At 48.0% G+C, this 42,388-nt stretch carries 37 protein-coding genes; 12 read left to right on the top strand and 25 right to left on the bottom strand.

The window, feature by feature from the left end; genetic code table 11:
* Nucleotides 1-669: 669 nt before the first annotated feature.
* The 3 genes from Q0J81_RS11990 to Q0J81_RS11980 form a co-directional block, all read right to left on the bottom strand.
* Nucleotides 670-1,908: an MFS transporter gene (locus Q0J81_RS11990; RefSeq protein ID WP_294448155.1), complete on the bottom strand. Its 1,239-nt coding sequence runs from the start codon at nt 1,906-1,908 to the stop codon at nt 670-672.
* Nucleotides 1,909-2,111: 203 nt separating this feature from the next.
* A complete protein-coding gene (locus Q0J81_RS11985) occupies nt 2,112-3,509 on the bottom strand; it encodes an aryl-sulfate sulfotransferase (protein WP_294448154.1) in 1,398 nt (465 codons plus the stop codon).
* An 86-nt stretch (nt 3,510-3,595) separates the two neighbouring features.
* The gene (locus Q0J81_RS11980; RefSeq protein WP_294448153.1) at nt 3,596-5,533 is read right to left on the bottom strand and encodes a TRAP transporter fused permease subunit; all 1,938 of its coding nucleotides are present in this window, start codon (nt 5,531-5,533) and stop codon (nt 3,596-3,598) included.
* Nucleotides 5,534-5,815: 282 nt separating this feature from the next.
* Between Q0J81_RS11980 and Q0J81_RS11975 the strand changes: the two genes are divergently transcribed.
* Complete coding sequence (locus Q0J81_RS11975; protein WP_294448152.1) at nt 5,816-6,565, top strand: GntR family transcriptional regulator; 750 nt, start codon at nt 5,816-5,818, stop codon at nt 6,563-6,565.
* A 71-nt stretch (nt 6,566-6,636) separates the two neighbouring features.
* The gene (locus Q0J81_RS11970) at nt 6,637-7,713 is read left to right on the top strand and encodes a TAXI family TRAP transporter solute-binding subunit (RefSeq protein WP_294448151.1); all 1,077 of its coding nucleotides are present in this window, start codon (nt 6,637-6,639) and stop codon (nt 7,711-7,713) included.
* Between the two features lie 134 nt (nt 7,714-7,847).
* Here the strand turns inward: Q0J81_RS11970 and Q0J81_RS11965 are convergent, their stop codons facing one another.
* Nucleotides 7,848-9,221 carry an SLC13 family permease gene (locus Q0J81_RS11965; protein WP_294448150.1) on the bottom strand — a complete coding sequence of 458 codons (1,374 nt, stop codon included), beginning with the start codon at nt 9,219-9,221 and terminating at the stop codon, nt 7,848-7,850.
* Between the two features lie 360 nt (nt 9,222-9,581).
* Here Q0J81_RS11965 and Q0J81_RS11960 point away from each other — a divergent pair, with 360 nt between their 5' ends.
* Both Q0J81_RS11960 and Q0J81_RS11955 read left to right on the top strand, forming a co-directional pair.
* Complete coding sequence (locus tag Q0J81_RS11960; RefSeq protein ID WP_294448149.1) at nt 9,582-10,547, top strand: hypothetical protein; 966 nt, start codon at nt 9,582-9,584, stop codon at nt 10,545-10,547.
* A gap of 149 nt (nt 10,548-10,696) precedes the next feature.
* On the top strand, nt 10,697-11,836 hold the full coding sequence (locus tag Q0J81_RS11955) for an XRE family transcriptional regulator (protein ID WP_294448148.1): 1,140 nt from the start codon (nt 10,697-10,699) through the stop codon (nt 11,834-11,836).
* Between the two features lie 178 nt (nt 11,837-12,014).
* Here the strand turns inward: Q0J81_RS11955 and Q0J81_RS11950 are convergent, their stop codons facing one another.
* The 8 genes from Q0J81_RS11950 to Q0J81_RS11915 all read right to left on the bottom strand — a co-directional run bounded on the left by Q0J81_RS11950 (nt 12,015) and on the right by Q0J81_RS11915 (nt 20,545).
* Complete coding sequence (locus Q0J81_RS11950) at nt 12,015-12,677, bottom strand: GntR family transcriptional regulator (protein ID WP_294448147.1); 663 nt, start codon at nt 12,675-12,677, stop codon at nt 12,015-12,017.
* A gap of 126 nt (nt 12,678-12,803) precedes the next feature.
* A complete protein-coding gene (locus tag Q0J81_RS11945; RefSeq protein WP_294448146.1) occupies nt 12,804-13,805 on the bottom strand; it encodes a D-cysteine desulfhydrase in 1,002 nt (333 codons plus the stop codon).
* A 20-nt stretch (nt 13,806-13,825) separates the two neighbouring features.
* The gene (locus Q0J81_RS11940) at nt 13,826-14,623 is read right to left on the bottom strand and encodes an amino acid racemase (protein ID WP_294448145.1); all 798 of its coding nucleotides are present in this window, start codon (nt 14,621-14,623) and stop codon (nt 13,826-13,828) included.
* Between the two features lie 25 nt (nt 14,624-14,648).
* Entirely contained in the window at nt 14,649-15,866 is a 1,218-nt protein-coding gene (locus Q0J81_RS11935; RefSeq protein ID WP_294448144.1) for a dicarboxylate/amino acid:cation symporter, read from the bottom strand.
* A gap of 174 nt (nt 15,867-16,040) precedes the next feature.
* Complete coding sequence (locus tag Q0J81_RS11930) at nt 16,041-16,421, bottom strand: RidA family protein (protein WP_294448143.1); 381 nt, start codon at nt 16,419-16,421, stop codon at nt 16,041-16,043.
* Nucleotides 16,422-16,660: 239 nt separating this feature from the next.
* Nucleotides 16,661-18,358, bottom strand: a complete 1,698-nt coding sequence (ggt, locus tag Q0J81_RS11925) for a gamma-glutamyltransferase (RefSeq protein ID WP_294448141.1) — start codon at nt 18,356-18,358, stop codon at nt 16,661-16,663.
* 208 nt (nt 18,359-18,566) lie between these two features.
* On the bottom strand, nt 18,567-20,189 hold the full coding sequence (locus tag Q0J81_RS11920; RefSeq protein ID WP_294448140.1) for a DEAD/DEAH box helicase: 1,623 nt from the start codon (nt 20,187-20,189) through the stop codon (nt 18,567-18,569).
* Between the two features lie 8 nt (nt 20,190-20,197).
* On the bottom strand, nt 20,198-20,545 hold the full coding sequence (locus Q0J81_RS11915) for a hypothetical protein (protein ID WP_294448139.1): 348 nt from the start codon (nt 20,543-20,545) through the stop codon (nt 20,198-20,200).
* Between the two features lie 230 nt (nt 20,546-20,775).
* Between Q0J81_RS11915 and Q0J81_RS11910 the strand changes: the two genes are divergently transcribed.
* The 7 genes from Q0J81_RS11910 (at nt 20,776) to Q0J81_RS11880 (ending at nt 31,237) form a co-directional block, all read left to right on the top strand.
* A complete protein-coding gene (locus tag Q0J81_RS11910; RefSeq protein WP_294448137.1) occupies nt 20,776-22,482 on the top strand; it encodes a hypothetical protein in 1,707 nt (568 codons plus the stop codon).
* A 180-nt stretch (nt 22,483-22,662) separates the two neighbouring features.
* A complete protein-coding gene (locus Q0J81_RS11905) occupies nt 22,663-25,197 on the top strand; it encodes a hybrid sensor histidine kinase/response regulator (RefSeq protein WP_294448136.1) in 2,535 nt (844 codons plus the stop codon).
* Between the two features lie 112 nt (nt 25,198-25,309).
* A complete protein-coding gene (locus Q0J81_RS11900) occupies nt 25,310-25,615 on the top strand; it encodes a hypothetical protein (protein ID WP_294448135.1) in 306 nt (101 codons plus the stop codon).
* Nucleotides 25,616-26,059: 444 nt separating this feature from the next.
* Nucleotides 26,060-26,380, top strand: coding sequence for a hypothetical protein (locus tag Q0J81_RS11895; protein ID WP_294448134.1), 321 nt, complete (start codon nt 26,060-26,062; stop codon nt 26,378-26,380).
* A 67-nt stretch (nt 26,381-26,447) separates the two neighbouring features.
* A complete protein-coding gene (locus Q0J81_RS11890; RefSeq protein ID WP_294448133.1) occupies nt 26,448-26,807 on the top strand; it encodes a hypothetical protein in 360 nt (119 codons plus the stop codon).
* Between the two features lie 32 nt (nt 26,808-26,839).
* Nucleotides 26,840-29,758 carry a hypothetical protein gene (locus Q0J81_RS11885; RefSeq protein ID WP_294448132.1) on the top strand — a complete coding sequence of 973 codons (2,919 nt, stop codon included), beginning with the start codon at nt 26,840-26,842 and terminating at the stop codon, nt 29,756-29,758.
* 42 nt (nt 29,759-29,800) lie between these two features.
* The gene (locus Q0J81_RS11880) at nt 29,801-31,237 is read left to right on the top strand and encodes a hypothetical protein (RefSeq protein ID WP_294448130.1); all 1,437 of its coding nucleotides are present in this window, start codon (nt 29,801-29,803) and stop codon (nt 31,235-31,237) included.
* Nucleotides 31,238-31,465: 228 nt separating this feature from the next.
* On the opposite strand, the gene Q0J81_RS11875 is transcribed toward Q0J81_RS11880, so the two are convergent.
* The 12 genes from Q0J81_RS11875 to nrdD all read right to left on the bottom strand — a co-directional run bounded on the left by Q0J81_RS11875 (nt 31,466) and on the right by nrdD (nt 39,229).
* Entirely contained in the window at nt 31,466-31,837 is a 372-nt protein-coding gene (locus tag Q0J81_RS11875; protein ID WP_294448129.1) for a hypothetical protein, read from the bottom strand.
* A gap of 27 nt (nt 31,838-31,864) precedes the next feature.
* On the bottom strand, nt 31,865-33,001 hold the full coding sequence (locus Q0J81_RS11870) for a hypothetical protein (protein ID WP_294448128.1): 1,137 nt from the start codon (nt 32,999-33,001) through the stop codon (nt 31,865-31,867).
* Between the two features lie 9 nt (nt 33,002-33,010).
* Nucleotides 33,011-33,589, bottom strand: coding sequence for a hypothetical protein (locus Q0J81_RS11865; RefSeq protein ID WP_294448126.1), 579 nt, complete (start codon nt 33,587-33,589; stop codon nt 33,011-33,013).
* A 224-nt stretch (nt 33,590-33,813) separates the two neighbouring features.
* Nucleotides 33,814-35,055 (bottom strand): AAA family ATPase, encoded by a 1,242-nt coding sequence (locus Q0J81_RS11860; protein WP_294448125.1) that lies wholly within the window; start codon nt 35,053-35,055, stop codon nt 33,814-33,816.
* Nucleotides 35,056-35,142: 87 nt separating this feature from the next.
* The gene (thyX, locus tag Q0J81_RS11855; protein ID WP_294448124.1) at nt 35,143-35,817 is read right to left on the bottom strand and encodes an FAD-dependent thymidylate synthase; all 675 of its coding nucleotides are present in this window, start codon (nt 35,815-35,817) and stop codon (nt 35,143-35,145) included.
* Nucleotides 35,818-36,019: 202 nt separating this feature from the next.
* Nucleotides 36,020-36,241, bottom strand: a complete 222-nt coding sequence (locus Q0J81_RS11850) for a hypothetical protein (protein WP_294448121.1) — start codon at nt 36,239-36,241, stop codon at nt 36,020-36,022.
* 116 nt (nt 36,242-36,357) lie between these two features.
* On the bottom strand, nt 36,358-36,810 hold the full coding sequence (locus Q0J81_RS11845; RefSeq protein ID WP_294448119.1) for a hypothetical protein: 453 nt from the start codon (nt 36,808-36,810) through the stop codon (nt 36,358-36,360).
* A 9-nt stretch (nt 36,811-36,819) separates the two neighbouring features.
* Nucleotides 36,820-37,299, bottom strand: coding sequence for an anaerobic ribonucleoside-triphosphate reductase activating protein (nrdG, locus tag Q0J81_RS11840; RefSeq protein WP_294448117.1), 480 nt, complete (start codon nt 37,297-37,299; stop codon nt 36,820-36,822).
* A gap of 469 nt (nt 37,300-37,768) precedes the next feature.
* Nucleotides 37,769-38,344, bottom strand: a complete 576-nt coding sequence (locus Q0J81_RS12350) for an NUMOD4 domain-containing protein (protein WP_366937528.1) — start codon at nt 38,342-38,344, stop codon at nt 37,769-37,771.
* Nucleotides 38,345-38,347: 3 nt separating this feature from the next.
* Nucleotides 38,348-38,629, bottom strand: coding sequence for a hypothetical protein (locus Q0J81_RS11835; RefSeq protein WP_294448115.1), 282 nt, complete (start codon nt 38,627-38,629; stop codon nt 38,348-38,350).
* Nucleotides 38,630-38,655: 26 nt separating this feature from the next.
* Nucleotides 38,656-39,054, bottom strand: coding sequence for a hypothetical protein (locus Q0J81_RS11830; protein WP_294448112.1), 399 nt, complete (start codon nt 39,052-39,054; stop codon nt 38,656-38,658).
* Nucleotides 39,055-39,091: 37 nt separating this feature from the next.
* Nucleotides 39,092-39,229: an anaerobic ribonucleoside-triphosphate reductase gene (nrdD, locus tag Q0J81_RS11825; protein ID WP_294448109.1), complete on the bottom strand. Its 138-nt coding sequence runs from the start codon at nt 39,227-39,229 to the stop codon at nt 39,092-39,094.
* Nucleotides 39,230-39,475: 246 nt separating this feature from the next.
* On the opposite strand from nrdD, the gene Q0J81_RS11820 reads away from it, so the two are divergent.
* Nucleotides 39,476-40,753 (top strand): DUF4143 domain-containing protein, encoded by a 1,278-nt coding sequence (locus tag Q0J81_RS11820; RefSeq protein ID WP_294448107.1) that lies wholly within the window; start codon nt 39,476-39,478, stop codon nt 40,751-40,753.
* Between the two features lie 84 nt (nt 40,754-40,837).
* Here the strand turns inward: Q0J81_RS11820 and secF are convergent, their stop codons facing one another.
* Nucleotides 40,838-41,953 (bottom strand): protein translocase subunit SecF, encoded by a 1,116-nt coding sequence (gene secF / locus Q0J81_RS11815; protein WP_294448106.1) that lies wholly within the window; start codon nt 41,951-41,953, stop codon nt 40,838-40,840.
* Between the last annotated feature and the right edge of the window lie 435 nt (nt 41,954-42,388).

The raw sequence follows: 42,388 nt of genomic DNA, 5'->3' as shown, positions 1-42,388 counted from the left end.
AGTTCTTTCATGGCATCCTCCCTATGCCGACAATAAGAACTTCTTACCCTTTTGGCAACTAATGAGTCCTGAGCCTAATGCCCCGGTGAAGAACCTTATTGAGGTTTCGGCAAGCAAATGCTGGGGTGAACTGAAAGTGTAGCTTTTCAGAAAAAGAGGGGTGAGGAGACTGGATTTCTCATCCCTCTTTTTTTGAATAACAAATGCTCCCAGAGGTGATCCTATGCTCAAAAAATTCGTAACATCGTAACAAATGAAGGTGAAGCCCCGGCCGTCAGCAGGAGAGAGAGTTACGAAAACAATTTTTCATCTCGTAACATTTCGTAACAGCGTAACAGATTTTATCGGTCTTGAGAGAATGTTCCCTCAAGGGGGGAAAGAGATTTTAAGCAAACTGCGGAGTTACTATTCCTGCATGGGCTGTTAGCATTAAGGCGAGCAAAATTGCGAACATCGCACAAGAAGCTAACCACCTGGTATTCTGCTGATATTGCTGTCTTATTCTGCATCACCTTATTTATTTCCACCCGATAAGTGGGGGGGGTTCTGTTTCGGTCGCTTCCGCTCCCTCAGATGTCTGAAGCCCCCCTTTGAATCAGGTTGAGCAGGGCGTGCTGAGTGCTTAGGATCCGAGAGAAGCCGGAAGATTACAGATGATGGACTGGAGTCTCAGAGAGCCTGTTTCTCGTTCATAGATAGGGCGGCTAGCAGCGCTGCTGCTGCAGATAGGCAGAAAAACAGGAAAACAGGTTGAAAGGTCTCGGCTGTAGGAAGAAGCCCCTCCTGTCCTGTGTCTAGCAGCCAGCCGACCAGAGGCTGATATAATGCCGAAAGCAGCATCGGCATGGCATACAGAAGACCCGTGGCAGTTCCAGAAATGGCAAGAGGATAAAGTTCCTTGACGGTGGTAAAGTATAGTCCTGGAGGTGCTGTACAGACAAAGGAGAATATTCCGAACCAGAGAGATATTTCCAGTCCTGACCAGCTTCCGTTGCGTAATATTGCCCAGATCAGGGTGAGCAGTGTTATTGCAGCTATGGCAACAACCATACTTTTTCGTGAAGCTACCTTGCGTGCGATGGATGCAAAGCAGATGGGGGCTGCAGCGCTGAGAAGCCCGCTGGCACTGATAACCGTTCCCATAGTAGTATGGCTTAATCCACCAACTTCAGTAAGGTATACGCCCGCCCACAGACCGGCAAAGCTGAAAAAAATCGGTGTGGTGAGCATGAAAGTGAAAGCAACGGACCAGAAGTTTCTTTTTGAGAGTATCAGACTTATGGTTTTTATATGGCCCGTCGGATGCAGTGTGTTTTCGTTTTTTTCCGTATTGTCTTTTTGCTGCTGAGAGAAACCCAGGTCCTGAGGAGTATCACGCACAAACAGCCATACTCCAACTCCGGCCAGCAGAGTAAGTCCGGCTATACCGGTAAAGCTGTTTCGCCAGCCGACAGCAGAACAGAGCAGAGCTAGAGGCGTTCCTGCCAACAGAACACCTGCCCCAGTGGCTATGGCAAGTAGTGTAGATGCTGCCAGAATGAAGTCTTTTGGGGTAAACCATCGAGCCAGGGCCTTGTTTGCAGGCACCAGAACAAGAGCAAGTCCGAACCCTACGCTCATTCTGCTGAGAAAAGCTCCCGTTACGCTTTCAGACATGGAGAATACAGCACAGCTCAGTGCTGCCATAACAAGGGCAATGGTTACAAGTTTTCGTGTTCCCAGCTTGTCGGTAAGTATTCCGCATGGCGCCTGCATAAAGGCATAAGGATAGAAGTATGCCGAAGCAAGCAGGCCCATGATTGCCGATGAGGATTGAAAGTCTCGCATAATTTCCGTTGCAACTACGGCAGGGCTCATGCGATGCAGAAAGGCCAGCGCGTAGGCGAGCGTCAGAAAACAGAAGATCATAGTCCTGTGAAAGGAATAGGATCCATATAAGGAAGGGCGGTGACACATGGCTGTTCCTTCAATTAAATTATATTTTGGGAAGTTGGTTACGGCTTTCTGTTCTCAACTCCATGGGAGAAAATACGTTCCGATGCGAGTAATGCAGTTCCCGGAGAGTTCGGAATGATCTCCCCGGGAACGTATATCCTAACGATTATACTAGGCTATGCCTGAGCCGGAGTTGTGGGACCTGTTTCCATTTTTCCGGGAGCGGTGTAGAAGTCCAGATCCACATCGCTGGCAGGCTGGCATCCTTCCAGCGTAAGCAGCGCATTTGGCATGGGCGTTACGGCTTTTTCCGAAGGCTCTGGTAGACATCCCTGCGGAGCCCATTCATAGGGATAGCGGTGAGCTCTGAAAAGAAATCCTGCTGGATCCACGTACTCCCATACTATTTCACCTTCTCTCGTAACTTCAAAAAGTCTTCCGCTGGTAGCTTCGCAGATAAGCGTATTACCGTTGGGCAGGCGCTGCATGCCGGAACATATGCAGCTGAAGAACTGAGTACGTGTTGCAGCCTGATAGTCTCGCAGGTCGTTGTAACTCCAGACGATTTCCAAGGTGATGGGGTTGATTTCCAGAACTCGGGAAAAGTGACGGCAGGCCGAGTATGCTCCCGAGAATGACGAGGGAGATGAATCGCCGAATCCTGCCATACCGCCATTATCGAAGATGAGAATGTTACCTTCTCCCGGCAAACCTCGAGGAATCATGTGGACATGATGCTGTCCTATGATGGTGCGCAGATGGCGTAGTTCGGGTGTATTATAATCCGGACCTATACGCCATACAATTTTTCCGGTTGCACGTTCGATGATAAAGGAATTGTTCAGCATTCTGCTGTCGGTAATGATGTTGTCGGGATGGAAGCGGGTATCGCCGGTATCATACCATTTATTGGGTCCCAGTCGGGCACAGTTGTTCAGATAGACGTCCTTGGCATATCCCATGGATGGCATATACCCCGGAAGTCGATAAAAGGCATTGCGTGCCGTTTCCGAAATGCCGAGTTCTTCCCAGTGATCGGTAAGCTGCCAGGCCCAGACTTCGTTTCCTTCGGCATCTACTTCAACAAGCCGGGAGTCTGCCAGCGGTACCGGACTCAGATCGGGACGATGTACGTTTCTGGTTGAGTTAATAAGCATGCCGCCGTGCAGCAGGGGGGCCTGTCCGGGAGCATAATATCCTACGGGATTTCCTTCTCTCTGAAAGTCATGGTGCGCTCGTGCCGTGTGTATGCGCTTGCCCTCAACGTCAAGCTCCTCCAGACTGTCGATACATTGTTCGCGATGGTTTTCCCAGTCATGCATGATGATATCGTACATATCATGTCTGTGTCCTCGGTTAGGTCCGGATGTTCCCAGAATATGTCCTCCGGGAAGGAGCTTGTTGTCATAGCAACCGAATACTCCCGGCCAGGTATGAACAACATGGCCGTTCATGTCGATAAGTCGGGCGCCCTTGGCGGTGCTGAAGGAAGAGGCAGGAAGCAGGGTATAGCCTCCCCAGCATTTTTCGGGTTTATAGAGGGTGACGCCGGTGAGATGTATGCTTGACGGCATGTGATCCTCCTTGAGGAGACTAGAGTGTTATTCACCTGTCATGTTTTATATGGCAGGCGGTACAGCTTTCGGTTCGGGAAAGTTTATTAAAGGTGCTGGGTTCTGGACTTTGCCATATATTCACTGATGAGGATAAACAGCGCGAGCACAAGGCCGCTTCCGTCTTGAATCAGACCGGAGACAGGGTTGGAGAAGTCCGTTGCAGTAAGAAGCAGTAGGGCTGCAGGTACGGACAGAATACGCTTCCAGACGGGAACCGGTCGAACGAAGTAACCTACGAGAGCACAGCCGAGCATTAGACATCCTAAGGCTGCGGAAAGAAAAGCCCAGATGATCTCCAGCGCCGGCCCTTCCAGGAAGAAGGCTTGGGAATATACGAAGAGGAAAGGAGTAGGATAGGCCAGAATGCCGATACGCATGGCGGACATGGCGGTAGTGAGAGGTGGAGCCTTGGCTATTGCCGCAGCAGCATAGGATGCCACGCAGATGGGGGGGGTAAACTGAGAAACCGTGCCGAAGTATTGAATGAAAAGATGGGCGGCAAGTAGCGGTACTCCAAGAGAGACCAGGGACGGAGCCATAAGTACTCCTAGCAGAATATAGACGGCTACCGTGGGCATTCCCATACCGAGGATAATGCTGGCCCCAGCTACAATGCACAATACAAGGAACAGATTGTCACCCGCCACGTCGGAAAGAAACATGGGGAGCACAAAGCCGAGTCCGCAAAGATTGATGACACCGATGACGAAGCCCGCCATGCAAACAATTGCAGTCATGGCAATCATGGATCGACCGGTATCTTCCAGCGAGTTGATTATCCAACCGGCACTACTTCGGGTTTCTTTGTTGAACAGCGCGGCGACAAGGGCTGCCGCTATTCCTATAAAGGCGGATTTGTCGGGGGCCATGTTCAGTATAAACAGGGCGAATATCATGGCGCAAAGAGGGATCAGAAACAGGTAGGCCCTGTTCATAGTCTGACGCAGTTTTGGCAATTCTTCCTTTGGCAGGCCCTTCATTCCGGCCTTACCTGCTTCCAGATCTACCTGAATGAACACACCAAGGTAATAGAGAATGGCCGGAATAATAGAGGCTATGGCTACTGTGGCATAGGGCAGTCCGGTAAACTCTGCGATGACGAAGGCTGCCGCACCCATGATGGGAGGCGTGAGAGCTCCGCCAGTGGAGGCAACGGCTTCTACGGCACCGGCGATATGTGCCGGGTAACCGACTCTTTTCATAAGCGGGATGGTGAATACGCCAGTACTGGCAACGTTAGCCGCAGCGCTTCCTGTAAGCATGCCGAAGAAGCAGGATGCCAGAATGGCCATTTTGGCTGGCCCCCCACGATAACGCCCGAATGCTGCCATGGCCAGATCACTCAGAAAAGCGCCGCCGCCAATGGCAAACAGGATGTTCCCGAAGAGGATGAACGACATGACGACTACGGCCGCAACACCCAGAGTCGTGCCGAAAAGCGCGTTGGCATCCAGGTACAGGAAGGTAACCAGGTCCGGCCAGGGCGTAGCAGGGGCGTTGAACAGCCCTGGCGCGTAGTCTGTGAACCTGGCATAGAGAAGGAAAAATATTCCGACACAAAAGAGCAGTGGTCCGCCTGTGCGGCGTATGCCCTCAAGAACCAGCAGAACGGTCATGGCTCCCATGAAAATGCGTTCTGAACTCATGTTGCCGAGCGTGCGGAGAATATCTGGATAGTAGAAGGCTATGTAAAGGCCGCTCACTAGCGAAGACAGGGCAAGAATGTGATCGTACCAGGGAATATGATTCTGCGGAGATTTCGATGAGGCTGGAAAAAGCCAGAACAGAGACATGAAGATAAGCGCAAAGAACAAACCGTAGTACTGCTCACGCAGAATGGCCATGCCCAGATACGACGGCGTGTCCATGATAAAGAAAGCACCAATGACAGGGATGGCTCCCAGCACCAGACGCGAAATCTTTGCGGACCAGCCGGAAAGATGTCTGCGACCGCCTTCAGCGGTTTCGTTTTCTGTACTCATGGGTTCCTCACTTGAGTATTACTTAGTTAACTAATTAACTAGTTGATTATAAAATTGAAAGGTTTCTGTCAAGCTCCATGGAATACTTTTCTTCTTTCCTGGAGTGTTTTTAAGAAATATTTTTTTAATTAATTGTTTTTATTTATTTATTTTACCATATTTTCTTTTGGGTAAGCTATGATAACATAAAAAATTAATTTTAAGGAGATACAAGTTGCCTCTTGACCTTGTGTAGTTAATTATATAATTAACTAATTAACTGTTTATCCGTGGAGAAGAGTCATGCTAGAGTCTCTGAAACTTACCGAAGGCATTCCCGAATATCTGCAGATTCAGATGGCCATTCAAACGCAGATAGAGGAAGGCATTTTGACACTGGGAGAAAGGCTTCCCAGTGACAAGGTGTTGGCCAATGCGTATGGTGTAAGTATAGGTACTGTCATAAAAAGTATTTCCAATCTGGCGGCACAGGGCTTTGTTGCCCGGGTTCAGGGAAAGGGAACGTTTGTTACGAATACCGGATCCAGTCCTCAGACCGGTCGTTTTTATTGCCGCAGAACAGGATTTATGCCCGATGATCAGGAACTGAGTGTGGATACGCGTTTTGAGGCCATCATATTTCATGAAGACTTTAATACTCTTTTTCCTGGGCGTCCCTACTTCGGTACAGATCCGGCTCCTGTCTATGAACTCCGCCGACGGGTAGAAATGAACAATATCATATATTCACGGCATATTTGCTATATTTCATCGATTATTTGCCCAAAGCTTGAGAATCTGGATCTTCAGGAGTTCGAATCTCACTCTTTGCATCGTATTTTTCGCGAGAGGTACGGCATTACCACCACCAGAGTGAAGGAGATGAGTAGTGTCGGTTTTCCGAATGATGATGTTGCCTCTCTATGGGAAGGAGAAATTGTTGAGCCATATCTTTGTGTGCAATCCTTAGACTATAGTGGAAAAGGACGTCCTCATATTTTTCGAATAGCAGCCCTTTTTCATAATAGCTATAAGCTGTACCGCGAATTCTGACGCTGTCTGTAGTAAGGCGGCGTACAGAAGTCGGCTTTTATGAACCAAGCATCTGTCTATGGAGGTTTTTTATGATGAGAGCATCCTGGAAAGCAGCATGTATTGCAGCTCTTATGAGCGGTCTGGTTCTGGCCTCGTCTGGCCTTGCCGCAGAGAACAAGCTTCCCAAACGCCTCACCATGGCATCTCTTGCCATTGGTACTAGCAATAATGCTATGGCAAACGCTCTGGCGAAAGTAGCAACGGAATACAGCGGTATGCTTGTTGTTACCCGTCCGGCCAGCAGCGCCAGCTTCTGGATAAAGACGACCAACGACAAGGGCTCTCCTGAAATCGGCTTTGCCCATGTTCTTGATGTATGGTGGGCATTCAGTGGCAAGCTTGCCCCGTATCCGATTCCCGATTCCCCCTACGGTGAAGTCCCCTTTTACGATGAGTCACGTAACCTTCGTCTTTTGGTGGCAGGCCCTCGTATGTGGGTCGGTGTGCTGGCTCCGAAGGATAAGCCGTGGAAAAGTTTGACTGATGCAAAAGGTGCGCGACTTGCGGGCGGCTTTACGGCGCATCCTGGAGGATATGCCGGACTCGTAGGAGCACTTGCTCTGGAAAATCTGAGCGAGACTAAGGATTTCACCATGGTTCCTGTGCCGACTGCCAACGCTGGAACGACGGCTATGTCTGAAGGGCGTGTTGAACTTGCCATGCAGACGGTCGGTAATGCACTGGTCTCCGAAGTGAATTCCCGCACTCCTGTTCATTTTCTTGATGTGCCTCATGACGAAGCAAGCCTTAATCGACTGCACAGCGTGTTTCCCGGCAGCGAGGTCAAACTCTATACGGGACGAGCCCCTGGTGTGGAAAAAGATACATGGCTTATTTCATATCCGATGGCGGTTACGGCTTCTACGCACATGTCCGATGACGTTGCATACGCTCTTGTGAAGTCCTGGTGGGAGCACTATGAAGATACATGGAATATTCATGTGTCGTGCAAGGGGTGGGGCAAAGATCAGTTTGTGCTTCCCAATACGACGATTCCCTATCATCCAGGTGCAATTCGTTTCTTTAAGGAAAAGGGAGTTTGGACTGATGAGATGAGTGCGTATCAGGAGGAACTTCTGGAGGGAAAGTATCCTTTTCTGAAGTAAATATAAAAATATATTTACGTTCACTGAGAAGAGGATCGGCTGTGAAAAGTCGATCCTCTTTTTCATATAAATTTAGAGACAGCCCCTAGGCTCAGAGACAATCCTCTCAGCTAGTCAAGAGACACTATCATATATCAGATGAGTTCAACAGCGTCACCTAAGAGCAAAATCAGCCCGCATACGGCTCCAACCCAGCAAATTGCTATGAATATACCGGGCTTTAGCATCTCTACCATCCGATAGTATCCTGCCTGATATGTTAAAAGCACGATGGGATCCAGTGGCAGAAGAACGGCTGCTGCAGTGCTGAACCCCATAGAGATGATCAGGAGTGTGGGATCGATATTCATGCTTCCTGCTAAAGATGCCAGCACGGGTAACAGTACAGCAATGATACCTGGGCCGCTTGGAATCAGTAGATGGATGAATATCGTGAATACACAAATGGCAATGATGACTACAGGAATAGGCCATGACACGAAGCCTCCGAGGCAGGAATTCGCAAGCCATTTGGCTCCGCCAAGTTCCCAAATGACCATACCCAGAGCATTTGCACAGCCAGTGACCATGATAACATCCCACCCGATGCTATTCTTATCATTCTTCCACTCAATGAGTCCGAAATACGGAATACTATAAAGAGCGCAACCTATAACGGAAACCGCTGGCAAGGGAATGCCATGGAGCTTGTCAGTGCTCCAAAAAATCAAGTTTATCAGCAAGATGCCAAGGAAGCTCTTTTCCTTGCGACTCATAGAGCCGAGTTCGCGGTATTCGCGTTCAAGTTTATCAAGGCCATGGAGGACTTCCATTTCCGGTGGAAAAGCCTTGATCAGGAAGAAATACGACAGTGGTATCAGAACTAGCACCATTGGAATGCCGATGGCGCACCACTGAAAGAAGCTGATATGTTTACCCACAGTGCTTCCAAGAAGACCAATCACCATGACATTCGGCGAACCACCAGCCGGAGTACCGATACCGCCGATAAGCGATGCAATGGCGATACCAAGAGTGAGAGCCTTGCCAAAGGCACTACACCCAGGAAGACATTCGTTTTCCTTGAGCAGCATAAGGGCGACGGGAAGCATCATTGCCACCACTGGAAGATCCGCTATTACTGTGGACAGAAGACCGCATGCAGCCATTGTCAGAAATAGGAGTGTCTTGGGATTGCCTTTAGATTTCAGGCTGAGCCAGCAGACCAGTCTGTGACTCAGACTTGAATTTGTGAAGGCAATGCTGGTGACAAACATTGCAAAAAGGAAAAATAAGATTGATGTCGCGAAATACCCCATTACCTTGTCAAGAGGCATGATTCCGAAGATGGCAGGCAACACGGTAAACAGTATAGCGGAGACGGAGAATGGAAGAATTTCAAAAATCCAAGAAAGCACGGCGGAGACCATAACGCCGATAGCTTTCTGCGCTGTCGGTGTAAGCCCTTCAGAGGTAGGGAAATAGGCTATCAGAAGATATACTGCAATAAGTATGCCCGCGAGGATCATGTACATCCCCCGCAAACCACGGTTTCCGGCAACGCAGGGACGGCTACGAAACTAGCCACGGCTCGAACTATTTCCCTGTCCGGCGACGTGACGGGCTCCACGACTTTCGACGGCTCAGCGAATAAAAGCATAGCGGCTACTTTGGAAGCTTCCGGTGTAACAGCCGGTTCCTACGGTCCTTCAGCGAATGCTACACCTGCAGCCGGGGCTACCTTCTCTGTGCCGCAGGTAACGGTTGACTCCAAGGGTAGAGTGACGGCTGCATCCACCAGGACAGTAAAGATTCCTGCTGCGCCCACCTCTGTCTCTGGTAACTCGGGTACGGCTACGAAACTGGCCACGGCAAGGACGATTGATGGAGTGGACTTCAATGGAAGTGCGGCCATTACCCACTACGGCACCTGCTCTACGGCTGCCGGAACTGCGGCAAAGACCGTTGCCATTACCGGATTCAAGCTGGTTACCGGCGCTGTGGCCTTTGTGCGTTTCACAGTGACGAATACCGCCGCCAACCCCACGCTGAACATCAATGGCACCGGGGCAAAGGCCATACAGTACCGCAATGCGGCGATATCCGCCGGATATCTTGCGGCTAACAGAACCTATGTGTTTGTTTATGACGGCTCTTCCTACGAGCTGGTTGGTGACATCAACACCGACACGAACACCGACACCAAAGTCACCCAGACCGTCACATCGACGAATTCCACGTATCCCATCCTGTTTGGGGCCACGGCAAACAACACGGCGACGAAAACTGAAGGCGCTCGTTTCGCATCTGATGTGAAAATCAATCCCAGCACGGACAAGATATATTCCAAAGGTCTGGTAGGCGCTGTTACTGCTACCTCCTATGTTGCTGCTGCAAAGGCCGGTGGCAGCCTCCTGGATTCGGATAAGACTGACGGGGCGTATGCTCCGTTTATCCGATACAAGTCGACCAACGGTGTCTTTGTCCTGAACGGGTACAAAAATGCGCTGACCATCTCGTATCTCACGGATGCGAACGTTGAAGCCAGTACGAATACCGTGTCGGAATCTCTTCAGTTCAACGAGGCCGGTCAGCTTGTTTCTACAGGGGGGGTCAAGGGAGCCCTGTCTGGTAATGCCAGCACCGCAACAAAAGCCACTCAGGATGCTTCCGGCAATGTAATCACTTCGACATATGCTACGAAGACGGAGCTGAACACTGTAAAAACTACGGCAAATAACGCACTTCCCAAGTCCGGCGGAACCATGACGGGAAACCTAAACATGAACAGTAAGAATATCACCGGGCTGAATCATCTGCTGTTTTCCAACGGCGCGGAGTTGTGGATAGCGTAAGGGCTTGATGAAAGTATGGAAGGGGGCCACGGAAATGGCCTCCAATTATATCGATTTGGCATCCTCTTTTTTGAGCGGGTTAATAGAACTTCAAGTAAAGCCTAAAATAGTCTCTTGCCCGGCACAGCCAAAAACTTTAAACTCTTTCCATGCCTGACTTCATTCTGAAACTTTTCGACAAGCCCCTCATCACGTTCTCGGCCTCGGACTCCGGTGATCTTCCTGAAGTCCGCATCAAAAGCATGGACGAAGACGTGGCACGGCTGTCTCCCCTTGGCATGGAGCTCTCAGACGACGGCCTCGCACGCTGGCTCAGACACAGAAAAATACCGAAGAACAGAGCGTACATCCATTCGTTTCTGGCCAAGGCAGGCCTCTCTGCGAATGATACGATGTCCATCATCGAAATCAGCAAGGCTCTTTCACTCAACGACAGCTACTGGGTTGTGCCCGAAGGATTTGGAAAAAACTTCGCCCAGTGCAATCTCTTTGAGAACCGATTCAGTCAAATTCTTGCTTCCATAGCCTTTACCGGCTACGGAAGCTCAGTGCGCACCTCCGTGGCCTCAAGCCCAGAGTTCACGACGAACGGAATGCTGCAGAAATGCTGGCGGCGGCAGTCCGGCAAGATCTACCTGTACAAGGGCGGCACGGAAGGAGCATCGAATACCGGCAACGAGCCGTATTCTGAGTTTTATGCGTGGCAGATTGCACAGATTCTCGGTGTCACCGCCATTCCTTACACTTTGACCAAGTGGAAATCGCGCGTCTGCTCCAAGTGCGAATTGTTTACCGACAAGAGAACAGGTTTCGTACCCGTCGGAAACATCGTGAAAAGCGGAGGCATTCAAGCGATCATAGCTTACTATGAAAAGCTCGGCCCGAGCTACATGGCCGCCTTGGAGGACATGCTCGTCTTCGATGCCGTCATCGCCGATACCGATCGGCACTTTGGTAACTTTGGCTTTCTTCTGGACTCTGAGACCAACACCTTGAAAGGTCCGGCACCGCTCTTCGACCACGGCAATTCGTTGTTCAACTTCGCATCTTCAGCCGAAATGAAGAGCGAGGAGGAGTTCCTAGCCTTTGCCAATACACAGACACCTGTGAACTATGCCGACTTTTTCGCCATGGCAGAGCGGTTTCTGAAAGAAAGGCACCGCCAAGGTTTGAGACGCCTGCTGAATTTCAAACTGAAAAGGCATCCAAGATACAACCTGCCGCCCCGGAGGCTTGAGTTCGTGGAAAAAGCCGTTCGGCAAAGAGCCGTGAAACTGCTGGAGCTTTAACGGATCGTGAAAGCAAGTCGGCCATAAAAAAGGCCTCTGAATGAGGCCCTTGTTTTCAGCTATTTTTGCCGTTAGTCGGAAACAAACATGAACAGCTAGAATATCACCGGGCTGAATCATCTACTGTTTTCCAATGATGCGGAACTGTGGAAAGCATGAATCTAATATACGGAAGACTTCAGCGTACGCTATCTCGTACTTTTTCAGATAAGCGTTTTCCCACTTCCTCGTAGTGGGCACGAAGCGTTCTCTCGATCAATCCGGGCTCTTTCGATCGTACCGCGTCGGCGACCAGCATGTGCCTGTCATAGAATTCCTTGGGGGAAAAGAGTCTTTGCCACAGGGGATAATACAGAAATTTGGCAAGTGAGGAACATGATGTACGAGCAATTTCAACGAGTCTTTCATTGTCGCAGGCAGAAAGCAGCGTGAGGTGGAAGTTTTCATCCACTTCCGCGAAAGTATTGATGTGGGATTCGTAGTCGGCCTTGTCATTGAACTTCTCAACGGCCTTTTCAAAGTTTTCGTCTTCTTTTCGAGTCCACAGATGTATGGACTGGGCGACGCCGACTCCTTCAAGAACTCCGGCTATGATGTAACTGTCATAGATTTCCTTCGGACTCATTGAACGTATATATTTATGCTTTTGAGGCTCATAGCTGATGATTCCCTGTTGTCCGAGAATCAGCAACGCCTCCCGTATAGGAGATCGACTGACCTGAAGTTTTTTACAAATGGAGCTTTCCAGAACCGGATCTCCGGGACGAAGTTTACCGGATCGGACAAGATTACGGATGTACTCCGCTATCTTAAGGCTATAAGTCTCTCTAATTTTGTTCATGGCAGGCTCGATGACAAAGATTTCAAAGAGCATATTTTAGCTATTGTTGATATTGAATGCAAGCTCCCATAGACGACAAAAAGCCCCCATATCGTAGGATATGGGGGCTTTGCAAAATAGTTCAGACTACTTCATGAAAGTAGGCAGATAGGCATACAAGGCCGGAGATCCGCCGGTGTGCAGGAACAGCACGTTGGAACCTTCGGCGAAATGTCCCTTACGGACGAGGTCAATGAGACCGGCCATGGCCTTGCCGCTGTACACAGGGTCAAGCAGGATGGCTTCCGTCTGGGCAACCATCTTCACGGCTTCGACCATACCGGGGTTGGGTCTGGAATAACCGGGCTGATAGTAGTCGCCGTAGCAGACAACCTTTTCCTTGGGAAGCTGCACGCCTGCACCGATGTAATCCAGGGTTTCCTGGGCCAGCTTGTGCACGATGCCCTGCTGCACGTCGCCGGGACGGCTCACGTCGATGCCGGACATGGGGATGTCCATGTTGTTGCCGTAGAAGCCGGCGATCATGCCGGCGTGGGTGCCGGCGCTGCCGCTGGGCACGACCACGTGGTCGAAGTTCAGGCCCATTTCGAACATCTGCTGCATGATTTCCTGAGCGCAGGAAACGTAGCCGAGAGCGCCGATCTTGTTGGAAGCGCCGCCAGGCACGATGTAGGGCTTCTTGCCTTCAGCGCGGAGCTTTTCAGCAACCTTTTCCATTTCTTCCATCATGGGAGATCCGCCAGGCACGACGGTGATGCTCTTCACGCCGAGCAGATGATAGAGGAAGTTGTTGCCGGAAGCTTCGGGGTTGTAGCTGCCGGGCACGCGCTCTTCGAGCACCAGATGGCAGTCCAGGCCTTCATGCACGGCCCAGGCGAGAGTCAGACGGCAGTGGTTGGACTGCACGGCGCCGCAGGTGATGATGGTATCAGCACCCTGAGCCAGAGCGTCGGCAATGGAGAAGTCCAGCTTACGGGTCTTGTTGCCGCCGGCGCAGCCGGGGAGCAGGTCGTCACGCTTCATGTAGATGTTCACCTTGCCGCCAAGAGCCTTGGAGAAATTGGCAAGATATTCGATGGGGGTGGCTTCCTTCACATAACCGCGACGAGGGAACTTTGCGAGATTCATGGTAAACTCCTTTTACTCTCTCAGTTCATGCTATTTTTCAGTCTTTCCGGGCAACTGGTCCGGATCAGTTCCCGTGCGAGCACGCTGGTGGCGTCCACGACCGGGACTTCCAAAATGGAGGTTTCCGTGACGGCAACGGGAATTTCCGTGCAGCCAAGGAGAATAACCGATACCCGCTTTTTTTCAACAAGACCGCGAGCGGTGTCGAGAAGAATCCGGCGGGCCTTCGGAGAAACAGGATCGGAAAAGGCCTTAACCCCGAACTCCGGATCGCTGATGGCGCGCTGAACGAGAGCGCACTCATCGTCATCGGGGAGCACAGGCTCAAGTCCGGCCTTCTCGAGAGCATCCTGGTACAGCCGTGTCTGCAATGTGGCCACCGTGCCCATGAGGCCTATGCGGCCGCCGTTCGGACACAGCGTTTTCACATGTCGTACAGCGCTTTCGATGATGGATACGAAGGTCACATCGTCAGCAGCGCTGCGCAGGCGTTCCAGTGCCACATTGAGAATGCGGGGACTATGTGCCGTGTTGCAGGGCATGCCGATGACTTTTGCTCCGTTCCGGGCAAGCTGCACCATGATGCTCCCGATATCTTCGCCGGGATTCTCCTTCGTCTGCCCCAGAAGATAGGCGGGACGTTCCGGTATCCATCCCGGGAAGGAGTGGAGCATGATCGGCAGATGTTCCTGATCAGTGCTTGCCTTCGTCCAGCGGAATATTTTTCTGAGGAGGTCATACCCTGCATACGGACCGAGACCGCCGACGATGCCTATGGGCAATGGTGTCGGTTCATGATGAGCAACACGCTGAATCACAATGTCTTCCTCAATGCCGTAAAGCTTATGCTACGTTTTTGAATGTTTCCTTGTTCAGCAGATGAGAGCTGGACGCGACCGCCACAGCGGCGACTACGTCGCAGAAAACGTTCATGGGAGTACGAATCATGTCGGAGAAGCGGTCAACACCGGCCAGTATGGCGATGCCTTCGAGCGGGATGCCCACGGTGGGGAACACTATGGCAAGGGAGACAAGCGCACCGCCGGGCACGCTGGCCGTACCGAGGGTGGCCAGAGTGGACATGACCACGACACGGAACTGCGTGGAGAACGACGCGTCGAGATTGAAGAACTGGAACATGGTGACGCAGGCGACAGCCAGGTACAGAGCGAGACCGGCGCTGCTCAACGTCATGCCGAGGGGAAGAACCAGACGGGTCACTCGGGGATCCACACCATAGCGCTTTTCACAGTCTTCCATTTCCACGGCAAGGGCCACCGCACTGGAAGTCGTGCTGAAGGCAATCATGCCCATGCGGTAGAGCTTGCGGGTAAACGTGAGGGGAGAAATTCGGGCATATGCGCATACTCCTATCAGCATGCACATGTAGGTGACTATGGCGGCGATGAGCAGGGACAAAAGGAACTTGAGCAGCGGGATGACGACGGCAATGCCGACGACGCCGGTAACCCAGCCGAGCAGGGCGAAGACGCCGATGGGAGCAACTTTGAGAATGAGGTGCATCATGCCGAGAATGATGGCGTTGACGCTGCGGACCATCTCGAGTGCACGACTGCCTTCCTGAGTATTATTGGCCAGGCTGAGAGCGATGCCGCAGACCAGGGAGAAGGCGATGATCTGCACGGTGGAACCCTTGGCCATGCTGTCCACGATATTCTTGGGGAAGAACTCGGTGATGGCCTGTCCCCAGCTCATGACTTCGGAACCGCCTTTGTATTCCATTCCGGTGATGGCGGGAATGCCGACGCCGGGCTGAAGGAGGTTCACCATCACCAGGCCGCTGATGGAGGCAATGATCGTCGTGATGAAGAACGCCAGGAGCGTTTTTCCGCCGAGGACTCCGAGGTCCTGAGATTTCAGGGCTCCCACTGCCTCAATAACCGCACCGGCAAGCAGCACGGAGATGGACATCTGAATGAGGCGCAGGAAAATATCGCCGATAAATTTGATTTCTCCCATGACAGGTCCAAGCAGCAGTCCGCCCGCCAGGCCGCCGAGCATACCTATCATAACCCATGTCGTATCACTGAATTTTTTCATATGTCACCCGTTGCAAGTTGTTTATGGGAGGTACTTCGTCATTTCGCTTATATCACCTGGTTGCTCATCATTTCTTTGCCATGGCCGACTCCTTGGAAAATACCCTTGACGATGCCTGTCCGTCATCTTTTGGACAAGCAGATGACGTTCGGACGGACTTTGCTCCTTTAGGCTCTAGCAGGTTGCCGTTACCTCGATTTCCACCTGCCCGTTCATAGGCAACTGATGAACGGCGACACAGGAACGCGCGGGATAGGTTCCATCGAAGAACTTGGCGTATATTTCGTTCACAGAGGCGAAGTCGGCCATATCCACAAGATAAATCGTCGTTTTCACAATGTTCGCGGGTGTTGCTTCAATGGAGTCGAGAAGGGCCTTGATGTTTTTCAGAGACTGCTCGGCCTGGGCTTTCACGCCGCCTTCGGCGAGCTTTCCGGTGGAGGGGTCAATTCCCAGCTGACCGGAAAGGAAAGCCATATTTCCAGTGAGAATTCCCTGAGAGTAGGGGCCAATCGCGGCGGGTGCCGCAGTCGTGGAGATGACTTTTACGTCCATGGACCTATCCTTTGGTTGGAAGGTTAATAATAAAAACTTTCACAATCGAATGTCGACATTCTAACTTATCTTTATTTATTGTCAAGCTGGGGAGAACAGGCCTTGATTAATAAAAAGTAAGGGGCACCGGATCACCGGCACCCCTTTCCCGCGTGTCTATCAGAAAAAAGCGTTCGTTAGAATATGGACATGTCCGTTTCAGACACGGCCACATGAGACTCGTGGCATTCTAAAAATGATTACCAAGTAGCCACACATCCGTCTGTACGAGATTCCGTACCGCCTGCGAGGGTGCCGTCTTCCATGCGCCAGATAATTTCGCCTCGACCGAAGTCACCGGCCAGAGTATCATAGCTGATTTCGTGCCCCATGCGTTCCAGCTTGCGGAGATCCTCCACGGGGAAGTTGCCTTCCACCACGACCTTCTTGTCTTTGGTCCACTGCCAGCGGGGAGCATCAAGAGCCTGCTGGGGGTTCATGCCGAAGTCGATGCAGTTCATGAGAACCTGTACATGCCCCTGAGGCTGCATGAATCCACCCATGACGCCGAAGGGACCGACCGCTTTGCCGTCCTTGGTGACGAAGCCGGGGATGATGGTGTTGTAGGGACGCTTTTCAGGAGCCACGGCATTGGGATGCTTGGGATCAAGAGAGAAGCTGCATCCGCGGTTGTTCAGAGAAATGCCGGTGCCGGGCACCACCACGCCGGAACCGAAACCGCCGTAGTTGCTCTGAATGAAGGACACCATGTTGCCTTCGCCGTCGGCGGTGCACAGGTACACGGTACCGCTCTGTCTGAAGTCGCCGGCCACAGGCTGCTGAGCCTTGTCGGTGATGAGGGCACGTCTCTTTGCGGCGTAGTCGGTGGAGAGCATTTCCTTTACGGGAACTTTATTCACCCGGGGGTCGGCAACATACTTCAACGTGTCGGCAAACGCCAGCTTCATGGCTTCGATCTGTACATGGGAGGTTTCGGGGCCACGATGATCGAAGTGGTAACCATTAAGAATATTCAACGCCATGAGGGCAGTAATTCCCTGACCGTTCGGGGGCAGTTCCCATACGTCGTAGCCGTGGTAGTTGACGCTGAGAGGTTCCACCCATTCGGGATCCACGGCAGCGAGGTCTTCAGCAGTGATATAACCGCCGGTAGCCTTGGAGAACTCTACGATCTTCTTAGCTATTTCCCCGGTGTAAAAGGCTTCCGCATTGGTTTTTCCGATAAGCTCAAGGGTACGGGCATGATCGGGCAGATTCCAGAGTTCACCGGCCTTGGGCAGCTTGCCGTTTTTGGAGAAGGTGTCCTTCCAGCCCTGGAACTGGGGATCCTTCTGCGCGATATACATGGGGCCTCGCAGATTCCAGAACTGAGCAACCGTGGGCTGTACGGTAAAGCCGTCGCGGGCATAGCTTACCGCGGGAGCCAGAGATTCGGACAGCGGGAGTTTGCCGAACTTTTTAGCCAGTACCGCCCAGGTTTTCGGAGCGGCGGGGACGGTTACGGCTTTCCACCCGAGATTGGAAATCTTCTTTTCACCCTTGAATACATCGAGATTCATGGCCTTGGGGGAACGTCCGCTGCCGTTGATGCCGTACATTTTGCCGTTCACCCAGAGAATGGAGAAGTTGTCGCTGCCTATGCCGTTGCTGGTGGGCTCGACAACCGTCAGGGCCGCGGCCGTGGCAATGGCCGCGTCCACGGCATTGCCGCCTTTTTTCAGCACTTCAAGACCGGCCTGAGCGGCAAGAGGGTTGGAGGTTGCGACCATGCCCTTGGACCCGTACACGACATTTCTCTGAGCCGGATAGGGGTAGTAGTGGGAGTCGAAGGATCTGATGGGATCATCCGTGGCAGCGACAGCGGCTGAAGCTCCAAGGCATAGTGCTAGAGCAGCCGTCGTTAGAACTCCGTGTCTTTTTTTAATGAAAGATAGCATAGAACTCCTCCTCACTGTGCACTGGAATGTTGAACTCCGTGTGAATTCCGCCTGCTTTCCAGTGCGTATCTTGGCAGAAATCTCTGGGGAGAGTTGCGCATTTTTGGCGCGTTGACAAGTGTGTCTGCGAACCCCAGCAGTTCAAAAAATGTAAGTTCAGAACTACACCATTTCCATATCGTTGGGGGAATGAATCCGATGTCTAACATCAATGCTTTCTTCTGTCGCACTGGTCGCAGGAAAGGTTCTTCTGCATGAAAGTCTTTACATCCTCCTTATGCTTCAGCGCCATGATTATCTGCTCTTCTATGGTGTCGCAGGTAACGAAGTCAGTAACTACCGTGCATGCTTTCTGTCCGATGCGGTAGTTTCTGTCCATACTCTGAAGTCTGGCCTCCATGTCCATGCCGTAAGACCAGTATACGGTGTACTTTGCTGCGTTCAGAGTAATTCCTATGCCCTGCTTTTCTTGTCCGACAAAGGCGAGAATGTTCGTTTTCTCATAATTGAACTGTTCAACGCATCCTTTAGTTTCAGGAGTGACAAACGCAACCAGCATCTCTGCCAGAATTTTCTTTATGCGTTCAATCTCTGGAGCATACCATGCCCATACGATGAACTTTTCCTTGAGATCCTTTCTGTCCTGCACAAAGTGACGAAACGCCTCCTCTTTGGATGTATCGAATTCTACTACTGGGCACTTTTTTGGAACGTCAGGATTAACGCACTCCCGGCTTCCTGGCTGAATGCCATGTGCGAAACACTCTTCAATGTTCGGACATTCACCACAGTATGTTGTAGGATCAAAGTCTGCATACACGAAGCCACCGCACACCTGCTGGCACTTGTTCAGTTTTGTCAGAAGAGACGCCGTATACAGCGTGTTCCCTCGGGTTACGACCTTATCCCTCAGGACGATACTGTCATAGAGGTCGATCACCTCTGATGGCATGACGCAATACTGTGTCTCAAACAACCTTTCTGGAAGAGATAACCTCTCTCCTTCCCTTGTCTTCGTGATCATGTACGGGTCGGTAATCAGCTTCAGGTTCGCTATGTTCTTGTATCCTGCAATTACATGATGCCTACCTTTTTCAAATACAACATAGTTGTTGTTGAACTCCGTCGTGGACATTCCAAGAATATTACGCGACAGAATATTGCACGGCTCATGGATGTCAGTGGGTCTACCTACGCACAGTGTGCCGAAAAGGAGAAACACCTTCTTCTGTTCATGCGCCAGCCTTTCTATGACATTCGACCGCTGACTGCTTGTGGACAGGCATCGACTTGCTTCGTCGACTATGAGGATGTCGAATCCGAGCTTTTTCAGCATGGCTTCTGCGTTTTGTGCAGAGCGTTCCTTCGCAATCTCCTCTTCAGGAGCAAACCTGTTTGGAAGCTTTCTCAGAATGTTTCCTATTTCTATATTCGTAGCCTTGCCTGTTTTATAGGAAAAGAGCGTTTCCCGCTGCTCCTTGGTTATGACACCGTTGGCAGTCCACATGTCGGAGTACGCTGCTTTTCTGTCATCAGGCGTGTTTTCCCAGGCCCGTGCAAGAATAACCTGTGAAGGCAGAGTATTGCGCACGATGATGGTATCGAATGTCGTTACGACCATGTCCCATTCCGAGTTCTGAAGCGCGTTAAAGATGGCCATGCGCTTGTCCGGAGTTCCATAGAACGCGGCAATGTTCAGGTTCGTGTTCTCCTGCACCTCACGAATCCAGTTTGGAAGCACAATCTTGGGGCATACGACAAGCGTTTTGTGCGGGAGTCCTTCAAGTTTATGAATAAGCACGGCCATGTAGGACATGAACGTCTTACCCATGCCCTGTTCTATGGCGCGCACAGCCATCGGTCGCCGCATACCAGCTGCTCGATGACTTCTTCCTGATAGGGATACGGCTCCATGGCAAAGTACTCACGGTACTTTTTGATATGCCGCCTGTCTCCGATGGTTTTTTCCTTTTCTTCAATCTCCATGGCATGCGCCATGGCGCTGCTACTCATAATTTCGACTGTTCCTCCGATATTCTTCAGCGTCTGAGAATTGTACGGATACCAGTCGTCTATGTAGTATCTGTAGCCTTTCGCCGTAAGGCCATGAGGGATACCACGAAAATTTTGAAGATCAGAGCTGTCAAACCAGAACTGCCCGTGCAGCTCGTCGTATTCGAGAACCATGAAATACCTCCTGCGTTTTTCCGATATTGTCCGCCCGCAGATAAAACTTCAGACGTGTTCAACATATTCTTGTAACTGCGCAGAAGACTTTTCTTGAATTCCCGAAGGTTACAATCTTTAAGAAACTATGAGCGGAGGTTCACTTTATGCTTAATTCCCCTGTCATAAGCCCCATGCCCGGGCAGTCAGTCATGTCTCTCGGAAGATATCAGCGTCTGTACAACAACCCCATGTTCGACTACCTGTCGGAGATGCTGCCTCAGAACGTGAAGGACATGTTCAGGTGGTGCGAACTGGTGTACCACAGCATGCCAGTGATATCTAACGGCATTCGTAAGCTGGTAAATTATCCCGTTACCAATTTCAGCTTCAACGACGACTCAAAAACCGTGCGAGACGAGACCAGGAAGCTTGTAGAGCAACTTCACCTGCGCTCGGCCCTTCTTGACTTAGGCACAGACAGATATGTGTACGGCAACGGATTCAGAAGTCTGTACTTTCCGTTCAAAAGATTTCTTGAATGCTCGCGATGCCATAATAGAATAGCTATTTCCAACGCGAAATTTCGCATTAGAAAGAAGTTTATCGAGCTTAAATGCAGCTGCGGATGGAGTGCTCCTGCAAAAATAGTGGACGAAGCCTCCGACGACCTTAATAAAATACGAATCGTGCGCTGTGATCCTAAGCAGCTTGAGCTTATGCAGAACCCCATTACTGGCTCTACCACGTACTACTACACGCTTCCTCAATCTTACGTGCGAGCCGTGCGTCGCGGAGACCTTACTGTGCTCGAAGACAGCCCTGAAATTTTTGTACGGGCCGCGCTTGCTGGGAAAAACGTGGTAATGGGCAACAATTTCTTCCACAGCAAAACAACGACACTCTCCGGCTTTGCCAGCGGCTGGGGAATTTCCCCGCTTATGCCAACGCTGAAGACATACATGTATGTCTCCGTGCTTCGTAAGGCATCGGAAGCCATAGGTATGGAACACATCACCCCGCAGCGAATTTTGTTCCCGCAGAGCAACGGAACCAGCGATCCTTCTGTGATGGGATCCATGGAACGCTGGAAAATAGAAGTAAACAAGGCACTGGAGCGCTGGCGCATAGACCCGAACTATGTCATGACGGCCCCCTTCCCCACAGGTGTGACCAACATAGGCTCGCAGGGAAGAGCACTTTCACCAATCGACGAAATCAAGGATGCCAAGAATGAAATTGCACTTGCCCTTGACATTCCTCCGAACATTCTCATGGGCGACGCCACCATTCAGGCTTCAGCAGTAGGTTTGCGCATACTAGAAAATCAGCTTTCTCCTGTCACAGAAAGCCTGCAGGACTTCGCAAACTGGGTTATCGACATGATTAACGCCCAGTATGGACGAAGCTATTGCCACGCCAAGCTTATGCCTTTCCGTCTTGCCGACGACGTGATGAGCAAACAGCTCCTCCTTCAGGCCATGGGTCAGGCTGTTTCCAAGAGCACCGTGCAGGAAGCTCTCGCCCTTGATCCCGACAATGAGCGTGAGCGTCTTACCCAAGAAGCTCTCGACGATCGCGAACAGCAGAAGGAAATTGAGGACGAAATCAAGCGTCGTGAACAGAACACCGCTGCACAGGCTCTGGATGACGCCGAGGCAATGTCCTCCGGCGATATGCCTATGCATAATCAGCAGAAGATGATGCAGCTGGCTCAGCAGTATGTTACACAGCTCATGTCCATGCCGTATGAGCAGCGTAAGTCTGCTTTGGCCCAGCTGCAGAATCAGAGCTATATCATTGGGCAGTGGTGTCCAAACAGATGGAATCTGCAAGAGAGCAGATGCCTAAAAATGGGCCTGCACAGTAAATTTTCTTTTATACCCAATTTACCAAAAAATATCCTCTCTCCCGATTGGGTAAGAGGATATTTTTTGTTCCTCGTTGAAGCACATTAAAGCTCAACTTTCACATTTTTGTAGACAACCCAAAAAAGTTCTACTACTCTGAATAGAAGGTAAAATTTTACATGAACCGACGCACGTTAAAATGACATTGATCTTATTCTAAGTCATCAGAGCATTGTCACCATATTTTTGATCTGTTTTCTGCTTCCCTACTTTCTAAAAGGAGGTATCATGTTTTCTTCTAAAACAGCATTACAGATTTTATTTAAAAAATCTAAATCAGGTCTTATAATACTTCTAATTTTAATCTCGTTATCTGCATCATCTTATATTCTAATAAAGGATACTTTGCTACAAAGCGCACAGTCCTTAGGAGAGTCATTGGCTAAAAGCTATGCTAATGAAGAGCAAAACGACCTAACGACTTACGAAACTCTTTTAGAATTTGGAGCATCTACAATTAATTATTTATATAGTATAAATGCTACAGAAGAAGATAAAAAACAACGCATTTTAATTTATTTTGACAGGTTATCAAGGACTTTGCCTCCAAAAGTAGTAGATCCTTATCTAGTTACACACAACGGAATTATCGCTCTTAATCCTTGGGAAGGAGACTCCACATACGACTTTTCTTCATCTCCCTGGTACAAGCTGGCTAACAACTTTCCGGGAAAAATTGTCTTTACAGACCTCTATGAAGACGCCATATCCAGAAAACCTGTGTTTACATTGGCAAAGAAATGTGACAATGGAGATATTCTTGCTTTTGATATTTCCAATGAGGCTATTTCTAAAACACAGGAGCATCTGAAACTTCCTGCCGGAGGCTCACTCTTTCTTTGTGATAGACGAGGAAATGTTATTCATTCACAGACGGAGTATTCTGGGTCAAAAGATAAGCTTCAAATATATGTAAATGGTCTTTTTAAACTAGTTCTTGATAACAAATTAGAAAGCTACTATTCCAGTATCACAGATATTAATAAGCAAAAACGCGGTGTATATTACTACTCTTTACCTAACGGATGGACTTCCATAATTACAATTCCATTCAATACTATTTTAAAAAATTTACAATTATTTGAATATTCGTTCATATTAATAGTTGTCATAATATTTTTCATAACAGGTATTCTTTTGTGGCGCAATGCAAAAAGCTGGTATATAATCGAGCGTACTAATGAAGCGGTACGAGTTCTTGGAAACAGCTTTTATGCTATTTATCGCATAAATTTAATCAATAACACATACGAGATGATAAAAGGATCTGATGCAGTACGTAATAAATTAAAACAACAAAATGGATCTTATGATAGTCTATTAGATGCAATGCTAGATCTTATAAAACCAGATCTTCGAGATGAGTTTAAATCGACATTTTCTCTCCAAAAAATTCATTCCCTGGTAGCTAATAGAATAAAAGACTTTGGCGGTGACTTTCAGCGTCAATTTGACAATGAATATCACTGGGTGAGTGTACGCGTCCTGTTTGACGAATCTCTCTCTCCTAATGAAGCAGTTCTCTGTTTTAAAAGAATAGATCATGAAAAACAAAAAGAATTAAAAGAACGTCAACTGCTGGAAGCAGCATTGGAGAAAGCCAAACAAAGTCAAAAGTCCAAGCAAGCCTTTTTCAGCAGCATGTCCCATGAAATGCGTACACCTCTAAATGCTATTATTAACCTGGTCAACCTCGCAGAAAGAGTACCCAACGACAATAACAAAATTCTCAGTTACCTGAAAAAGATCAAATTTTCTGGGTCTCATATGCTAAACCTTGTCAATGATACCCTTGACTTCGCCAGATTAGAATCTGGAAAGAAGGATGCAAATACTGCACCTATTGATTTAGATTCCTGTGTTCAAGAAATTATTGCCCCATTTGTTTTGCAAGCTGAACAAACTGAAAAAGTTTTCAAATACTCTTTTAATGGAGAAAATAAAATAATTATAGCTGATAAAATATCTATTACTCAAATATTCAATAATTTACTATCAAATGCCTTCAAATTTACATCAAAAGGTGATACTATATCCGTGAGTGTTACTCAAATAGCTCAGCAACATGGTCAACAACTTAAATATAAATTTATGATATCTGACACTGGAAAAGGAATTTCTCCTGAATTTATAACTAAAATATTCGAGCCATATGCCCGTGATCAACGATATTCTTCTCAGATTGCAGGGACAGGTTTAGGAATGCCCATAGTTAAAAATATCGTAGAATTATTAGATGGGCAAATTGATGTAGAAAGTGAACTTGAAAAAGGAACAACTTTCACAATTATTATACCGTTTTCACCTGGCACTTTAAAAAATACAAGCAATGACGAATCTAATACAACAACCCAACTAAATGCCTTTACATTAGAAGGTAAAAAAATTCTATTAGCTGAAGATAATGAAATTAATATGGAAATTGCTGATGAAATGCTCTCGTTGAATGGAATTATTGTTGAACGTGCGTGGAATGGTCGAGAAGCATTTGAAAAATTCAAATCCTCTGATGATTACTATTACGATGCTATTTTAATGGATATGCAAATGCCAGAAATGGACGGCTGTGAAGCATCACGACAAATTCGTGCACTGAAAAAGGCTGATGCACAGACAATTCCGATAATCACCGTTACGGCCAACGCCTTTTCTGAAGACCTTGTGGCAACTACAAAGGCAGGTATGAATGATCATGTTTCAAAACCTATTGACTTCTCGATACTCTACAAAATATTAGAAAAAAACTTGTACAACAGACAATGAAACCACAGGGCTGTCTAACCTTAACATGGCGGTGGACAGCCTTGTTAAATTTAAATGTCTTCGTATTCTCATTGCAATCTTAATAAACATATGAATGACATACGGAGGCGTCATGGGTAAGGAAACAAGCGAAATTCTGAGCGTAAAGTCATCTCTTGGTGAAGACAATGACCTCTACGTCGGTAAGAAGCTGAATCGTAAGGAGCCATGGATACCCAATGGTACAGAAATAAGATATTTTACCGGATGTATTACCAATGAAGACGACAGGATCGAGTTGGAACGCATTATGACGAAATCACTGAAAACCGGCGGCGTGGTTCAGAACCCCGGAGATATGTTCGTCATAAATGAAGCAGGATCCTTTGACAAGGATGGATGCTATCATGTCATAGTGAAATACATGGTTTTACCCTAGTAACCATACAACATCATCGTACAGTGGTTATTATGATCTCAAAAAATTGGTAATGAAACTCTTGAGAAAACCAAAGATTACGTGTATTACGGCCTTCCTATATTTGCACTTAAAGATCTATCAGGCATTCCTTTTCTAATGGCTCTTGATGCTGTAGATTCTTCTCTGCTTCCTAGAGATATTCGCAAGCTTAGGAAAGAATTAAGAGTACCGAAAGACGTTAAAACTAAACGTATTTCTCCGTCTGGTGCATCTAACTACAATCCATTCACACGAACCGCTCATGTTCCCCGGGAGCGCTCAATAGCTTCCCATGAATTAGGCCATGCTTCCAGCCCTCTTAGCTCTAAAATGGGAAAATAGCTTGGCTTATTCTTACCCTACAACAGGGCGCTAGGCACTCTCGGTGGAATTGGTCTAACTACTAAAGCATACCGTGACGAAATGGCCAGGCTTAAAGGAGATCAAGAGCCTGACAGTGAATTGGACAAGGCTCTTAAGATTAACCGCTATGGCGCCATAGGTGGTACAGCCGCTATGCTTGCAGAAGAAGGTCAGGCCAGTCTCCGTGCCTTAAAAGCTATCGAAAAGATAAATGGCTCAAAAGCAGCGTTAAGAGCAGCAGGACATCTTCTTCCTACATACGCAACATACCTTGCGTATGCAGGTGCTCTCCTTGGTGGTGCTCCTGCTGTCGGACGCTACATGGCGCGAAACGCATACAAACGGCAAGAAGCGAAAAACAAAAAGAAATACAAAAAGTAGCCACAAGATCATTAACTTCGGCAGACACATGTAGTGCCTGCCGTTTTTAATTTTCAAGAATCCTATTATGACTTCCGCATTTGCTGCAAGCCTTTTTTCTGCCAAGCCATACAGCCATTTCTCCGCCAAACGGAACAGCAACAATGCACACGATGAACGCCACTACCAAGAATACATCTGCCATTGTGGATTTAAACATGTCTGTCATGAACGCATACAGGCATCACATGGCAACAGCCGTGAAAAAATACATGATTACATAGCGCTTACGAATGGTTTCCCTGTTGCCACATTCTTTGCACACAAGATGCATGTTCTGCTCCGACGTATGTTAATCTTTTCGATGAATTCCAATATTCCTACCGCATATATTCGGGCGATTCAACTTAAATCTCTCTTCTTCCTTGGCCAACAAGGCAATCTTTGAGTGTTTCCCAAGAACAATCAGAGAGATGCTCCATGCCCGAAATACGCCCCATTATCACCAAGCCCGAAAACATCCGCAACGCCATCCGCAGCCGCGTTGTAGAAGCCATATCCGCCAAATTCCCCATCGAAACCCAGAACTGCACAGCGGTGCTGAAGCACATTGAGGTAGAGCGCGTAGGAGCCTCGTCTGACAAGCAGACTGAGGCTCTCATGTCGCGGGGAAACATTCATGACGGCGTGTATGCCGACATCGATGTCCTGGACAAAAACGGGCATATCATCGGGCAGCTAAAAAATCACAGGCTGATGAATCTTCCTTATTACAGCAACCGCTATACCATGCTTCTCGACGGGCATGAGTACAGCATAGTATCGCAGATGCGCACGAAGTCAGGCGTGTACACGCGAAAGAGAGGTAACGATGAACTGGAGTCCGCGTTCAACCTTGCCCGGGGGGCAAATTTTAAACTGGTCATGGAGCCTGATACGGGTGTTTTCAGCATCGATCTTCTTAACAGCACTATGCCTGCCTTTGCTGTGCTGCGCATACTTGGTGCTTCTCCTGCAGATATTCAAGAAACAGTGGGAAAAGAACTTTATGAGAAAAACTCCGCCGTGTCTCCTGCTCGAATGGAAAGAGCAAGAAACACCCTGTATGATAAACTTGTCGCCTACAGAGACCAGGTAGGCAGCGACAAGCTCTCTGCCGAGGAAAAAGACAGAGCCATACGCCAGTACTTCACAAAAACTCAGATAGACCCGGAAACAACCAACCTCACGCTTGGCACGCCGTTCTCGTCCGTATCGGCCAGAACTATTCTTCAGGCCATGAAAAAGATGCTTTCCGTCTACAAAGGCGACGAGGACATAGATGAGCGCGACCATCTGGAATTTCAGAAAATCTACTCGATAGAAGACCTCCTGAAGGAAGTCATCGACAAAGCCCCTGATACCATTCTGAAAATTCGCTCCAAGCTCAATTCATTCAAACCTTCAGGCAACAAGGAAGAAGACGCCGCAGCGCTCAAAAGCATCTTCTCTCCCGTGTACTTCACAAGACCGGTTCAACGCTTCATCACCGGATCTTCTTTGTCGCGTATGCCGAGCCAGATAAATCCTGTGGAGTTTCTCGACTCAGCCTCCATCATCACGCGCCTTGGAGAAGGCGGCATATCCTCAGAGCGGGCCGTTCCCTTTGAAACCCGCGGAGTCAATAACTCATACATCGGCGTCATCGACCCCATCGCTGCCCCGGAAAGCTCCAAGGTAGGCATCGACGTGCACTGCACCATGGGTGCATACAAGGGGGACGACAACGAGTTCTACAAGCATGTCATTGACTGTAAAACGGGAAAACCTGTTTTTAAACGTGTTATCGAGTTGCACAACAAGTACCTTGGTTTTCCTGACCCGCTGTACAATGAAGGCAGTCGCAAACCTACAGATATGATTCCGGCCATTTACAAAGGAAAAATAACCAGAGTACCTCGCTCTCAACTGGACTACCAGATAATGTCGCCGCACGACATGACCACCTACACCACCAACACGGTTCCCTTTGCCAACGCCAATCAGGGAAACCGTCTACTCATGGGCGACAAGCATATTCAGCAGTCTCTTCCGCTGGAAAATCCAGAAAAAAGACTGGTATCGTCTTCCATTGGCCCTACTTCGGTTGAGAAAGCCATCGGAAACTGGACTCTTCCGAAAAGCCCTGTGGATGGAACGGTGTCAGCCATTAAGGAAGACACTATCGTCATCAAGGGTAACGACGGCAAAAAATACACGGTGGACTACGACCACAACCTTCCCCTGGCCACGAAAACCTTTCTGGACAATCGGGTAATCGTGAAGGTTGGCGACAAGGTGAAGGCAAACCAGCCTCTTGCTGAAAGCAACTTCACCCGCGACGGCGAGCTCACTATGGGACGCAACCTTACCGTAGCCTATATGCCCTACTTCGGGCTCAACCATGAAGACGGCATAGTTCTCAGTGAGAGCGCGTCCAAAAAGATGACTTCCGTACATGCCGATAAAGTCACCATGAACATCACCAAGGATATGACTTTCGGCAAGAAAAAGTATGTCGCCGTATACCCTACGACGTTTACACAGGAGCAGCTTGAAAAGCTCGATGAAAACGGCGTCGCCAAAAAGGGTGCCATTCTTGAGGAAGGAGACCCTGTTATTCTTGCGCTTACCAATGCCGGCGAATCGAGGCAGAATCAGGTTCTCGGACTTATCCACAAGAGTCTGATACATCCCTATAAGGACAGCTCCGAAGTATACGAAGAACACTTTCCCGGCGAAGTGACAAACGTTCATGTGTCTCCATCTCTCATTACCGTCGTCATCAAGGTGAAGAAACAGCTTCAGGTAGGCGACAAACTGGCAGGCTCCTACGGAAACAAGGGCGTATGCTCCAAGATACTCCCTGACGATCAGATGCCACGTGATGCCGACGGCAACCCCCTGGACGCCGTGCTTACCTCGACTTCAGTTATCTCAAGAATCAATCCAGCTCAGATTCTTGAAACCACACTGGGCAAGATAGCAAAGAAAAAAGGCGTCACCTACAACATCGAGAACTACAGCAAGGCTGACTACACCAAGTTCGTGCTCGATGAGCTTAAAAAGCACCATATGAGCGATACGGAAACAGTTACCGATCCCGTCACCGGAAAGAAAATACCGGGGGTGTTCGTCGGCGTGCAGCACATGCACAAGCTGTTCAAAACTTCCGATACCAACCTGTCCGGTCGCGGCATAGAAGGCCCTCACGATATGGACGACGCCCCAAGCGGGAGCGGCTTCAACGGGCCGAAGGCCATAGGCGGCATGGAAGTGAACGCGCTTATTGCACACAATGCGAGATCCGTACTTCGGGAAAGCACCGTGCTGCGCGGAGCCAAGAATGCCGAATTCTGGAAAGCTTTTCAGGCCGGCTAGGCGCCAAATTTCCCTGCTGAGAAAAAGACCTTCAACCGCTTCGTGGATATACTGAAGCAGGCGGGCATAAACGTCACGCGGCAGGGAGACGACCTTATTGCCGCGCCGCTTACTGACAAAGACATTCTTGCAATGTCTTCCGGTGAGATATCCGACGGCAAAATGCTGTTTGCCAAAACGCTTCAGCCTGAACCCGGCGGCCTTTTAGACCCAAACATCACTGGTGGTCTCAAAGGCACGAAATGGTCGCACATCAAGCTTGTCGAGCCCGTCGTGAACCCCGTGTTCAAGGATGCCGCAAAATCCGTTCTCGGCATGAGCACCAAAGAATTTGATGATGCCTCCGTCAACAAAGGGGGTAAGTTCATACGGGACAGCCTTAATGCCATGAACGTTCAGGAAGAGCTCCAGAAGGAAAAGGATGCGCTGAACAGTGGAAATCTTACCAAGGGGGCTCTGGATGCCTCATTGAAGCGCATGAAATACCTGCGTGCCTTAGATGAGCTTCACATGAAGGCCGGGGACGCCTACATGCTGTCCGTCGTCCCAGTTACGCCGCCGTCCGTGCGTCCAGTGGTTGTCGGGAGAACAGGCGACACTATGGATAACGATGCCAACAAGCTGTACCAGGGTCTTATTCTTCAGAACAATGTGTTCAGGAAAATCAAAAACTCAGGCATGGGCGAAGAAGATGTACGGGATAACCGTCGGGCGATCAACGAGCGCATGGCAGAGCTTACTGGCATGATTGCCCCTTCAAGTCCTCAGATGCGCGGTCGCGGTGTAAAGGGTGCGCTTGACTTCATATCCGGCGACGTTCCCAAGGAAGGATACTTTCAGAAGAAGATTATCTACGGCAAAATGAATCTTACCGGGCGCTCGACCATCACCCCTGATGAAACCGTAGGGCTTGACGAAGTCGGCCTTCCTGAAAAGGTGGCCTGGGAAATGTATAAGTCGTTCCTCATTCGAGGACTTTCTCAGATGGGGTACACGCCGCTTGCAGCGAAGGAAGCCGTAGAGAACAGAACCGACGTGGCTAGAAAGGTGCTGCAGCATGAACTTGAAAAGCGGCCTGTCATCATCAACCGCGCCCCCACGCTGTGGCGACACGGCATTATGGCGGCAAAACCCGTATTGCGAGCCGACACGAACCTCCATGTGAACTCATTGTGGGAATCAAGCCTCAACGCTGACTACGACGGTGACGCCATGCAGATACATCTGCCTATTACGGACGAAGCTATCCGCGATGCAAAAAAAATGTTCCCCTCGCAGCAGCTTTTCTCAGATAAAAAGAAGAACGACCTGCTGGAAAAGCCTACCCGGGAACCGGTAATCGGACTGTACGTAGTAACGGCCAATGTCGGAAAACCACGCGGAAATGCCAAGGTGCATAAGTATCGCTCAGTAGATGAAGCGTGGAAGGACTACTACGCTGGAAAACTGAAAATGACTGACTACGTGGACATCAGCTGAAATCGAACAGCTAAAAAGAAGCCGGGCTTGCCTGGCTTCTTTGTTAGGTGTTACTTAAGGAGTCGTTTTGCCTCGACATCTGCTACCTCAAGCCATGCTGCAGCAGAATTTCCCGCGTACATGGAAGCAAGATAGCTGAATTCCTCATCGGACAGAAACGGATCACTGTACCTTGAGAGAATGCTTGCAAGAACCTCAAGTTTTACTTGAAGTATCTTTATTTCATTCTCATTCGCTGTCGTCTTTTCCATTATCCTCACGACCGTCCACGATGTTTTCCGGATTGATGACTTTCAAATGCTTCGGGTTCACGCAGTCCACCCTTCCACAGGTGGTGCGAATGTTTGCACGTGCACTCAAAGACACTTTGTATTTCATCATGTAGGCATACTTACGCGCCGATACCGTCACAGGTTTTCCGCCAGTTTCCGGTTGGTAGCAGAACCTACCTATTCCGTTCACTGTTGCTGCAGTCCAGATAATGTGTGATCCTTGGACAACAGTTTTATCCTTGAAAGCACAATCACTGCAGCAATACTTCAGGTTGTGTGCATTCGACTCAGGAAGCAACCGATTACAATATTTGCAGAATCGTTTCATAAATTGTTCCTTTATTCACAAGTATAGTTATACGGAAATGGGCCTCCTGCAACTTACGCCAGATCTCAGTACTACTGTTCCGGGAACATCCCAGCTCTTTCCAAGAAACTCCTCAAAGCCCTTCAGAGGCAGGCACCAGCGGTACTGAGTTTCATCGTTGTCCACAAGAAAATACTGTACGCCATTCTTACGTATGCGTCCGCTCAATATTCTGGTCTTCCAGCGCTCCAGTCCTCCGTTATTTTTAACAAGAACCGTATCTCCGGGGTTTACAATAATTTTGCGATCCATGCCTTCAATCTTGCCCACGGCGCCGTGATACGCATACAGCGTCGGGAAGATATGCTTTTGAGACTCAAACCCCTCGATGGTATACAGAACAGGGAGCGTCATCTTCTCGAAGCGCACCATTATCTTGTATTTGATATGGGCAGAGTCGCCATCGGTTCCAGTGATATTGTCGATGATCTTTCCAGTGCCATAGTTCGTAGAGAACACTGCGGTTCCGGTGTCGGCATGGGCGGCGTCCAAAATGTCCAAGTCCCCGTTGCAATGCATGATATTCCTGAATATCCTGAGAATACCATTGTCATTACCATTATTGACAGCATCCTCCTCACACAGATTTATTTCTGCTAAGGAAGACTCTCCCTTTGCAGAGCACAGGATGTCGTTTTCTTCTTTTTCTTCGTCTCTTATGATTGTACTTGGCTTGTTTATGCCAAGGTGCTTGAATACCTCATCCATATTTACTGAAGGGTAGTGAAATGCCCGACTCAGAGCTGTAGCCTTCATCACCCGCTTCTGCTCTACAAACGGTGTGCACACATACATGGGTATAATGTGATACGGGTTCACATACATAGGATCTCCACACATGTGTACGATGTGAGATCCAGCTCGTATAGCCCCGAAAGTAAGGGTATATCCAACGCGCTGAGCCCTTTCGGGAGTTGCTATGTATCCATGCGCAGGATACTTTCGCGTTACATACGTCAATCCTGAAGCACTACCAGGCTTTTTCTTCCAGTGCAGGCAACCGGGATGGTCAGGAACTTCTTCCACGCCGGAATTGAACGCACATTCGGCACTGCAATATCCTACGCCGACAGACATGTCTTTCGTTACTTCGTATTCTTTTCTACAATATTTGCATATTCTCATAGCAGTCTCCTAATACCTGTCGTAAGGGATGAAGTAGGTTTCGGGAAACGGCTGATAGCCGTTCTCCATTTCAATGATTGCTTTCATTATTTCGGGCATATACATTCTAACGTCTATGTCGGTTGTGGCTGTAACGCCAATCCTTCTCGCGATTACTGATGCATACTTTTCATAATCTCCTTCGCAGTATCTCTGCATTATGGAAAGAAGATTCTTCTTTCCGTGTTTCTGTTGAAAGTTGACCAAGGTTATATAACCAGCCCGGAGTCCATGCTCATATGTCTCGAACTTCGCAAGACCGATATCGTCTGCTCCTATCTGGCCTTTCCATGGATCGCTGGAACCAAGTGCGGCAATGTTCATTGGATTTTTGTTACGCATTCCCCTGGTTAGCTTCTGTATACGTATGTCTACTGGAGGAAGCTCGCTCTCAAAGAAATCAGCACGCTCACAGTGATACTGCAGCTCCTTCTCCAGAGTCTGCATGCTTTGTTCAAGCTCCATGCACATATTTTCTGCAAACTTCAGGTCTTCAAAATTCTTGTCGACTATTCTATAAGCAAATATCCATATAAATGTCGTAGCCATTACCCATAGACTAATACTACAATAATCACATATACATTGATTTGTATTAATGTGTTATTGCGTCTTGTAAATGTATTCATGGTCATCCTCGTACACAGGAACAACAAACTTTGTAAATATGAAGTTGCAGTAGTACTCTCCTGCACCGTATTGGTCTGAAAAAGTATCTTTTTCACATCCTGAAAAGACAGCACCAAGAAGTAACAGAATAACAAAAACTGTTTTCATAAAACCCATACAAACGCACGTTTAGCGCGTGTCACTGCCGTGTACCACCAGCGATAGAACTCATTGTCCACAGGATGGTCGTTCAAAAGAAACACGTTGTCCCATTCACTGCCCTGGGACTTGTGCACCGTTATGGCGTACCCGAAGTCAAAGTCGTGCGGCATAAACTGCCCATTTCTCTCCAACTGCCACTTGGCGTCTTTATTTGATCGTATGGAATCTATAGTCTTGGAAAGCTCTGTACGGGACTTGCTGAATCCAAAGCCTGCTTCAATGGCTATGGACGTATGCATGAATCCAGTAAGAGGGTCAGCATATTGCACGTTTACACATCCTGTTACTGCTGACCGTGTAGTTTTGACTACGCGAACCATGTCGCCATTGACGATGCCAAACCCTCTGTCATTATTGCAGCAGAGTATTCTCTCGCCTGAAATAGGAAGCCTGCTTGATGAAAATCCGGCAACTCTTCGCACGTAGTTATTCATTTGGCTTTTCTTAAAATTCGAGTATGTGAGAATAACCGTGTTGTCCTTCATGTAACAGGCAGCGAACTTACTACTGTATTTCTTGTACAGATTGGAATCTTCTCTGGAAAACAAAAGAACACCTCCCTTGGTCGCGCTGTCCGGATGAGAACAAGCCTTTGGCATCTCCCCAAAGCGCAGCTGCGTTGCCAAATCGAGAATGGGATTGCCGTTACCCTGCCGAAATACCTCAGTGAGGTGAATGTCACAGTTGTCCATTACGGAAAACTGAGCTACGCCAACTGCCTTATCGACAACAACAGGAGGAAGCTGAAAGCTGTCGCCAACAAAAATGATGGGCACATGAAAATCCACAAGCTGCCGGTACATTTGTTCTGAAATCATGCTTGCTTCATCAATGACCATGAGGTCACATTCCAGAGTTTCGCGCGGCTGAAAAATAAGCTGGTTGTTTTTCTCCTTCGGCCTGTGATATATGAAGGAGTGAATCGTCCCCATATAGTCATCAGGCCCGGTGAACACCTTGAATTTGCTTTGCATCACATGGCTTGCCTTTCCTGTTGGAGCAAGATAGGCAATGCGGTGCCTCGGGAGCTCATTCAGCCATTTTGCAAGTGATCTCAGCACCGTCGTCTTACCTGTTCCGGCATGCCCGTCGAGAACAAAGCAGTTTCCATGCGGGTACGCGATATAGTCCTTCATTGCCTCTAATGCGGTTTTTTGAGCTTTACTCAATACGACATCAGGCATATGAACCTCCTTTCTCTGTAAAACAGCAGCGGCGCGACTATACCGTGCCGCGCCGTTACTGTGCCTTATAACGAAAATATACGTAAATTATGAGGGATACTTGCCGCAGCTCTTCTCTTCTGGGCATCGGCCGAGAAGAGCGCATCGCGGCCCTGCGTTGGAGAATACCTCTGGAAGAGTTGATTTACACAGGACAAGTATTCTTTCCGCAAGTTCACGTATCTCCCATTGCGCACGGGTGCAGCAACGCAGAGGAAAGAACGTTTCGTAAAGTTCTCTTGCATTCATAGTGACGACCAAAGACGTATGCATGGCATTGGGAAGCAGATATCGTGCATCTTCTCTAGGTATCAGGTGAAATTCAATTAGATTATTATAAGCCATATAAATTTGCTCCATAGTTTTACAGAACAGCTCTTCTGCTTCACTTTTGTGTGCTATCGACGGAGGCATAACATACTTGCCTTCAATGCTATCCACAGCAGTATAACGCTGACTCTGCTGCGAATAGCTTGCGTGTCTGTGTCGTACTAGCTGGTGGCTCAGCACACGGGAAACGCCAGTAACAGAAAACGTGTATGATATGTGTTCGAGTATGCTTGTGTGCCCTGAGGCAATAACCTTCGACACCAGCTTTGCACGGCTTTCATAGTCGGCGGTGAAGCGTTTTTTCCAGTCTTCATCCGTGCTGTAGCATCGTCTTGCTGCTGAAAACAGTACGTCGAGTGCTCCTGCCGTGTATCTGATAAGCTCAACGTTCATAAAACCTCCTCGTCAGTTTTTGGATTTTCCTTTCATGGTCTATTCTCTGGGAGATTGCGGTCGTGCCTCAAAAAGTTCATGGCGTTTCTGCTAAAAGAAGCCCCGGAAGATTTTGGTCTTCCGGGGCAATGAAGCAGCGACAGCCTAACGAGCTATCTTTATGAGTATTTCAAGAAGTTTTTCAGGGTCTGGCCAGAATGCATTATACATGTTCAACCTCCTTGGTTGCGTCATTTTTAGTATTCTTCATGCGAATAATGATTTCTTCCACGCCCTTTTTCTTGCCGCTCATAACCTTTCCTACTTTGTGAAGAAGTTCATCGTAGGATTCTCCAGAAGCCTCTGAACTTGCCTTCACTCCGGCAAAAAATCCGTAGGTAGCTGCGCCTGCAACAGTTGCCAATATTCCAATGGTTTTGAACATAACGTTCTCCTATAATGTTTTTACAGGTCATAATTATCCTGTCATATTCTTATACCAAAAAATACTATTGATATATGAAAGGCCGCCTCAGTTTTATCTGCGGCGGCCATCATGACCTATTGCTTTCTGCGTCTTTGCCTAACAGGAACTTTATCTGTTGGCTGTGTTGCCTTAACAGCTTCCGTCTCCTTCCTATGCTCCTCGATAAGGGCATCGCGTTCTTCCTTGGGTTTCGCCACAAGGCGAATCTGCTTCTCAAGAACTTTCCCGACAACAAGAACCTCCTGAACGTCGGCAAGTTTTGCAAAGTCCGGTTTGTTCGGATCGAATTCTGCATAGGCATCGACAATCGTGCCGTCGTTCATGCGAAACAAATACATTTTTCTCCTCCTGCTTATCAGCGCCGATCCCTGCCCATATGTTACAAACGGTGACGCTTCTAGAATATGCCTGTCTTCACGAGTAAGTTCTCGGCACGGGTATGTCTTGCATTTCAGGCATGACAGCCTCGGAGCAGCACGCCACGTTACAGGGCATCTGAAAAACTCCATGGCTCTTGTGTCAACCATTCTTCTCTCCTATGGCTTAAACAGAACCACTTCGCCAGCTTTAAGCGATTCCTGGACATCTATGAGCCTTTGGTTCCTTGAACCTCGAAAAAGCAGATCAAGAGACTTTTCCGATTCCATAAACGGGCCATCCACAAGCACATCCAAGTACGGCAGCACAGGATTCCCTTGCGCTTCCTCCCATGTGTATCCTGTGTAACACCACAGGTTGTATCCTGTGTGCTTCAGCATTTCAGCAAGTTGTGCCAGTTCTCTTGCCTGGTCAAGAGGCTCTCCTCCAGAAAACGTAACACCGGAGATAAGCTCCTTTTGCCGCACGGCTCGGAAAATCTCTCCGGTAGTCATCTCATAACCTCCTGTTTTGTTCCAGGTTTGCTTGTTGTGGCATCCATGACAGTGATGTCCGCATCCCTGCAGGAATACAACGAAACGAACTCCAGGGCCATCCACCACGGACTCAGGTTCTATTCCGGCAACTCTTAGATGCATAATATCTCCTTGTTTTACGTCTTATAACATGTTGCTATATTTTTTATAAAATAAAAAATTAGCAGAAATAAATTAAATACATACATCTACTATATTATTACATAGATTTATTGGACATAGTTTGATGTTGTTGTGGGCAAGACGCCTCCCTTGCTAAATGGGTGTAAATGGGTGTATTTTTGGGTATGCTGAATACAAACTCTCTCCTCATCACTCCTGAACTCGTCAATCTCATTGCCGAGATCGACGAGTTCAAAGGCTCTTGGAAGACTCTTGGAACTACTGGAGCCAATCGAAACACAGTTAAATTGCACTTTAGACGACTTGTTGAAAACAACTTCCTTGAACTTGTCGGCAAAGGAAGAGGTGCGTGGTACAAACTACTTTGACTTGCTGATTATCAATCTCCGCAAATAAAAGGCGCTGACCTGAGCAGTTCAAGTCAGCGCCTTTTGTTCAGGCCATTGCCCTAACACCAGCTATTTTTACTGAGCGTGTGTTCTTTTCGTGAACTTCCAGAAAAAACCATGCGATTACCACCATTGCGGCAAGCCACGCCAATGTTACCACTAGATGGGCCTGCTCCGACAGCTTTGTTGGCATCCTGTATGCTATTAAATCTGGCAACTACCTTGCCACGATTATCGTAGGCTGTCACAGGTTTCCAATGATTCTTACTGCTTCGCTGTATGGAAGTCCCAAACCTGGTATTGTCCCCTGTAGACATCCATTCAAGGTTTTCCACGCGTGAGTCGCTCTTGTCCTCATTCTTGTGATTAACGAATGTCTTGTTCCTTACGTCGTCATTAGGAATGAAGGCCAGAGCTACCAGACGATGCAGTCTGTCCTGGTAAGTTTTGCCGTCTTTTCTGAGAGCTACATGGTAATAGCCGGAAGACTGCCTCACAGGGTGAAGCATTCTTGGCGGTATTTTGACGACTACTCCGTCTTTTATCCGCTTCCGTTCCGCCCTGCGCAATCGACCTTTGCTGGATACCTCGTATCCTTCAAAGTTCGGTATCTTCTTCCAAACTTCCGTTACCATGAATCAGTTCGCCGGACGAGATCCTGTATTGTTGCACATCACCAGAGTTGGAATACGCCATTGATTCAGACCGGTCGAGTCATTATCCCGAAAACTGAAAGGAGCATGCGCCGGATTTAATGGGTTGTCATCCTTTTTAGGAACAAACTCTTCAGATTTATCTTCAACAGTTATGGAAAACACGGATTCTGCAGGAACTTCCTCGGAAACCATGAGCGTGTACAAAGACATCAGAATGTTCGACGCATACTTGTCCGAGCATACTATGGTGATCTTCTTTTTCATCTTCGTACCGAAAGCTCAGCGTATTGTCAGGCAGGAATGCACCCACGCTTAATCTGCATAAGTCCACTTATGGCCTCATCAATGGTTGTACACTGATGAGAAATGCTGATCCCGGAAGGAGCTTCACCAAAATTTACGTTGTAATATACGGTGAAGCTTTTCCTGTCGCATTCCACAGGTGCATCTTCAGGAATTTCGTTGCAGTATTTTTCGCCGGATACGCCGCAGCAGCACTCTTCACACATATTGCAATCGTCATCATCCACAGACTCTGTGCTATCGCAGTCAGAATACATGATGATGGCCCGAGCGCCCACAATGTCCTTCATGGTGATTTCGCCGGCATTCAAGAGATTGTACAGTTTCACAAGGGCTTCTGCACCAGTAAGGTCGTCATTGCACACAAACTTGATGGTTCCAGGCATATGTTCCTCTCTTATTCTTTCATCCTGACTCAATTTGTCAGTTAGCCTTCACGTGCTTCACACGGTCGCGCTCTTCAGCACGCTTCGCGTCGTTCCATCTGTCAAGCGTACCAGTAAGGTAGCCGGTGATTCGTCTGATTCTCTGAAATTTCTGCGGCTTGTCATGCTTGTCCATGAAAAACTCCTTGTTTCGTAAGAAATGTTGTCTTTATGTGGCTAAGTCTTTAGCTTGCTCCGTAAACTTTTACTGTCGATGTGAAAAACGAAATGAAATCAGCTTGAAAGCCACATATAGCTCACATGAGTGATGATGCTTCCTTGGCGTATGCGAAAATCTGTTGGGTTGAAAATTCAAAATCCGTTGGGGTAAAAACTTGAAATCTGTTGGGTTGAGCTACTCTGAACTCCAAGGAGTTGATGAATGGTCAGGCAAAACTATCTACCAAGAATCGTTGATTCCAAGCTGGTCGAATACCTGAAAGTCTTTGGTGCTGTATGTATTGAGGGCCCAAAATGGTGTGGTAAGACTTGGACAGCGTCTTTTCACAGCAACAGTCAGGTTTTTATTGGAGATCCGTCCGGAAATTTTCAAATTCGACGATTGGCTGAGATGTCCCCTTCTCTTGTTCTTGAAGGAGAACCTCCAAGACTAATCGATGAATGGCAGGAAGTTCCGCCTATCTGGGATGCCGTAAGGTACAAGGTAGATACAAGTCCTGACAAAGGTCTGTTCATTCTAACAGGCTCTGCAACGCCGAATCACAAAGGAATTCTGCATAGCGGAGCTGGCCGCATCGGCAAACTGCGCATGCATACCATGTCCTTATTTGAGTCTGGAGACTCTTCTGGAAACGTATCGCTTGAAGAGCTCTGTCGTGGAAAGTTGAAACCTATGCTTACAGGAGATGTAGCTCTTGGACATCTTACACGCCTTATCGTCCGTGGTGGCTGGCCAGGAGTAATCCATCTTCCTGCAGAGCAGGCTTCGCTTGTAGCGAAGGAGTATTTGCGTGCCATCGTCGATGACGATGTGTTCCGTATGGACGGAATTAGGCGTAACTCCACAAAAATGCTATTACTCCTCCACTCTCTTGCAAGAAACGAAAGTACAACTACCTCCAACAAAACGCTGAAAAACGATATTAAGGATACTGATAACGAAGATATCGATGTTGTTACTGTTGCAGAGTACTTGGATATTTTCGAACGCCTGTTCCTTACTGATAATATTCCACCGTTTTCAACAAGTGTACGATCTTCCGTTCGAGTAAAGCAATCTGTTAAGCGTCATTTCTGTGACCCCTCTATAGCCTGTTCTTTGCTGAATCTTACTCCGACTATGCTGGTGAACGATTTAGAAACACTTGACCTTCTGTTTGAGGCTTTATGCGAGCGCGATCTGAAAATTTATGCTGAATCCTTTGGAGGCAATCTATATCATTATCAGGATTACAAAAATCGAGAAATTGACGCCATTGTTGAAATGCCTGATGGACAGTGGTGTGCTTTCGAAATCAAATTAGGGGCAAATCAAATTGATGCAGCAGCACAAAGCCTGCTTACCATTAAAAAAGAAATAGAAGATGATCCTAAGGGCAAACCTCCTTCAATTCTCTGCGTTCTGTGCGGAATGAGCAATGCAGCCTACCAGCGCCCAGACGGCGTTTTTGTCGTTCCCATTACTGCGCTCAAAAACTAAGAAAAAGCAAAAGCCTTCTCTGTATTTTCAGAGAAGGCTTTCATAGGTTGTCGTAGCTGCTAAAAATAGATCAGTATGCAAATACTAAACTACGCCATGTTCACCGGGGCGTTCGAATTCAACCTTCTGGCTCACCTTTGTATGATAGAAATCAACGTTTCCAAATGCAATGAGAATGGGAGAAGCCACGAAAATGGACGAGAACGTACCAAAGATAATACCAAGCGTAATGGTTAGAGCGAAGCTATGTATTACATTTCCCCCAAGAAAATACAGTGCAAGGCTTGCCAGCAGCGTTGTCCCAGATGTCATGACGGTACGCGAGAGAGTCTGATTCACGGATGCATTAATCACCGACTCCATCGTCGGTTTATTATCGCTGTCATGTGGAACGTTTCTGAGATTTTCCCGTATTCTGTCATAAACTACGATCGTATCATTGATGGAATAGCCGACAAGTGTAAGAAGAGCTGCTATGACATTAAGGTCTATTTCCACATTCATCAGTGTCAGAAGTCCTACTGTTATAACAACGTCATGAACAAGTGCCAACGTCGCTCCTAGAGCGAAATTAAGCTTGAGCTTCCAACAACATATAAATGTAATTATCAATCCTAAAAACACACCCCAAAGCTTACTCAATCCTATATAAGATACACCATATACCGCGCCATAAAGAACTGCGACCATGGCACCCGCAGTTATCCAGCTATGTTCGAATCTTCCAGATATATAGACTGTTATTAAAAGAACTGCATAGAACACAGCTTCAATTGCCATATTCCTTAAGTCGTTTCCGACCTTGGGTCCAACTGATTCAATTCTTTGTATCGTGAACTTGTTATCAGGAAGCGTTTTATGGAGTGTGTCTGTCACATGTTCTCTTAATTCCTGAGTCGATTCATCGGATACGGAAAAGCGCAGCATGTAGTTTCGGTTATCAGGATCCACCTGTTGGACTATCAAACCAGGTAAATTAACATCTTCCAATGCCGTTTTTACATGTTCATCGAGAATCGGCTGCTCAAATGATATCTGAACAATCACACCGCCGGTAAAATCGACGCCATATTTGAGTCCACCATTCATCAGAATGGCAACCAAACCAATCAGTGCAGTTATGCATGAGATCGCATAGGCTATTTTTCGAAAGCCAACGAAATCAATATGTGTTTCATGAGAAAAAATAGCTAACGCCATGACAACTCCTTCTGATCAAATGGAATACAGCTGCTATACTAGACTGTCCTTGTTTAAACCGATTTGTCATCATTGGCAGATAAAAAAATAAAGTCAACTACCTATATTTTTTAGAAATATTTTTCTATGACAAATTTCTTAGGATGAAAAAGACCTGAACAGTCTTTATTTGATTTCCTAAATTTGGTAATAAAAAATAAATGAAATTTTTAGAAAATTAATTATTTTATTCAAGTATTAAAATTACTTTTTTATTCATAACATTTGTTTTTTTAAAATTTAAGGGGCTGCCTTGCTATTTTTTCTTAGCTAGGAAGCCCCATTATTGTTGTAGCAGTAAAATGCTTTTAAGAAGTAGCTAGGTTCAGGACTCATTAAATATAAAAGATGACAATGGCAGCGAGACAAATGGCCGAAAAGAACGTGTGGGCACAA

Origin of the sequence: uncultured Mailhella sp., from assembly GCF_944324575.1 — a bacterium.
Taxonomy (GTDB): Bacteria; Desulfobacterota; Desulfovibrionia; order Desulfovibrionales; family Desulfovibrionaceae; genus Mailhella.
This window is presented reverse-complemented; position numbering and strand designations above follow the sequence as displayed.

Excerpts from the sequence above, each read along its gene's own strand:
- Q0J81_RS11990 (WP_294448155.1), bottom strand. The coding sequence starts at position 1,908 with ATGATCTTCTGTTTTCTGACGCTCGCCTACGCGCTGGCCTTTCTGCAT.
- Q0J81_RS11985 (WP_294448154.1), bottom strand. The coding sequence starts at position 3,509 with ATGCCGTCAAGCATACATCTCACCGGCGTCACCCTCTATAAACCCGAA.
- Q0J81_RS11980 (WP_294448153.1), bottom strand. The coding sequence starts at position 5,533 with ATGAGTACAGAAAACGAAACCGCTGAAGGCGGTCGCAGACATCTTTCC.
- Q0J81_RS11975 (WP_294448152.1), top strand. The coding sequence starts at position 5,816 with ATGCTAGAGTCTCTGAAACTTACCGAAGGCATTCCCGAATATCTGCAG.
- Q0J81_RS11970 (WP_294448151.1), top strand. The coding sequence starts at position 6,637 with ATGATGAGAGCATCCTGGAAAGCAGCATGTATTGCAGCTCTTATGAGC.
- Q0J81_RS11965 (WP_294448150.1), bottom strand. The coding sequence starts at position 9,221 with ATGATCCTCGCGGGCATACTTATTGCAGTATATCTTCTGATAGCCTAT.
- Q0J81_RS11955 (WP_294448148.1), top strand. The coding sequence starts at position 10,697 with ATGCCTGACTTCATTCTGAAACTTTTCGACAAGCCCCTCATCACGTTC.
- Q0J81_RS11950 (WP_294448147.1), bottom strand. The coding sequence starts at position 12,677 with ATGAACAAAATTAGAGAGACTTATAGCCTTAAGATAGCGGAGTACATC.
- Q0J81_RS11945 (WP_294448146.1), bottom strand. The coding sequence starts at position 13,805 with ATGAATCTCGCAAAGTTCCCTCGTCGCGGTTATGTGAAGGAAGCCACC.
- Q0J81_RS11935 (WP_294448144.1), bottom strand. The coding sequence starts at position 15,866 with ATGAAAAAATTCAGTGATACGACATGGGTTATGATAGGTATGCTCGGC.
- Q0J81_RS11930 (WP_294448143.1), bottom strand. The coding sequence starts at position 16,421 with ATGGACGTAAAAGTCATCTCCACGACTGCGGCACCCGCCGCGATTGGC.
- ggt (WP_294448141.1), bottom strand. The coding sequence starts at position 18,358 with ATGCTATCTTTCATTAAAAAAAGACACGGAGTTCTAACGACGGCTGCT.
- Q0J81_RS11920 (WP_294448140.1), bottom strand. The coding sequence starts at position 20,189 with ATGGGTAAGACGTTCATGTCCTACATGGCCGTGCTTATTCATAAACTT.
- Q0J81_RS11915 (WP_294448139.1), bottom strand. The coding sequence starts at position 20,545 with ATGGTTCTCGAATACGACGAGCTGCACGGGCAGTTCTGGTTTGACAGC.
- Q0J81_RS11910 (WP_294448137.1), top strand. The coding sequence starts at position 20,776 with ATGTTCGACTACCTGTCGGAGATGCTGCCTCAGAACGTGAAGGACATG.
- Q0J81_RS11905 (WP_294448136.1), top strand. The coding sequence starts at position 22,663 with ATGTTTTCTTCTAAAACAGCATTACAGATTTTATTTAAAAAATCTAAA.
- Q0J81_RS11900 (WP_294448135.1), top strand. The coding sequence starts at position 25,310 with ATGGGTAAGGAAACAAGCGAAATTCTGAGCGTAAAGTCATCTCTTGGT.
- Q0J81_RS11895 (WP_294448134.1), top strand. The coding sequence starts at position 26,060 with ATGGCCAGGCTTAAAGGAGATCAAGAGCCTGACAGTGAATTGGACAAG.
- Q0J81_RS11890 (WP_294448133.1), top strand. The coding sequence starts at position 26,448 with ATGACTTCCGCATTTGCTGCAAGCCTTTTTTCTGCCAAGCCATACAGC.
- Q0J81_RS11885 (WP_294448132.1), top strand. The coding sequence starts at position 26,840 with ATGCCCGAAATACGCCCCATTATCACCAAGCCCGAAAACATCCGCAAC.
- Q0J81_RS11875 (WP_294448129.1), bottom strand. The coding sequence starts at position 31,837 with ATGAAACGATTCTGCAAATATTGTAATCGGTTGCTTCCTGAGTCGAAT.
- Q0J81_RS11870 (WP_294448128.1), bottom strand. The coding sequence starts at position 33,001 with ATGAGAATATGCAAATATTGTAGAAAAGAATACGAAGTAACGAAAGAC.
- Q0J81_RS11865 (WP_294448126.1), bottom strand. The coding sequence starts at position 33,589 with ATGGCTACGACATTTATATGGATATTTGCTTATAGAATAGTCGACAAG.
- Q0J81_RS11860 (WP_294448125.1), bottom strand. The coding sequence starts at position 35,055 with ATGCCTGATGTCGTATTGAGTAAAGCTCAAAAAACCGCATTAGAGGCA.
- thyX (WP_294448124.1), bottom strand. The coding sequence starts at position 35,817 with ATGAACGTTGAGCTTATCAGATACACGGCAGGAGCACTCGACGTACTG.
- Q0J81_RS11850 (WP_294448121.1), bottom strand. The coding sequence starts at position 36,241 with ATGTTCAAAACCATTGGAATATTGGCAACTGTTGCAGGCGCAGCTACC.
- Q0J81_RS11845 (WP_294448119.1), bottom strand. The coding sequence starts at position 36,810 with ATGGTTGACACAAGAGCCATGGAGTTTTTCAGATGCCCTGTAACGTGG.
- nrdG (WP_294448117.1), bottom strand. The coding sequence starts at position 37,299 with ATGCATCTAAGAGTTGCCGGAATAGAACCTGAGTCCGTGGTGGATGGC.
- Q0J81_RS12350 (WP_366937528.1), bottom strand. The coding sequence starts at position 38,344 with ATGGTAACGGAAGTTTGGAAGAAGATACCGAACTTTGAAGGATACGAG.
- Q0J81_RS11835 (WP_294448115.1), bottom strand. The coding sequence starts at position 38,629 with ATGAAAAAGAAGATCACCATAGTATGCTCGGACAAGTATGCGTCGAAC.
- Q0J81_RS11830 (WP_294448112.1), bottom strand. The coding sequence starts at position 39,054 with ATGCCTGGAACCATCAAGTTTGTGTGCAATGACGACCTTACTGGTGCA.
- nrdD (WP_294448109.1), bottom strand. The coding sequence starts at position 39,229 with ATGGACAAGCATGACAAGCCGCAGAAATTTCAGAGAATCAGACGAATC.
- Q0J81_RS11820 (WP_294448107.1), top strand. The coding sequence starts at position 39,476 with ATGGTCAGGCAAAACTATCTACCAAGAATCGTTGATTCCAAGCTGGTC.
- secF (WP_294448106.1), bottom strand. The coding sequence starts at position 41,953 with ATGGCGTTAGCTATTTTTTCTCATGAAACACATATTGATTTCGTTGGC.